This is a genomic window from Nonomuraea dietziae, assembly GCF_014195505.1.
Classification (GTDB): Bacteria; Actinomycetota; Actinomycetes; order Streptosporangiales; family Streptosporangiaceae; genus Nonomuraea; species Nonomuraea roseola.
On the sequence record NZ_JACIBV010000001.1, the window covers coordinates 3,249,019 to 3,303,372 of the forward strand.

At 71.5% G+C, this 54,354-nt stretch carries 55 protein-coding genes, 1 tRNA gene and 2 pseudogenes (1 of these 58 only partly in view); 27 read left to right on the plus strand and 31 right to left on the minus strand.

Annotated elements, in window-relative coordinates:
• A protein-coding gene (locus FHR33_RS15470) for a baeRF2 domain-containing protein (RefSeq protein WP_183647691.1) crosses the window boundary here: on the plus strand, positions 1-790 show its 3' portion. 224 nt of this gene lie to the left of the window's left edge; the window shows 790 of its 1,014 coding nt (coding positions 225-1,014); its start codon lies off the left edge, out of view; its stop codon occupies positions 788-790.
• Here the strand turns inward: FHR33_RS15470 and FHR33_RS15475 are convergent.
• From FHR33_RS15475 to FHR33_RS15485, 3 genes and pseudogenes are all read right to left on the minus strand, one after another.
• Positions 780-1,379: a LutC/YkgG family protein gene (locus tag FHR33_RS15475; protein ID WP_183647694.1), complete on the minus strand. Its 600-nt coding sequence runs from the start codon at positions 1,377-1,379 to the stop codon at positions 780-782. The genes FHR33_RS15470 and FHR33_RS15475 overlap by 11 nt on opposite strands.
• Positions 1,366-2,754, minus strand: coding sequence for a lactate utilization protein B (locus FHR33_RS15480; protein ID WP_183647697.1), 1,389 nt, complete (start codon positions 2,752-2,754; stop codon positions 1,366-1,368). The genes FHR33_RS15475 and FHR33_RS15480 overlap by 14 nt, the downstream gene beginning before the upstream one ends.
• A pseudogene (locus FHR33_RS15485) lies at positions 2,751-3,438 on the minus strand ((Fe-S)-binding protein). Before FHR33_RS15485 ends, FHR33_RS15480 begins: the two are co-directional and overlap by 4 nt.
• Before the next feature lie 46 nt (positions 3,439-3,484).
• Between FHR33_RS15485 and FHR33_RS15490 the strand changes: the two are divergent.
• Complete coding sequence (locus FHR33_RS15490; RefSeq protein ID WP_183647700.1) at positions 3,485-4,186, plus strand: FadR/GntR family transcriptional regulator; 702 nt, start codon at positions 3,485-3,487, stop codon at positions 4,184-4,186.
• Between the two features lie 37 nt (positions 4,187-4,223).
• Here FHR33_RS15490 and FHR33_RS15495 read toward each other — a convergent pair whose 3' ends face one another.
• The gene (locus FHR33_RS15495) at positions 4,224-5,060 is read right to left on the minus strand and encodes an NAD(P)H-binding protein (protein ID WP_183647704.1); all 837 of its coding nucleotides are present in this window, start codon (positions 5,058-5,060) and stop codon (positions 4,224-4,226) included.
• A gap of 72 nt (positions 5,061-5,132) precedes the next feature.
• On the opposite strand from FHR33_RS15495, the gene FHR33_RS15500 reads away from it, so the two are divergent.
• The gene (locus FHR33_RS15500) at positions 5,133-5,894 is read left to right on the plus strand and encodes a helix-turn-helix domain-containing protein (RefSeq protein WP_183647707.1); all 762 of its coding nucleotides are present in this window, start codon (positions 5,133-5,135) and stop codon (positions 5,892-5,894) included.
• Positions 5,895-5,912: 18 nt separating this feature from the next.
• Here the strand turns inward: FHR33_RS15500 and FHR33_RS15505 are convergent, their stop codons facing one another.
• A complete protein-coding gene (locus tag FHR33_RS15505) occupies positions 5,913-7,388 on the minus strand; it encodes a sulfatase family protein (protein ID WP_312895551.1) in 1,476 nt (491 codons plus the stop codon).
• Positions 7,389-7,444: 56 nt separating this feature from the next.
• Between FHR33_RS15505 and FHR33_RS15510 the strand changes: the two genes are divergently transcribed.
• Positions 7,445-8,434 (plus strand): LLM class F420-dependent oxidoreductase, encoded by a 990-nt coding sequence (locus FHR33_RS15510; RefSeq protein ID WP_183647709.1) that lies wholly within the window; start codon positions 7,445-7,447, stop codon positions 8,432-8,434.
• On the opposite strand, the gene FHR33_RS15515 is transcribed toward FHR33_RS15510, so the two are convergent.
• Together FHR33_RS15515 and FHR33_RS15520 are read right to left on the minus strand one after the other, a co-directional pair.
• Positions 8,431-10,344, minus strand: a complete 1,914-nt coding sequence (locus tag FHR33_RS15515; RefSeq protein WP_183647712.1) for an FtsX-like permease family protein — start codon at positions 10,342-10,344, stop codon at positions 8,431-8,433. The two genes, FHR33_RS15510 and FHR33_RS15515, sit on opposite strands and share 4 nt — an antisense overlap.
• Before the next feature lie 8 nt (positions 10,345-10,352).
• Entirely contained in the window at positions 10,353-11,030 is a 678-nt protein-coding gene (locus FHR33_RS15520) for an ABC transporter ATP-binding protein (RefSeq protein WP_183647715.1), read from the minus strand.
• A gap of 98 nt (positions 11,031-11,128) precedes the next feature.
• Between FHR33_RS15520 and FHR33_RS15525 the strand changes: the two genes are divergently transcribed.
• Positions 11,129-11,779 carry a response regulator gene (locus tag FHR33_RS15525; protein ID WP_183647718.1) on the plus strand — a complete coding sequence of 217 codons (651 nt, stop codon included), beginning with the start codon at positions 11,129-11,131 and terminating at the stop codon, positions 11,777-11,779.
• A gap of 141 nt (positions 11,780-11,920) precedes the next feature.
• The gene (locus FHR33_RS15530) at positions 11,921-12,487 is read left to right on the plus strand and encodes a DUF4328 domain-containing protein (protein WP_246451888.1); all 567 of its coding nucleotides are present in this window, start codon (positions 11,921-11,923) and stop codon (positions 12,485-12,487) included.
• A gap of 6 nt (positions 12,488-12,493) precedes the next feature.
• On the opposite strand, the gene FHR33_RS15535 is transcribed toward FHR33_RS15530, so the two are convergent.
• From FHR33_RS15535 to FHR33_RS15545, 3 genes are all read right to left on the minus strand, one after another.
• Positions 12,494-16,402, minus strand: a complete 3,909-nt coding sequence (locus FHR33_RS15535) for a DNA polymerase III subunit alpha (RefSeq protein ID WP_183647721.1) — start codon at positions 16,400-16,402, stop codon at positions 12,494-12,496.
• Positions 16,402-16,668, minus strand: a complete 267-nt coding sequence (locus FHR33_RS15540) for a DUF6504 family protein (protein WP_183647724.1) — start codon at positions 16,666-16,668, stop codon at positions 16,402-16,404. Before FHR33_RS15540 ends, FHR33_RS15535 begins: the two co-directional genes overlap by 1 nt.
• 83 nt (positions 16,669-16,751) lie before the next feature.
• Positions 16,752-17,483, minus strand: coding sequence for a GntR family transcriptional regulator (locus tag FHR33_RS15545; RefSeq protein ID WP_183647727.1), 732 nt, complete (start codon positions 17,481-17,483; stop codon positions 16,752-16,754).
• A gap of 210 nt (positions 17,484-17,693) precedes the next feature.
• Here FHR33_RS15545 and FHR33_RS15550 point away from each other — a divergent pair, with 210 nt between their 5' ends.
• Genes FHR33_RS15550 through FHR33_RS52610 form a run of 6 tightly spaced genes read left to right on the plus strand, consistent with a single transcriptional unit; the run spans position 17,694 to position 23,296 of the window.
• Entirely contained in the window at positions 17,694-18,734 is a 1,041-nt protein-coding gene (locus tag FHR33_RS15550; protein WP_312895552.1) for an ABC transporter substrate-binding protein, read from the plus strand.
• Positions 18,734-19,534 carry an ABC transporter permease gene (locus FHR33_RS15555; RefSeq protein ID WP_183647733.1) on the plus strand — a complete coding sequence of 267 codons (801 nt, stop codon included), beginning with the start codon at positions 18,734-18,736 and terminating at the stop codon, positions 19,532-19,534. Before FHR33_RS15550 ends, FHR33_RS15555 begins: the two co-directional genes overlap by 1 nt.
• A 10-nt stretch (positions 19,535-19,544) precedes the next feature.
• Positions 19,545-20,408, plus strand: a complete 864-nt coding sequence (locus FHR33_RS15560; RefSeq protein WP_183647736.1) for an ABC transporter permease — start codon at positions 19,545-19,547, stop codon at positions 20,406-20,408.
• On the plus strand, positions 20,389-21,528 hold the full coding sequence (locus tag FHR33_RS15565) for an ABC transporter ATP-binding protein (RefSeq protein ID WP_312895553.1): 1,140 nt from the start codon (positions 20,389-20,391) through the stop codon (positions 21,526-21,528). Before FHR33_RS15560 ends, FHR33_RS15565 begins: the two co-directional genes overlap by 20 nt.
• On the plus strand, positions 21,518-22,141 hold the full coding sequence (locus FHR33_RS15570) for an HAD family hydrolase (protein WP_312895554.1): 624 nt from the start codon (positions 21,518-21,520) through the stop codon (positions 22,139-22,141). Before FHR33_RS15565 ends, FHR33_RS15570 begins: the two co-directional genes overlap by 11 nt.
• A 30-nt stretch (positions 22,142-22,171) precedes the next feature.
• The gene (locus tag FHR33_RS52610) at positions 22,172-23,296 is read left to right on the plus strand and encodes a serine/threonine-protein kinase (RefSeq protein WP_312895555.1); all 1,125 of its coding nucleotides are present in this window, start codon (positions 22,172-22,174) and stop codon (positions 23,294-23,296) included.
• 507 nt (positions 23,297-23,803) lie between these two features.
• Here the strand turns inward: FHR33_RS52610 and FHR33_RS15580 are convergent.
• Positions 23,804-24,325, minus strand: a complete 522-nt coding sequence (locus tag FHR33_RS15580; RefSeq protein ID WP_312895556.1) for a TetR/AcrR family transcriptional regulator — start codon at positions 24,323-24,325, stop codon at positions 23,804-23,806.
• A 91-nt stretch (positions 24,326-24,416) separates the two neighbouring features.
• On the opposite strand from FHR33_RS15580, the gene abc-f reads away from it, so the two are divergent.
• From abc-f to FHR33_RS52615, 4 genes are all read left to right on the plus strand, one after another.
• Positions 24,417-25,934, plus strand: a complete 1,518-nt coding sequence (gene abc-f / locus FHR33_RS15585; protein WP_183647745.1) for a ribosomal protection-like ABC-F family protein — start codon at positions 24,417-24,419, stop codon at positions 25,932-25,934.
• A complete protein-coding gene (locus FHR33_RS15590) occupies positions 25,919-26,878 on the plus strand; it encodes a quinone oxidoreductase family protein (RefSeq protein ID WP_183647748.1) in 960 nt (319 codons plus the stop codon). Before abc-f ends, FHR33_RS15590 begins: the two co-directional genes overlap by 16 nt.
• A gap of 73 nt (positions 26,879-26,951) precedes the next feature.
• The gene (locus FHR33_RS15595; protein ID WP_183647750.1) at positions 26,952-27,854 is read left to right on the plus strand and encodes a serine hydrolase; all 903 of its coding nucleotides are present in this window, start codon (positions 26,952-26,954) and stop codon (positions 27,852-27,854) included.
• Positions 27,851-28,315, plus strand: a complete 465-nt coding sequence (locus tag FHR33_RS52615; protein WP_183647753.1) for a helix-turn-helix domain-containing protein — start codon at positions 27,851-27,853, stop codon at positions 28,313-28,315. The genes FHR33_RS15595 and FHR33_RS52615 overlap by 4 nt, the downstream gene beginning before the upstream one ends.
• Here the strand turns inward: FHR33_RS52615 and FHR33_RS15605 are convergent.
• Positions 28,303-28,506 (minus strand): SHOCT domain-containing protein, encoded by a 204-nt coding sequence (locus FHR33_RS15605; protein ID WP_183647756.1) that lies wholly within the window; start codon positions 28,504-28,506, stop codon positions 28,303-28,305. The two genes, FHR33_RS52615 and FHR33_RS15605, sit on opposite strands and share 13 nt — an antisense overlap.
• Before the next feature lie 42 nt (positions 28,507-28,548).
• On the opposite strand from FHR33_RS15605, the gene FHR33_RS15610 reads away from it, so the two are divergent.
• Genes FHR33_RS15610 through FHR33_RS15630 form a run of 5 tightly spaced genes read left to right on the plus strand, consistent with a single transcriptional unit; the run spans position 28,549 to position 34,221 of the window.
• A complete protein-coding gene (locus FHR33_RS15610) occupies positions 28,549-29,361 on the plus strand; it encodes a patatin-like phospholipase family protein (RefSeq protein WP_183647759.1) in 813 nt (270 codons plus the stop codon).
• Positions 29,362-29,376: 15 nt separating this feature from the next.
• On the plus strand, positions 29,377-30,372 hold the full coding sequence (locus FHR33_RS15615; protein ID WP_183647762.1) for a 1-acyl-sn-glycerol-3-phosphate acyltransferase: 996 nt from the start codon (positions 29,377-29,379) through the stop codon (positions 30,370-30,372).
• 45 nt (positions 30,373-30,417) lie between these two features.
• A complete protein-coding gene (locus tag FHR33_RS15620; RefSeq protein WP_183647765.1) occupies positions 30,418-31,218 on the plus strand; it encodes an ABC transporter ATP-binding protein in 801 nt (266 codons plus the stop codon).
• Positions 31,219-31,225: 7 nt separating this feature from the next.
• On the plus strand, positions 31,226-32,206 hold the full coding sequence (locus tag FHR33_RS15625; RefSeq protein ID WP_183647768.1) for an ABC transporter substrate-binding protein: 981 nt from the start codon (positions 31,226-31,228) through the stop codon (positions 32,204-32,206).
• Complete coding sequence (locus FHR33_RS15630) at positions 32,203-34,221, plus strand: iron ABC transporter permease (protein WP_183647771.1); 2,019 nt, start codon at positions 32,203-32,205, stop codon at positions 34,219-34,221. The genes FHR33_RS15625 and FHR33_RS15630 overlap by 4 nt, the downstream gene beginning before the upstream one ends.
• Here FHR33_RS15630 and FHR33_RS15635 read toward each other — a convergent pair.
• The 10 genes and pseudogenes from FHR33_RS15635 to FHR33_RS15680 form a co-directional block, all read right to left on the minus strand.
• Positions 34,213-34,734, minus strand: a complete 522-nt coding sequence (locus tag FHR33_RS15635; protein ID WP_183647773.1) for an OsmC family protein — start codon at positions 34,732-34,734, stop codon at positions 34,213-34,215. The genes FHR33_RS15630 and FHR33_RS15635 overlap by 9 nt on opposite strands.
• Complete coding sequence (locus FHR33_RS15640) at positions 34,731-35,345, minus strand: VOC family protein (protein WP_183647776.1); 615 nt, start codon at positions 35,343-35,345, stop codon at positions 34,731-34,733. The genes FHR33_RS15635 and FHR33_RS15640 overlap by 4 nt, the downstream gene beginning before the upstream one ends.
• Positions 35,342-35,884, minus strand: a complete 543-nt coding sequence (locus FHR33_RS50270) for an alkylhydroperoxidase domain protein (RefSeq protein ID WP_183647779.1) — start codon at positions 35,882-35,884, stop codon at positions 35,342-35,344. Before FHR33_RS50270 ends, FHR33_RS15640 begins: the two co-directional genes overlap by 4 nt.
• Positions 35,881-36,381 (minus strand): annotated as a pseudogene (locus FHR33_RS50275) (CMD domain protein); the annotation flags it as partial. The pseudogene FHR33_RS50275 and the gene FHR33_RS50270, both read right to left, overlap by 4 nt.
• A gap of 81 nt (positions 36,382-36,462) precedes the next feature.
• Positions 36,463-37,431 (minus strand): putative FMN-dependent luciferase-like monooxygenase, encoded by a 969-nt coding sequence (locus FHR33_RS15655; protein WP_183647782.1) that lies wholly within the window; start codon positions 37,429-37,431, stop codon positions 36,463-36,465.
• On the minus strand, positions 37,428-38,918 hold the full coding sequence (locus FHR33_RS15660; protein ID WP_183647785.1) for a dipeptide ABC transporter ATP-binding protein: 1,491 nt from the start codon (positions 38,916-38,918) through the stop codon (positions 37,428-37,430). Before FHR33_RS15660 ends, FHR33_RS15655 begins: the two co-directional genes overlap by 4 nt.
• Positions 38,896-39,672 (minus strand): ABC transporter permease, encoded by a 777-nt coding sequence (locus tag FHR33_RS15665; protein ID WP_183647788.1) that lies wholly within the window; start codon positions 39,670-39,672, stop codon positions 38,896-38,898. Before FHR33_RS15665 ends, FHR33_RS15660 begins: the two co-directional genes overlap by 23 nt.
• Entirely contained in the window at positions 39,669-40,544 is an 876-nt protein-coding gene (locus tag FHR33_RS15670) for an ABC transporter permease (protein WP_183647791.1), read from the minus strand. The genes FHR33_RS15665 and FHR33_RS15670 overlap by 4 nt, the downstream gene beginning before the upstream one ends.
• Entirely contained in the window at positions 40,541-42,148 is a 1,608-nt protein-coding gene (locus FHR33_RS15675) for a TIGR04028 family ABC transporter substrate-binding protein (RefSeq protein ID WP_183647794.1), read from the minus strand. The genes FHR33_RS15670 and FHR33_RS15675 overlap by 4 nt, the downstream gene beginning before the upstream one ends.
• Positions 42,149-42,272: 124 nt before the next feature.
• The gene (locus tag FHR33_RS15680; RefSeq protein ID WP_183647797.1) at positions 42,273-42,626 is read right to left on the minus strand and encodes a VOC family protein; all 354 of its coding nucleotides are present in this window, start codon (positions 42,624-42,626) and stop codon (positions 42,273-42,275) included.
• A gap of 226 nt (positions 42,627-42,852) precedes the next feature.
• Between FHR33_RS15680 and FHR33_RS15685 the strand changes: the two genes are divergently transcribed.
• Positions 42,853-43,002: a hypothetical protein gene (locus tag FHR33_RS15685; RefSeq protein WP_183647800.1), complete on the plus strand. Its 150-nt coding sequence runs from the start codon at positions 42,853-42,855 to the stop codon at positions 43,000-43,002.
• 149 nt (positions 43,003-43,151) lie between these two features.
• Here the strand turns inward: FHR33_RS15685 and FHR33_RS15690 are convergent, their stop codons facing one another.
• Together FHR33_RS15690 and FHR33_RS15695 are read right to left on the minus strand one after the other, a co-directional pair.
• On the minus strand, positions 43,152-44,387 hold the full coding sequence (locus FHR33_RS15690; RefSeq protein WP_221241114.1) for an amidohydrolase family protein: 1,236 nt from the start codon (positions 44,385-44,387) through the stop codon (positions 43,152-43,154).
• Positions 44,384-45,313 (minus strand): TIGR03619 family F420-dependent LLM class oxidoreductase, encoded by a 930-nt coding sequence (locus tag FHR33_RS15695; protein ID WP_183647806.1) that lies wholly within the window; start codon positions 45,311-45,313, stop codon positions 44,384-44,386. The genes FHR33_RS15690 and FHR33_RS15695 overlap by 4 nt, the downstream gene beginning before the upstream one ends.
• A gap of 160 nt (positions 45,314-45,473) precedes the next feature.
• On the opposite strand from FHR33_RS15695, the gene FHR33_RS15700 reads away from it, so the two are divergent.
• Positions 45,474-46,211 carry a MerR family transcriptional regulator gene (locus FHR33_RS15700; protein WP_183647809.1) on the plus strand — a complete coding sequence of 246 codons (738 nt, stop codon included), beginning with the start codon at positions 45,474-45,476 and terminating at the stop codon, positions 46,209-46,211.
• Positions 46,211-47,032: a hypothetical protein gene (locus FHR33_RS15705; protein ID WP_183660109.1), complete on the plus strand. Its 822-nt coding sequence runs from the start codon at positions 46,211-46,213 to the stop codon at positions 47,030-47,032. The genes FHR33_RS15700 and FHR33_RS15705 overlap by 1 nt, the downstream gene beginning before the upstream one ends.
• A 3-nt stretch (positions 47,033-47,035) precedes the next feature.
• Here FHR33_RS15705 and FHR33_RS15710 read toward each other — a convergent pair whose 3' ends face one another.
• Positions 47,036-47,206: a hypothetical protein gene (locus FHR33_RS15710; protein WP_183647812.1), complete on the minus strand. Its 171-nt coding sequence runs from the start codon at positions 47,204-47,206 to the stop codon at positions 47,036-47,038.
• Positions 47,203-47,553, minus strand: a complete 351-nt coding sequence (locus FHR33_RS15715) for a hypothetical protein (protein WP_183647815.1) — start codon at positions 47,551-47,553, stop codon at positions 47,203-47,205. The genes FHR33_RS15710 and FHR33_RS15715 overlap by 4 nt, the downstream gene beginning before the upstream one ends.
• Before the next feature lie 91 nt (positions 47,554-47,644).
• On the opposite strand from FHR33_RS15715, the gene FHR33_RS15720 reads away from it, so the two are divergent.
• Positions 47,645-48,169: a hypothetical protein gene (locus FHR33_RS15720; protein WP_183647818.1), complete on the plus strand. Its 525-nt coding sequence runs from the start codon at positions 47,645-47,647 to the stop codon at positions 48,167-48,169.
• Positions 48,170-48,195: 26 nt separating this feature from the next.
• Here the strand turns inward: FHR33_RS15720 and FHR33_RS15725 are convergent, their stop codons facing one another.
• On the minus strand, positions 48,196-49,671 hold the full coding sequence (locus FHR33_RS15725; RefSeq protein WP_183647821.1) for a cobyric acid synthase: 1,476 nt from the start codon (positions 49,669-49,671) through the stop codon (positions 48,196-48,198).
• A 107-nt stretch (positions 49,672-49,778) separates the two neighbouring features.
• Between FHR33_RS15725 and FHR33_RS15730 the strand changes: the two genes are divergently transcribed.
• On the plus strand, positions 49,779-51,134 hold the full coding sequence (locus tag FHR33_RS15730) for an MFS transporter (protein ID WP_183647824.1): 1,356 nt from the start codon (positions 49,779-49,781) through the stop codon (positions 51,132-51,134).
• Here FHR33_RS15730 and FHR33_RS15735 read toward each other — a convergent pair.
• Together FHR33_RS15735 and FHR33_RS15740 are read right to left on the minus strand one after the other, a co-directional pair.
• On the minus strand, positions 51,067-52,080 hold the full coding sequence (locus FHR33_RS15735) for a cobalamin biosynthesis protein (protein WP_183647826.1): 1,014 nt from the start codon (positions 52,078-52,080) through the stop codon (positions 51,067-51,069). The two genes, FHR33_RS15730 and FHR33_RS15735, sit on opposite strands and share 68 nt — an antisense overlap.
• Entirely contained in the window at positions 52,064-52,846 is a 783-nt protein-coding gene (locus FHR33_RS15740) for a phosphotransferase (protein ID WP_183647829.1), read from the minus strand. Before FHR33_RS15740 ends, FHR33_RS15735 begins: the two co-directional genes overlap by 17 nt.
• A gap of 344 nt (positions 52,847-53,190) precedes the next feature.
• Here FHR33_RS15740 and FHR33_RS15745 point away from each other — a divergent pair.
• Positions 53,191-53,264, plus strand: a tRNA-Arg gene (locus tag FHR33_RS15745).
• Positions 53,265-53,479: 215 nt separating this feature from the next.
• Here the strand turns inward: FHR33_RS15745 and FHR33_RS15750 are convergent.
• Together FHR33_RS15750 and FHR33_RS15755 are read right to left on the minus strand one after the other, a co-directional pair.
• Complete coding sequence (locus FHR33_RS15750) at positions 53,480-53,800, minus strand: tyrosine-type recombinase/integrase (protein ID WP_183647832.1); 321 nt, start codon at positions 53,798-53,800, stop codon at positions 53,480-53,482.
• Between the two features lie 35 nt (positions 53,801-53,835).
• Positions 53,836-54,063, minus strand: coding sequence for an integrase core domain-containing protein (locus tag FHR33_RS15755; RefSeq protein WP_183660636.1), 228 nt, complete (start codon positions 54,061-54,063; stop codon positions 53,836-53,838).
• Positions 54,064-54,354: the final 291 nt, after the last annotated feature.

The window sequence follows — 54,354 nt, forward strand, 5'->3', positions numbered from 1 at the left end:
GACGCTTTCCGAGCCGCCCCCGCAGGAGCAGGCGCGCTGGTCGCCGCTGCCGCACGTGACGCCGCTGCTGATGCTGCGCGGCGAGAACGTGCCGCACCTGCGCGTCATCGTGGACCACGGGGGCGCGGAGGTGACGGTGGTCGGCGGCGGGTCGCCGCGCAGGACGACCGCCGAGGCCGAGCGGTGGCCGCTGCAGAAGACGGCGCAGGGCGGCTGGTCGCAGAAGAGGTACGAGCGGGTGGCGGACGAGGACTGGGAGCAGAACGCCTCGGCCGTGGCCAGGGAGATCGACGAGCAGGTGCGCAGGATCGGCGCGGAGCTGGTCGTGGTGGCGGGTGAGCCGAAGTCGCGCTCGCTGGTCTGCGACCACCTGGGCACCAAGGCCTCCGACAGGGTGATGATGGTCGAGCACGGCAGCCGCGCCGACCACGGCCCCTACGAGAGCGACGCGGAGATCAGCCTCGACTCCTGGATCGAACGCCGCAGGAGCGAACTGCTCGACAGGCACCGCGACGCGGAGGGGCCTGTCGGCATCGAGCAGGTGGCGCGCGCCCTCCGGGAGGGCAGAGCCCACGCGGTGCTGCTGCCGGGCGAGCTCCCCGAGCTGGTGTGGACGGGCATGGGGGGCACGCAGCTGTCGATCGAGGCCGACGAGCTGCGCAGGTGGGGGGTGGAGGCGCCGGTCCAGGACCGCGCGGACTCCGCGATCGCCAGGGCGGCCGCGATGACCGACACCGAGCTGTGGTTCTCTCCCGAGGTGAAGGACGTCGCGGCGGTGATCAGGTACTGACGATCACTTCGAGGGTGCGGGGACCGTGGACGCCCTCGACCCTGTTGAGCTCGATGTCGCTGGTGGCCGAGGGGCCGCTGATCCAGGTCAGCGGTCGCGCGGGGTCGAGCCTGGCCACCGCCTCGGGAACACCGGAGACGATCTGGTCGGCCCGCACCACGCACAGGTGGTAGTCGGGCACCAGCGTCAGCGCCCTGCGCCCCTGGTCGGGGCCCGCGTCGAGGACGATGGTGCCCGTCTCGGCGATGGCGACGGCGCACCCTGTGACCACGCCGTCGGCGGTCAGCAGTTCGTCCTCCGGCACGGCCTGCCCGACGGCGAACGCGGCTCCCCCTGGCACGATCATGCGCTTTCCCTCGGTCACCTCGGCGACCAGCCCGGGCACCTCGGCCGCGGGGACCACGTGGACGATCGCCCGGTAGTCGTCGACGCGCTCGGCGAAGTGGGCGACCAGGTCGTCGCGGGGGATGGTCATGCGGTAGTCGCGCGGGATCTCCACCTCGGCGGCCCCCTCGACCGCCTTCCGCACCCTGTCGAGAATCTCCTGACGAGCGCTGTGTCGGCCTGGTCGCTCGCTACGCTCGCTCATTGCGGGCCCACCACTCTCTGAAGGACTCCTTGGGGATCTCGGGCAGGTCTCTGGTGTCGGTCCAGGCCGACAGCGGACCGGGCAGGCGTTTGGGCACCAGCTTGCGGAAGCGCGAGGCCAGGCGCTGGGCCTTGGCCAGCCGTACCTCCTTGGCCAGCACCCATCCCGCCGCCCGCATGCCCGCGCGTTCGGCGCGCGGGTGGGCCACCTTGGCGCGCAGGTCGACCAGCACCTCGGGGATGTCGATCGCCACGGGGCAGGCCTCGAAGCAGGCCCCGCACAGCGTGGAGGCGTAGGGCAGCGAGGCGTCGAGGTCGGAGCCGAGGCCGCGCAGCTGCGGGGTGAGGATGGCGCCGATCGGCCCCGGATAGACCGAGCCGTAGGCGTGGCCGCCCGCCCGCTCATAGACGGGGCAGACGTTGAGGCAGGCCGAGCAGCGGATGCAACGCAGCGCCTGGCGGCCGACCTCGTCGGCCAGGACGTTCGTGCGGCCGTTGTCGAGCAGCACCAGATGGAAGGTCTGGCCCTCGGTCGCGCCCGTCCAGGTGGAGGTGTAGGGGTTCATCCGCTCGCCGGTGGAGCTGCGCGGCAGCAGCTGGAGGAAGACCTCGAGGTCGCGCCAGGTGGGCAGCAGCTTCTCGATGCCCACCACGCTGATCAGGGTCTCGGGCAGCGTCAGGCACATCCGGCCGTTGCCCTCGGACTCGAGCACCACGCAGGTGCCCGTCTCTGCGATCATGAAGTTGGCGCCCGAGATGGCGACCTTGCTGCGCAGGAAGCGCTCGCGCAGGTGGAGCCTGGCCGCCTCGGCCAGCGCGGCGGGCTCGTCGGTGAGGTCGGCGGGGGCGTCGCCCATCTTCGCCAGGAAGATCTCGCGGATCTCCGAGCGGTTGCGGTGGATGGCCGGCACCAGGATGTGGCTGGGGAAGTCGTCGCCGAGCTGGACGATCAGCTCGGCCAGGTCGGTCTCGTAGGCGGTGATGCCCTGCGCGGCCAGGTGCTCGTTGAGGCCGATCTCCTGGGTGGCCATCGACTTGACCTTGACGACCTCGCTCTCGCCGGTCTGTTTGACCAGGTCGGTGACGATGCGGTTGGCCTCGTCGGCGTCGCGCGCCCAGTGGACCCGCCCGCCCGCCTTCTCGACCGCCTCCTCCATCTGGACGAGGTAGCGGTCGAGGTGGCGCAGCGTGTGGTCCTTGATCGCCTTGCCCGCGGCCCGCAGCTGCGCCCAGTCGGGCAGCTCGCCGACCACCGAGGCCCGCTTGCCGCGGATCGTGTGGGTGGCCTTGCGCAGGTTGAAGCGCAGCTGGGAGTCCTGCACCGCCTTGGCGGAGTTGGCGGGGAAGTCTCCTGGCATGCCGATGAAGACGCTCATCGCGCGTCCAGGATCTCGGCCAGATGCATGATGCGCACTCCCGTCTTCTGGCGGCGCAGCGTGCCGCCGATGTGCATGAGGCAGGAGTTGTCGGCCGCGCAGAGCACCTCCGCCCCCGTGTCCATGACGTTGCGGACCTTGTCGGAGCACATCGCGGCCGAGATCGCGGGGTTCTTCACCGCGAACGTGCCGCCGAACCCGCAGCATTCGTCGGCCCCTTCGAGCGGCACCAGTTCGAGGCCGCGCACGTGGCTGAGCAGCCTCGTGGGCCTGTCGCCGAGATGCAGCCCTCTGAGCGAGTGGCAGGTGGGGTGGTAGGTCACCCTGTGCGGGAAGTACGCGCCGACGTCCTCCACCTCGAGCACGTCCACCAGGAACTCCGACAGGTCGTGCACCGGCGGGGGCCTGCACGCCGAGCCTCGGGTACTGCTCGCGCACCATCGCCGCGCAGGAGCCCGAGGGTGCCACGACGGCGTCGTAGCCGTCGAACACCTCGGCGAAGTGCCGGGCCAGCCGTACCCCCTCCTCGCGGTAGCCGGTGTTGACGTGCATCTGCCCGCAGCAGGTCTGGGCCTTCGGGAAGTCGACGTCGCAGCCGAGGCGGCGCAGCAGCGACACCACCGCCTTCCCCGTGTCGGGGAAGAGTGTGTCGTTGACACACGTGATGAACAGGGCGACTCGCACGGCACTCCCTTCTGGGTATGGTCTGACCATAGTATGGTCTGACCATATGAGGAAGTCGCGGACGTTCGAGGATGTCATCGCCCAGATCGAGCAACGCATCGCCGACGACGGCCTCACCGTCGGCGACCGCCTGCCCGGCGAGCGGCAACTGGCCGAGCAGCTTCAGGTGGGCCGCTCGTCGGTGCGCGAGGCCCTGCGGGTGCTCGAGACACTCGGCGTGATCACCTCGCAGGCCGGCAGGGGGCCCGACGCGGGCGCCGTGCTCATCTCCAGGCCCGAGAGCGCGCTGGCCGACCTGCTGAGACTGCACCTCGGCACGGCCTCGCTCGCGCTGCCCGAGGTGATCGACACCAGGCTGATGATCGAGCAGTGGGCGGTCCAGCACGTCGACGCGCCCGAGGCCATGGAGGTCATGCGGTCGGCGCTCGACTCCATGGAGGCGGCGGCGTCCTTCGAGGAGTTCGTCGACCACGACGTCACCTTCCACATGGGGGTGGCGCTGCTGTCGGGCAACAGGCTCCTGGCGGCCACCATGCGAGCGCTGCGCCAGACGATCCACGCCTACTCCGTGTCGGCGGTGCGGACGGCGGGCCGTACCGACGTGCTGATGGCCGATCACTGGCGCATCTACGAGCTGGTGGGGGCGAGGGACGGGCAGGGCGCGGCCCGCGCGGTGGCCGACCACCTCGCGCACGCCTATCCCTCGCTGACCGGCGAAGGCCCCGCGCGATCAGGCGACCCGGCCTGATCAGGCGCCCTGGGACGATCGGGCGCCCCGGCGATGATCAGGCGAAGGCGTCCTTGTGGTCGCGCGCCCAGTCCGCGAAGCTCCGGGGCGCGCGGCCGAGGACGGCCTCGACGTCGGCGCTGAGCACGGCCGCCCCACCGCCCGCGATGAAGGCGGAGCCCGTCATGAACACCTCGACCATGAGCGGGTCCATCCCCGAGGCCAGCATCCCCTCCCTGGCCGCCTCCAGCGGCACCGGCACCGTCGCCACGTCACGGCCGAGCACCTCGCCGAGCACCTCCGCCTGGCCGGGCACGCTGATCACCTCGGGCCCCGTGAGCGTGTAGGTCCTGCCGTCGTGCTCGCCCGTGAGCGCCTCCACCGCGACCGCCGCCACGTCGCGCGGATCGACCACGCCCTGCCCGCCGTCGCCCGTCATGTTCGGGATCGGCCGGCCCGCGCCGACGGCCTGCGCCCACATCAGCGCGTTGGAGGCGAAACCGGCGGGCCGCAGGAGCGTCCATGCCATCCCGCTGTCGCGCACGGCCTGCTCGCCGGGGTGGTGCCAGGAGCGCACGTCGTTCTCCTCCGTGCTCTCGCCGGTGCCCATGGCCGAGATCTTCACCACCTTCCTGGTGCCCGCCCGCCTGGCCGCCTCGACGAGGGCGAGGTCGTGCCGGGCGAGGTCCGTGCCGAAGGCGGTCACCAGGAGCACGCTGTCGACGCCCCGCAGCGCCCGCTCCAGCGAGCCCGGGTCGGCGAAGTCGCCCCGCACCCCCTCGACGCTCAGCTTCGACAGGTCGCGCGCCATCGGGCGGACCCGCTCACCCCTGTCCGCCAGCTGACGGAGCACTTCACTGCCGATGGTGCCCGTGGCACCGGTGATCAGGATCATGTCTCCACGGTGGCGCCCGAGAGGGGTCGCCTTATAGGAATTTTCGGCACGACCCGCGCCTTGGTCCGAGTCATGAGCGTCTGGGTGGAGGAGATCAGCGAGAGCGCGGTCGACGACAGGAGCATCGTGCACGTGCGCGAGCCCGATCCCGCGACCGTGCTCGCGTTCCGGGCCTCCGAGGAAGGGCACGGCGACCTCATGGTGCTGGGTCCCCGCACCCGCGCGTCCTACCTGACCCCGAAGGTGCTCTCCCGGTGCGTCACCGTCCGGCTGCGGCCCGGCTGGGCCAGGGCGGCGCTGGGCGTGCCCGTGAGCGAGCTCGTCGACCGTGTCGTGCCGCTGCGCGAGCTGTGGGGCGCGCGGGCCGACCTGCTGGCCGAGCGCATGAAGGACAGGCCGGGCGAGGAGTCCGCGCTGATCGATGAGGCGCTGCTGGGCCGCCTGGCCTCGTGCTCGCCCGCCGACCTGTCGCAGGCGGGGTTGCTGGACGCCGCCATCGGCAGGCTCTCCGTCTCGCGCCGCCCGCCGTACGCGACGAGGGAGGGGACGGCCCCGCGCGTGCCCGACGTGGCGCGCGACCTCGGCATCAGCGAGCGCCATCTGCGCACGCTGTTCACCGGCGCGGTCGGGGTGGCGCCCAAGCGCTTCGCCCGCATCGACAGGGTGCGCGACGTGCTGGCCAGGGCCGGCACCGGCAGCTGGGCGTCGCTGGCGGCCGAGTCGGGCTACTACGACCAGTCACACCTGACCGCCGACTTCCGCTCGGTGATGGGCGTCTCGCCTGGCGCCTTCATGGTGGGCGAGCTGCCCGCCACCACCACCTGCTCCGCCTAGGGCCGGGCCGCGGCTCGGCTATCCGCCGGAGACGTCGGCCGTACGGCACGTCGCGCCCGAGCACGCCCGCATCATGTCGAGACGGGCCTGCAGGTTCGCCAGCAGGTCCGCGGGCGCGGTCCTGGCCAGGTTGTGGAGCTGGTAAGGGTCCTGGGTGAGGTCGTAGAGCTGGATCTCGCCCGTCTCGTACCTCACGTAGGTGTGGGTCTCGGTGCGCAACGCCGCGTAGGCGGGCACGGGCGTCTGCCTGGCCGACCTCTGGTCGGCCGGACGGGTGAACTCGATCAGCGCGTTGCGCCGCCACGGCGTCGGCGTGAGGCCGCGCAGCAGCGGCACCAGCGAGCGCCCCTCGGCGAAGTCGGGAGTCCTCGCCCCTCCGAGCTCGGCGAAGGTGGGCGCCAGGTCGACGGTCTGCGCCATGGCGTGGATGGTCGAGCCGGGCTTCACGCCGGGCCCTCGCACCACCAGCGGCACCTTCACCGCCTCCTCGAACGGCGTGGTCTTGCCCTGCTGCAGGCGGTGGGTGCCGAGGTGGAAGCCGTTGTCCGAGGCGAAGAACAGGTAGGTGTTCTCGAGCTTGCCCGTCCTCCTCAGCGCCTCGACCAGGGTGGCGACCATGTCGTCCACACCGAGCATGGAGCGCATCCTGCGCCCGTACCGCTCGTCGACGCGCGCCTCGGCCTCAGGGCCGAGCAGGGGCCTGCCGCGCAGCCACGCGGGCTCCTCCTCGACGTTCTGCTGGTTGAAGGAGGGCGGGCGAGGCGCCTTCACGCCGGGGAAGGCCGAGACGTGACGGCGGGCGGGGTTGGCCGGGTTGTGCGGGGCGACCGGCGCGAGGTAGAGGAAGAAGGGCTGGTCGTCCGAGGTGACGAACTCCTCGGCCTCGCGCGTCAGGACGTCGGTCAGGTAGTCGTCCTCCTCCCATCCGTACTCCTCCAGGTCGCCGTTCTCGTTGAGCGTGTAGTCGTACTCCTCGTACAGCCGCTTGACGGGGACGTACCACTCGTCCCAGCCGGGCGGGACGTACGTGGCGGCCGCCGTCTTACCCGGATAGTGGTTGAGGTACTTGCCCATCATCGCGGTGCGGTAGCCGGCGTCCTTCATCCAGGTGCCGATCGTGGAGCGTTCCAGACCCGCGGTGTGGAAGCGGTCGAAGCCCCCCTCGGGGGCGGTGTTGGTCCACACGGTGTGGCTGTGGACGTACTGCGAGCGCAGGATCGACGCCCTCGACGGACAGCACCAGGAGTTCGTGACGAACATGTGGTCGAAGGAGGCGCCCTGCTGGACGAGCTGGCCGGTGATGGTGGGGAAGTTCTGCAGCACGCCGTACTCGAGGTCGTCGACGAGGACGAAGAGGATGTTCGGCCGCACCGGTGCCGTGGCTCCCGCCGGTACCGAGTTGCCCGGCATGGCGAGCAGTGGGTACAGCAGCAGCAGACAGACCAGTCGGCGCAACCCCTTCATCAGCACAGGGCTGAACTTCCCGAAAGTCACGCATTGACACCCCTCACAGCGTTATTAGAACCTGTTCTCATTTACGGAGGTGTCGCATGAAGTTGGGGCTGAACCTGGGCTACTGGCAGCGCCACGCGGACGATGCGACCGAGGTCGTCCAGACCGCCGAGCGCCTCGGCTACGACTCGGTATGGACGGCCGAGGCCTACGGCAGCGACGCCTTCACCCCTCTCGCGTGGTACGGCGCGCGCACCAGGCGCATCAAGCTCGGCACCTCCGTCGCGCAGCTGTCGGCGCGCACGCCCGTCGCCACCGCGATGACCGCGATGACGCTCGACCACCTCACCGGCGGACGGTTACTGCTCGGCGTCGGCGCGTCGGGCCCTCAGGTGGTGGAGGGCTGGTACGGCCAGCCCTTCCCCCGGCCGCTGGCCAGGACCCGCGAGTACGTCGAGATCATGCGCAAGGTGTGGCGGCGGGAGGAGCCTGTCACCAACGAGGGCCCGCACTACCCTCTGCCGCTGCCCGGCGGACTGGGCAAGCCGCTGAAGCTCATCACCCATCCCCTGCGCCCTGACATCCCCGTCTACATCGGCGCCGAGGGCCCCAAGAACGTCGCCATGGCCGCCGAGATCGCCCAGGGCTGGCTGCCCCTGTTCACCTTCCCCTCGAAGATCTCCGAGCTGTACGGCGAGTTCCCCGAGGGCTTCGACGTCGCCGCCATGGTCATGGTCGCGATCACCGACGACGTCAGGAGCGCGCTCGACGGGGTCAAGATGATGCTCAGCCTCTACATCGGCGGCATGGGCGCCAAGTCGCGCAACTTCCACGCCGACATCGTCGGCAGGATGGGCTACGCCGAGGCCGCCTCCCGCATCCAGGCCCTCTATCTGGCAGGACGCAGGCAGGAGGCCTTCGACGCCATCCCCGACGAGCTTGCCGACGGCATCTCCCTGGTCGGCCCGCCCGGCAGGATCAAGGAGCGCCTGCAGCTGTGGCGCGACTCGCCCGTGACCAACCTGCTGGTCATGGGCCCGCGCGACGAACGCTCCCTGACCACCGTCCGCGACCTGGTGCTCGGCTAGTCAGGACGGGGAGCGGGGTCGTCGGTGACCGCGCGCAGCAGCGGACGGCTCAGCGCGCCGGCGCCGACCACGCCGGCGAACCCGACCACGACGCACACCGCCAGCATGATCGCCCCCGAGACGTTCGGCGACGTCATCATGAAGGGCGAGGCGCAGAACACCCCGACCGCGATCGAGCCGCCGCCCATCACGACGAGCGGGATCAGCGTCTCCGACCTGCGCGCCCTGTCCAGCACCTCCAGCGGGGTGCCCGCCAGTCGCAGCAGCGCGTAGGTCTGGCGGCGGTCCAGTACCGAGGAGGCGGCGGTGATGCCCGAGCTGGCGATCGCCACCAGGAACGACACCGACAGCACGACGATCGTGCCGGTGGCGATGTCGTCGAGCAGCTGCCCCGTGAAGCGCTGGTCGTCGGCCTCGCTGGTGGCCGAGCGCCCGGGGACCAGCCCGTCGAGCGCCGTGCGCGCCCTGTCGAGGTCGGCCGTGCGCACGTCGGTGACGACCAGGTTCTTCTCGGTCTTCACCGTGGCCTTCACGCCCGCCTTCGCGAGCCGCTCCCGCGCCTGGTCCGCCACGGCCGCGGTGTTCGGCGCGGTGAGCCTGAGCTGCTCGCTCGCGACGTGCCCCGCCAGAGCGTCGCCAGGGCTGAGCAGCCCGAGGAAGCCCGCGACGAACCCCGTCAGCGCCACACCGCTGACCGTCCGCCACGCCGAGCGGGGGTCGTCCATCAGCCTGCGCCCCGCCAGCAGCTTGGCCGGCCTCTTGGCGCGCTTGGCGGTGATCCTGCCGATGAGGCCGACCGCCCAGGGGCCGACCAGGTTGATACAGAGGAAGGCCAGGCCGAGCACCACCGCGACCACGCCGACGCTCGCACTCGTGCCGAGCATGGGGACCACGGCCAGCACCGCGAGCAGCGCGACCAGCCTGACGGCGCGCATGCCGGGCGGCGTCTCCCTCTTGGCCACGCCGAGGGGGCTGACCACGACCCTGCGCAGTCCCACGACCGCCGACAGCCCCACCAGCACGGGCACGGCCACCAGGACGCCGAGCACGACGAGCGGACCGGGCAGCAGGTCGCTGGCGAACCAGGGGCCTCCGCCGATCCTGATCCTGGTGAGCAGGGGGACCGCCAGGCCGTACAGCACGGTGCCGAGGACCGCCCCCGCGAACGCGACGATCATCGCCTCGGCCACGGTCATCCTGACCACCTGGCCAGGCGTGGCGCCGACCAGTCTGAGCGCGGCCAGTCGCTGGTCGCGGCGGGCCACGGTGAGCCGCGCCGCGGCCCCGCCGAAGACCAGCAGCGGCACCACCATGAGCACGCTGGCGATCAGGGCCAGGATCCGGTACCCCTCGGCGTCCTCGCTCGGGACGCCCGCCAGGGAGTCGACCTTGGTGGGCGAGATGTCGCCGCGCAGGGAGTCGCCGCGCGAGACGGTCATCGCCGGGGCGTCGCGCTCGTGACCCACGACCGCGACCAGCTCCTCGGGGTGGACGAGCGCGGCCTCGCCCAGCACGCCTGTGACATCGGAGAAGCGTCCGGCGAGCTGGTCTCCTGGCAGCTTCCTGGCCAGCTCGGCCAGGGCGGGTGAGAGCCAGGTCTCCCCCGGCGCGGGAAAGCGCGCCATTCCTGGTGGCGGCTGCGCCTTCGGGCCGAGCGAGGCCAGGTCGACGACGGTGATCTGCCTGTCCCCCACGTAGTCGATGCGCCCGGCCTCGATCGCGACCGGCTGCCCCGTGGCCTGGACCGGATTGCGCCAGGCTCCCCTGTCGGCGCGTCCTGAGAAGGCGACGTTGGCCGAGACCGCGAAGAGCAGCAGCCCCGTGGAGATCACCACCGCGCCCAGCGTGAGCCAGGTGCTCAGCATGCCCCTGCGTCCGCCGCCCCTGAGCAGGCGCCAGGTGAGGCTCATGAGCGTGCTCACTGGCTCACCGCGCTGTGCAGCAGGTTGCCGTCGCGGACCTCGACCGTGCGGTCGCACCACCCGGCCACACCGGGGTCGTGGGTGACCACGATGAGCGAGGCGCCGTTGTGCTTGGTCGCCTCCACCAGCAGGCGCATCGTCTCGTGGCCGGTGCTCTGGTCGAGCGCGCCCGTCGGCTCGTCGGCGAAGACCACGGCGGGCTTGGTCACCAGCGCCCTGGCGATCGCCACCCGCTGCGCCTGGCCGCCCGACAGCTCACCTGGCCTGCGCCCCTCCATGCCGCCCAGGCCCAGCGGGACGAACCACTGCCTGGCCTGCCGTACGGCGTCGGGCCTCGAGACGTTGCCGAGCATGAGGGGCAGCGCCACGTTCTCCTCCGCGGGCAGCTCGGGCAGCAGCTGGCCGAACTGGAAGACGAAGCCGAACCTGGTCCTGCGCAGCGCGCTGCGCTCGCGCTCCTTCATCGAGTCGATGCGCCGGCCGAGCAGGTGCACCTCCCCCGCGTCCGGCTTCATGATCCCGGCCAGGCAGTGCAGCAGCGTGGACTTGCCCGAACCGCTCGGGCCCATGATCGCCACCGCCTCCCCCGCCCTGATGGAGATGTCCACACCGTTCAGTGCCACCGTCTGGCCGAAGCTCTTGGCCAGGCCGTGTCCCGCGAGTACGTCGTTCATGGGAACGACCTTGTCGCGCGGGGCCATGGGGCCGGATCGGCCGTGCGTCCGATGGGCATCGGCCGATCGGACGATCTCCCGTGATTAGGCTTACCGCTGTGACGATTCGTGTGCTCATCGCCGACGACCAGGAACTGGTGCGGACGGGCTTCCAGATGATTCTCGACGCCCAGCCCGACATGGAGGTGGTCGCCGCCGTGGCCGACGGGGCCGACGCGGTGGAGGCGGCCAGGCGGCTGCGCCCCGACGTGTGCCTGCTCGACATCAGGATGCCCAAGCTCGACGGGCTGGAGGTGACCAGGATCCTGGCGGGTCCAGGCGTCGAGAACCCCATGCGCGTGGTGATCGTCACGACCTTCGACCTGGACGAGTACGTCTACGGCGCGCTGCGGTCCGGCGCCACCGGCTTCCTGCTCAAGGACAGCGGCCCGACCCTGCTGCTGGAGGCCATCAGGGCCGCGGCCGCCGGTGACGCGCTGGTCTCCCCCTCGGTGACCGTACGGCTGCTGCAGCACCTGGCCCAGCCCGCCGCCGGCACCGTCAGGCCGTTGAAGGACCCGCTGACCGAGCGGGAGCTCGACGTCGCGCGCCTGGTCGCCAGGGGCAGAACCAACCAGGAGGTGGCAGCTGAGCTCTTTGTCTCCCTTTCCACCGTCAAGACCCATATCGGCAGCATCATGGCCAAACTCGGGGCGAGGAATCGGGTGGAAATCGCAGCATGGGCGTGGGAGTCCGGCGTGGTGAGCTGATTAACGGAGGGCCAGGCGGGATACATGTGAATCAGAACCTCAGCGCATGCCCGGGGGGAGAGATTCGTGCGCCTTACCCCTTCCGTAGCGAAACGGTCGGCTTCGACCGTTTACCTGGCTCTCGCGGCGCAGCTCGCCGCGATGACGGCCCTGGTGGCGTTCGAGGAGATACGCGGCAGGCGCCTGGCCGCCGAGATCGTCACCATGGGCGGCGACCCGCGCGCCCCCGGCGCGGAGGCCGTGGTCGGCGCGGTCACCCTGTTCGCCGTGCTGATGCTGGCCGCCGTGACCACCACGTTCGCGGCGGGCGCCGCCTACCTGACCTGGCTGGTCAGGGCGCGCCGCGCCAACAAGGCCGCCAACCCCTCCGGGCCCGTGCTGGCGGCCTGGCTGCTGCCAGGGATCAACCTGATCGCTCCCGTCATGCTGGTGGACGAGGTGTGGAGAGGCGCCCGCCCGCCGTTCGACCGCAGGGGCCGCTGGCTCGCGCTGGTCGGCGCGTGGTGGCTGAGCTGGCTGACGGCGGTGGCGCTGGTCGCGATCCGGCTGCCGCTGCGCGACTCGACGGGCGACCTGACGGGGCTGAGCGGGCTCGAACTGGGCGCGGCCGCGGTGGCGGCCCTGCTGTGCGCCTGCACGGTCCGCGAGATCACCCGCATCCAGACCGCCCCCGCCCGCCTGCCCCGCCTCACCCCCGCCATCCCCTGACCCGGGTCAGGCGGCTTGGGTGGGGCCTGAGCTGCCCTGGCTGGCGTGCCAGAGCCTGCGGGGCGGGGTGACGACGCCAGGCGTGGGGCCGATGTCGGAGTAGGGGGAGATACGGAAGCCGTTGGCGTACTCGATGCGACGGCCGCCCACCCCCTCCGTCTGCGGCTCACGGCGCTCGAGCAGGGCGAGGACCGCTTCCAGGCCGTCCTTGCGCCAGGCGGCGTCGAGGTCCACGAGGTTCCAGCAGTCGACGGCGCGCATGGAGACCGCGCGGGTGCCGGTGCGGCGGATCACCCCTCTGGCCACCATCAGCCACGATCCGAACACCGTCGAGGCGCACCTGCCCTGCACCGACTCGAAGAAGGTCAGGTCGACGGGGCCGGTGGAGTCGTCGAGGGTGGTGAAGATGACGCGCTGCCCGGAGCGGACCGCCGGGGTCTGGGTGGCCACCTTGACGCCCGCCACCAGCACCTCCGCGCCGTTGCGCTGGGCCAGGAGATCTCTGGAACGCACCACTCCGATGGCGTCGAGCAGGTCGTCGTGGAAGCTCATGACGTGGCGGCTGACGTCGATGCCGAGGATCTCCAGCTCCGCCTCGACCATCTCGGTCTCGGTCATCTCGGGCAGCTCGCCGGGCTCGATCCGCTCGGCGAATCCCAGGGGCAGCTGCACGGCCGGCTGCTCGTCCACCGGCGCCCGCGAGCCGGGGTGGCGCTCTCCCGTGTAGCCCTTGCGGGCGCGGGATCCCGCCTTGACGCCCGAGGCCGAGGCCCGTTCGAGCACGCCGACCTGGGCGACCAGGTCGCGCCTGGTCAGCTCCCCCTCACGCCAGCGGGGTCCTCCCGGACGCAGCGAGTGGAGCGCGTCGAACCCGCCCACCTGGACCAGCCGTTCGATGATCGGACGGGACGGCCTGGCGCGATCCCAGAAGTCGGCCAGCGAGGTGTAGGGCTGTCCCGCCACCATCCGGTCCACCTCCGCCTCGCTCACCCCCTTCACCGCGGAGAACGGCACGCGCAGGCCGTACCCCCTGCCGAGATCCTCCGCCCTGAAGTCGCGCACCCGCCGCCGGTAGCCGTTCTCCTCGCCCGGAGAGTCCGGAGAGTCCGAAGAGGAAGGCGGCCCGAGGGAGGAGGGGCGCACGCTGAGGCGCAGCGGCGCGGGGCCGACGCGCTCCACGGTCCAGTGCCTGGAGGACCTGTTCACGTCCAGGGGAAGGATGGTGACCCCGCACTGCCGGGCCTCGTCGATGATCACCCGCTGCGGGTACATGCCGGGCTCATGGGTGAGCACCCCCGCGAAGAAGGCGGCCGCGTGGTGCCGTTTGAGCCAGGCCGACTGGTAGGTGGGCAGCGCGAACGCCGCCGCGTGCGCCTTGCAGAAGCCGAACGCCCCGAAGGCGTCCAGGACCTCCCACGCCCGCGTGACCGTCGCCCGGTCATAGACCGGGCGCACGTTGGCGAAGAACCACTCCCTCGCGACCTCGCGCCCTGCGGGATCGCCAAGGCTGCGCCGTACCTTCTCCGCCTCGGACAGCCCCGCCTCCGTCATGATGTCGATGATCTTCAGGACCTGCTCGTGGAAGACGACCACCCCGTTGGTCTCGGTGAGGGCGGCGCGCAGGCTCGGGTGCGGGTAGGAGACGGCCCGCCAGCCGTGCCTGGACTCCAGGTACGGCGTGACCATGTCGGAGTTGACGGGTCCGGGCCTGAACAGCGAGATGTCGACGATCAGGTCGTCCATCGTGCGGGGCTCGAGCTTGGCGACCAGCTCGCGCTGGCCCGGCGACTCGATCTGGAAGCACCCGAGCGTACGACTGGCGCAGATCATGTCGTAGGTGTCGTCGTCGTCCTGGGCCACGGCGTCGAGTTCGACGTCGACGTCGTCGACCCGCTTGATCTCGGTCAGCGTGTAGGCCATCGCCGACTGCATGCGCACGCCGAGCACGTCGAGCTTGAGCAGCCCCGCCTCCTCGACGTCGTCCTTGTCGAACTGCGACATGGGGAAGTCGAGCGCGCTGCGCTCCACGGGGGTGCGGTCGCGCAGACCCGAGTTGCCGACCAGCACCCCGCACGGGTGCAGCGCGATGTGCCTGGGCAGCCCGTCGAGCTTCTCGGCCAGCTGGAACACCCTGCCGAGCCCCGCCTCGTCGAGCCTGCTCTCGCGCAGCTCGGGCAGGTCCTTCAGCGAGGCGGTGATCTGGCGGGCGCGGATGTGCGGGAAGGCCTTGGCGATCGCGTCGACCTCGTGGGGCGGCAGGCCCATCGCGCCGCCCACGTCGCGCAGGGCGCTGCGGGCGCGGTAGGTCTCCATCATGGACACGCAGGCCACGCGCGCCTCGCCGTACATGTCGTAGATCGCCTTGTAGCAGTCGAGGCGGCGGGCTGATTCGACGTCGATGTCGATGTCGGGCAGGCCGATGCGGCCCTCGGACAGGAAGCGCTCCATGAGCAGGCCGTGGTGGAGCGGGTTCACCTCGCCGATGCCGATGAGGTAGTTGACCAGGCTGCCGGCGCCCGAGCCGCGGATGGCGCAGCGGATGCCCATGTGCCGGATCTTGTCGGTGATGCCGACGACGGCCATGAAGTATCCGGACAGCTGCTTCTTCTCGATGATGTTCAGCTCGGACTCGAGCCGCTCGCGGGCGTTCCTGTCGCCGCGCAGGCCCCTGTCGTCGAGGCCGTCCTCGCAGCGGTGGCGCAGCAGCGGCACGGGGTCGCGGCCGATCTCGGGCAGGTGCAGGCCGGGCGGGTCGTTGCGGAGGGCGAGCAGGTCCTTCGGCTCGATCACACACGCCTCGGCGAGGGCGCGCGTGGTGTGCAGCAGCCTGTTGACCCTCACCTGGTCACCGCCGCAGACCTTGTGGGCGACCCTGCGCATCTCGTCGGTGCTCTTGAGATAGGCATGGGAGGTGGTCCTGTCGAGGTGCCTGGGGTGCAGAGGGACCAGTTGCCGGGCGGCGTCGAGCACGTCGCCGGTCTGGTGGTCGGCGGGGTCGAGGTACCTGGCGGCGTTGGTGAGGACGGCGGGCACGCCGGACTCCTCGGCGAGGGCGAGCATGCGGACGGCGGTGGTGGCGTCGCGGTAGCCGTACTGGTCGACCAGTTCGATGACGACGCCGCGCACGTCGGAGCGCCAGAGGTTCAGCAGTGTCCTGGCGTGCTCGTCACGTCTGGCCGCCACCGCGCGGCCGACGTCGGACCTCGGGCCGAGCAGCACGACGAGCCCGTCGTCGGGGCCGAACCCGCTCTCGGATCCTCGCAAGCCCCGGGGGCGTGCGGGGTCGCGTGAGAGGGAGGCGCCTGGCGCGGGGGCCGGGCCCTGGTGACCGAAGGAGCTCGGGCCGGAGGAGCCCGCGGCCCATTCGGCGACCAGGTCGCGGGTGAGCGCGGGCTCTCCCCTGACGCCCGCGTAGTGGGCGGCGGTGACCAGGCGGCACAGCCGGGACCAGCCGCCGGAGCGGGCCAGCACGGTGACCCTGTCCTCGGCGTCGGGACCGGTCCGCGGGCGCGCCTCCCGCGGACCGGAAGCACCGAGGGCGCCGGAAGCCCGGGGAGCGCCCGCCAGGGAAGCGCCGGAGGCGGGAGCCGACCGGTTGGAGCCTGGGGCGGCCGAGCGCGAGCGCTGCGAGGCGGGCCTGGTGGAGCCGGAGAGCGGGCCGTGGTCCTCCTCCGAGGCGGCGGGCACGGCGCCCGCGAAGGGCGCGAGCGCGAAATCCACGCCGAACACCGGCGAGATCCTCGCGTCCGCGCACGCCTGGGCGTGCTTGAGCGCCCCGTAGAGCCCGTCGCGGTCGGTCAGCGCGAGGATGTCCATCCCGTGCTCGGCCGCCCGCCGGGCCAGGGCATGGGGGAAGGCGGTGCCGTAGCGCATCGAGTAGGCGGAGCTCACGTGCAGGTGAGGGAAGGAGGTCATCAGTCCCACGCCCTCAGCAGCAGCCAGCCCTCGCTGGCGGTGTCGAAGCGCAGCTCGTAGGAGCCGAGATCACGCCCGGGGCTGGCCTCGACGCGCCAGAACTGGCGCTCGCCGGGATCGCCCTCGCGGGTCTTCCACCATTCGCGGGCCACCACCCACTGGTCGAGGACGCGGCGGACGAGGTAGAGCCGGTCGCGCCAGACGAACTGGGTCGGCTGGCCCTCTCGGGTCCACACCTCTATGGGATCGCCGTAGAGTCTGCTCAAGACGCTTCTTCTCCCCGTGGCTCTGGGTCTGTTGCTGAGCCACCCGGGGGAAGTCGGGTGTTACTTCGAGCATATGTTCGAAGTCATGAGAGCGCAAGCCGGGTGAGCGGGTTCGCGCCGATCGAGTTGCGGATGCTGAAGGCGACACTGCCCGCCCGGTACCGGTCGTCCGACCACTCCACGGGCCGCCCCTCCTGAGTGGTGGTGACCCTGCGCTGGCGCAGGAGCGGGCTGCCTCTCCGCACCCCCAGCAGGCGGGCGTCCTCGCTGCCCGCGGCGACCGCGTCGATGAGGTGCTCGCCGTAGGCGAAGACGAGCCCCACGCTCTCGTAGAGCCCCTGGGTCACGGAGACGCAGTCAGGCGGCAGCGCCTCCACCGCGCCGGCGATCCACGAGGCGTAGACGGTCCTCTCTAGCAGCACGGGCTCGCCCTCCAGTGTGCGCAGTCGCAGCACCTCCAGGACCTCGGGGCTGCCGAGCCTGACCAGCTCGGCGGGCCCCGCCCTGCGGCGGCGCTGTCCGAGCACCTCGCCGCCCACCCTGTGCCCCTTGGACCTGGCCCACTGGGCGAAGCTGTGCAACTCGGCGAAACTCTGGCTGCGCTCGCCGCCCAGCACGATGCGCCTGGCTCCCTGCCGCGAGCCCACCAGGCCCTCCGCGGCCAGGACGGCCACCGCCTGCCGTACGGTGCCCCTGGCGGCCGAGTAGCGCGCAGCGAGCTCGGCCTCCGAGGGCAACTGCGACCCGACGGGATGGACCCCGGCGAGGATCTCGTCGCGCAGCTCAGCGGCGATGAGTTCATAGCGCGCGGCCATATGCGATCCCTCTCGTTCACGAAAAAGCAATGTTTATGCGACTAACTGGGTCTGGCCTTGTTTGTACAAGTTCCCCTAGGTTTTATCCACACCCCCGAGAGTGGAGGCGACGTGTCCGCACCTCGCATCGCAGGCTTGATCGCAGCTCTAACGGTAGTGACCGCGGCGTGCGGCGCAGCGCCGGCCACGGAGACCAAGACGGAAGGCGGGGTGAACGCCGCGACGGCGACCTCGGCCGCCGACTTCGGTGGTCTCGACAAGCTGGTCGAAGCGGCCAAGAAGGAGGGCAACCTCCACGTCATCGCACTCCCGCCGGATTGGGCCAACTACGGCGAGATAATCAAGAAGTTTCAGGAGAAGTACGGCATCGCCATCGAGAGCGAGAACCCCGACGCCTCCAGCGCCGACGAGATCAACGCGGTGAAGACCCGCAAGGGCCAGGATCGCGCGCCCGACGTGCTGGACGTCGGCCAGGCCTTCGCCTTCAGCGGCGCCAAGGAGGGCCTGTACGCCTCCTACAAGGTGCAGAGCTGGGACAAGATCCCCGAGGGCCAGAAGGACCCGAACGGCCTGTGGGTCAACGACTACGGCGGCTACGTCTCCATCGGCTGCGACGCCAAGAAGATCGGCACCTGCCCGCAGACCTTCGCCGACCTGCTGAAGCCCGAGTACAAGGGCAAGGTCGCGCTCAACGGCAACCCGAACAAGTCGGGCTCGGCCTTCGGCGGCGTCTGGGCTGCCTCGCTGGCCGAGGGCGGCTCGCTCGACGACATCGGCCCCGGCGTGCAGTTCTTCAAGAAGCTGAAGGACGTCGGCAACTACAACCCCGTCGAGTCCACGCCGGCGACGGTCGAGAAGGGCGAGACGCCCATCAGCATCGACTGGGACTACCTCAACGCCGGCTACCGCGAGCAGTTCCTGGCCAAGGGCCTCGACTTCCAGGTGGTCGTGCCGACGGACGGCGTCTACGCCCAGTACTACGCGCAGGCCATCAACAAGGACGCCCCGCATCCGGCGGCCGCGCGGCTGTGGATGGAGTTCCTCTACAGCGCCGAGGGCCAGAACCTGTGGCTCAAGGGCGGCGCCCGTCCGGTGCTGATGCCCTCGATGACCACCGAAGGCACCATCGACAAGGCGCTGGCCGACAAGCTGCCGCCGGTCGAAGGTGAGGCCAAGTTCCCGACCGAGGACCAGGTCAACAAGGCCAAGGACGCCCTGGCCAAGACCTGGGACGCGGCCGTCGCCGGCTGATGCGGCGCTCACTCGGCGCGCTGCCGCTGCTCGTCTTCGTCGGGCTCGCCTTCGGGATCCCCGCCATCGCCATGGTGGCGGGGGCCTTCACCCCCGGGCTGGACAACCTGGCGCTGACCCTGCAGGGCGGCTACCTGCTCGCCCTCCTCAACAGCGTGAAGCTCTCGGCCGTGGTGGCGGTGCTGGGCGCGGTGCTCGGCACCTTCCTCGCCCAGGCCGTCGTCACCTCCCGCTCGACGGCGCTGCGCGAGGCCGTCCTGACCGCCTCGGGCGTGCTGGCCAACTTCGGCGGCGTGCCGCTGGCCTTCTTCTGGGTGGCCACGCTCGGCAACGCGGGCGTGGTCAGCGGCCTGCTCGGCCTGCCGTCCGGCTCGCTGTTCAGCTTCTGGGGCCTGGCCCTGGTCTACCTGTACTTCGCCGTGCCGCTCATGGTGCTGGTCATCGCGCCGGCCCTGGACGGCCTGCGCCCGCAGTGGCGCGAGGCCGCCGCCAACAACGGCGCCACCACCCGGCACTACTGGCGCCACGTCGGCCTGCCCGTGCTGACCCCCGGCCTGCTCGGCGGCGTGGTGCTGCTGTTCGGCTCGGCCTTCGCCGCCTACGCCACCGCCTCGGCGATGGGGGCGGGCACCGTGCTGCCGCTGGTCACGCTGAAGATCGCGGCGGCCCTTTCCGGCGACGTGCAGACCGGTTTCGAGAACGTGGGCCTCGCGCTCAGCCTGGACATGGTCCTGGTCGCCGCGCTGGTCATGGCGGTCTACCTGCCGCTGCAGAAGAGGAGCACCCGATGGCTGCAGTGAGGTGCGCGCCATGACCACGCTCGCGCCCGTCGCGCCGGCCCCCGAGACCGTGCCCTCGGGACAGGCCCGCACCGGCGGGTCCAGGCTCTGGCGCCGCTTCGTCCTGGCGCTGGCCGGCCTCTACTTCCTGGTCCCGCTCGGCGCGTCCTTCTGGTTCACGATCTACAACGAGGCCACGGGCGTGTCGTTCGCGCCGTACGCGGAGCTGTGGACCGCCGAGGGCTTCCTGTCGAGCCTGCTGCTCTCCCTCGGGCTGGCCGTGGCCACCATTGTGCTGGTGCTGCTGCTCACCCTGCCCGCCATGATCACCGTACGGCTGGCCGCGCCGCGCCTGCGTCCCGTCATGGAGGTCGTCTGCACGCTGCCGCTGGTGGTGCCGCCGATCACCTTCGTCGCGGGCATCAGCAGGTCGCTCCAGGTGGGCGGCGAGGTGCTCGCGCCGACGCCGTTCTGGGCCACGCTGATCGCCATCCAGGACCAGGACTTCCCCCTGGTGCTGGTGTTCGTCTACGTCATCCTCGTGCTGCCGTTCGTCTACCGTTCGCTCGACGCGGGGCTGCGCACGATGGACGTGCGCACACTGGTCGAGGCGGCGCGCAACCTGGGTGCGTCGTGGCCCTACGTGATGTTCAGGGTGATCGTCCCCAACCTGCGCTCGGCGCTGGCCAGCGCCTCCTTCCTCACCCTGGCCCTGGTGCTGGGCGAGTACACCGTGGCCAGCATCCTCGGCTACCAGCCGTTCGCGGTCTGGATCGTCACGATCTCGGGCTCCAAGGGCCAGCTGTCGGTCGCCGTCTCCGTGCTCAGCCTCCTGCTCACCTGGCTGCTGCTGCTCACTATCTCTGGAGGTACCCGTGGCCGCCGCTCGGCTTGAGTTCAAGGGCCTGCGCAGGGCCTTCGGCAGGACGGTCGCCCTCGACGGCTTCGACCTGACCATCGAGCCCGGCGAGCTCGTCGCCCTGCTCGGCCCCTCGGGCTGCGGCAAGACGACCGCGCTGCGCTGCGTGGCCGGCTTCGAACGCCCCGACGAGGGCGCGGTGCTGGTGGACGGCAAGGACATCACCGGCGTGCCCGCCAACAAGCGCGACGCGGGCATGGTCTTCCAGTCCTACTCCCTGTTCCCCAACCTCGACGCCGCGGAGAACGTCGCCTTCGGCCTGCGCGTCCGCAAGGCCCCGAAGGCCCAGCGGCGGGCCAGGGCGCTGGAGCTGCTGGAGCTGGTCGGCCTGCCCTCCCAGGCCGACCGCTACCCGCACCAGCTCTCGGGCGGCCAGCAGCAGCGCGTCGCACTGGCCCGCGCGCTGGCGCTGTCGCCTCGCGTGCTGCTGCTCGACGAGCCGCTGTCGGCGCTGGACGCCAAGGTGCGCGTCTCGCTGCGCGAGGAGATCCGCCGCCTCCAGCTCGACCTGGGCATCACCACGATCTTCGTGACGCACGACCAGGAGGAGGCGCTGTCGATCGCCGACCGCGTCGCCGTCCTGCGCGACGGGCGGCTCGAGCAGTGCGGCACGCCCGCCGAGGTCTACGACCGCCCCTCCACCCCGTTCGTGGCCGAGTTCGTCGGCGCCATGAACCACCTGCCAGGACGGGTCTCCGGCGACCAGGTAACGGTGCTGGGTCAGCTCCTGCCCCTCGACGGCGCCTTCGCAGGGCCCGACGTGGACGTCCTGATCAGGCCGGAGGCGGTCTTGGTCAGCCCCTCGCCCGAGGGGCGCGCCGAGGTCGTGGCCGCCTCGTTCCGAGGCGCGTCCGTCCGCCTGAGGCTCTCCCTCGAGGGCGGCGAGGTGCTGGCCGACGTGCCCGGCCACGAGGCCGTACGGCTGGCGCCCGGCACGCGCGTGTCCGTCCGGCTGGTCGAAAGGCCCGTCCTGGTGGCGCCGCGCACCTCCGCCGCCCCCGCGCCGTCGAAGGAGTCCGGGGACGGGCCCGAGGAAGCCGCCCCGGGCACGGTGGCCCCTTCCGATGCTCCGAAGGATCCCGCGGGTGCCTCCTGACCCCACCCGTTCCGCCCCCGCGCCCTTCGACGCGGTCCTGTTCGACATGGACGGCACCCTCGTGGACACCGAGGGGCTGTGGTGGGAGGCGACCGCCGACGTGGCCGCCGGCCTCGGCCGTGAGCTCGGCCCCTCCGACCTCCCCCACGTGCTCGGCCGCACGGTCCACGACACCGCGTGCCACCTCGCCCCCGACGACGTCGCCAGGGTGTCCGACCGGCTGACGGACTCCTTCGCCGACCGCATCAGGAAGGGCGTGCGGGTCGTGCCGGGGGCGAGGGAGCTGCTGCGCGCCCTCACCGCGAGCGCCGTCCCCACCGCGCTGGTCAGTGCCTCGCCCCGGTCGATCGTCGAACTGGTGCTGCCCTCGCTCGGCCACCGCTTCGAGGTGGTGGTGGCCGCCGAGGACACCGCGCGCGGCAAGCCGTACCCCGACCCGTATCTGGAGGCCGCGCGCCTGCTGGAGACCGACCCGCGGCGGTGCGTGGCGCTGGAGGACAGCCCCACGGGCGTCGCCGCCGCCACGACCGCGGGATGCGACGTGCTGGTCGTGTCTGTCGAGGTGGGGCTGCCCGCGCTCGCCGACGTCATCCGGCGCAAGGGGAGGTCCTAAATGGCGTCGATGTCGCTAAGCTGACCCGTCGTGAACCAGATCGGACGCTACAGGCTGTTGCACGTGCTCGGCAGAGGGGGCATGGGCACCGTCCACCTGGCCGAGGATCCCGCGGGGCAGCGCGTCGCGATCAAGGTGATCAATCCCGAACTCAGCCAGCACGAGCAGTTCAGGGCGCGCTTCAGGAGAGAGGCCGACGCGGCGCTCAGGGTGCGCAGGTTCTGCACGGCCGCGGTGCTGGAGGCGGCCCTCGACGGCGACCAGCTGTACGTGGTGACCGAGTACGTGCCGGGGCCCAATCTGGAGGAGGCGGTCAGGCAGTCCGGGCCGCTCAGGGGCTCCAGCCTCGACGCGCTGGCCGTCAGCGTGGCCACCGCGCTGACCGCCATCCACGGCGCGGGTGTGGTGCACAGGGATCTGAAGCCGTCCAACGTGCTGCTGTCGCCCGTGGGCCCGAGGGTGATCGACTTCGGCATCGCCAGGGCGCTCGACGAGATCGGCGGGGTCACCGGCACCGGTGAGCTGATCGGCACGCCCCGCTACATGGCGCCCGAGGTGCTGAGGGGCGAGCCCGTCTCCGCCGCGTGCGACGTGTTCTCGTGGGGCTGCCTGCTGGCGTTCGCCGCGACGGGGAAGGCGCCCTTCCCCGGCGAGACGTTGCCCTCCATCATCTACCAGGTGCTCAACACCGAGCCCGTGCTCGAAGGGCTGGAGCCCGCGCTGCGCGAGCTGGTCGTGGCCTCGCTGGCCAAGGACCCGGCCTGGAGGCCGACCGCGCAGCAGCTCCTCGACCAGCTGATCGGCCGCCAGGGCCGCGCCCGAGCAGGTGGCGCACACCGTCCAGGTGGCCTGGCAGGAGGGCACGACGCCCTACACGGCCGCCGCACGGCGTCCGCCCGGCGGGCCAGGGGACGGCTCGCGTCGCACGTCGCGAGGCAGGCTGCTGGCGGGGCTGGCGGTGGCGGCGGCGCTGCTGGTGGGCGGGGGCGTCGCGGTGTGGGCGATGCTGCCGAGCGGGCCTCCCGACCTGCCTCCGCTCTTCTCCGACGACTTCACCTCGACCTCCAGCGGGTGGAGCGGCACCTACGATCCCGACGCCACCGACAGCTACGGCTACATCACCTCCGACTTCACCTACGGCCTCGACGCGGGTGAGTACAACGAGGAGCGCTGGGCGCAGGCGCCCGTCCCCTACGCCACCGAGAAGAACCCCACGCCCGACCCCACGGCCACACCGACGCCGATGATCCCCTCGACGCTGGTCATCGGGGTGGCGGCCAAGGTCAGGTCGGGCAGCGGCGAGTTCGGCATGTGGTGCCGAGGCGACGACGCCGGCACCTACTACGAGTTCACCCTCGACACCTCGGGCAACGCCAGGATCCGCCGCATCCTGGAGAAGGCGGGCGGGAACCTGGCCGCTCCTGTCAAGGTCGACGGCTTCAATCCCAAGGAGCGCAACCAGATCCAGGTGGCCTGCGAGGAAAACGGCGGCGCCACCCGGCTGACCATGTGGATCAACGGCAAGCGGGTCCACAAGGTCGACGACCCCAACGGGCTGCCGACGGGCGACATCGGACTGTTCGCCCGCATCCCCAAGGGCAGCGCCAACCCCCTCAAGGTGGTCTACGACGACTTCGAGATGCGCGGGGTCAAGCAGCAGCCCTAGAGGACCCCCGCCCTGGCGGCGGCCAGCGCGGTGGCGGCGGCCCTGTCGGCGTCCTTCTCCTCCACCCGCTCGTGCGCGATGAACAGGCGGTAGTACACCGGCGCCACCGTGGCCCTGACCACCTCCTCGGCGTCGGTGCCCGCCGGGAGCTCGCCGCGCTCGACGGCCCTACGCACGATCACCGCCGACTGGGCGTGACGGGCGGTGTAGAAGCCGTTCAGCGCCCTGGCCGCGGCCTCGTCCTGCATGCCTGCGGCGACGAAGGCCGTCGCGGTCGGGTCCATCCCCCTGCGCACCATCCTGGCCAGCTCCCGCAGGTCCCCCTCGATCGTGCCGGTGTCGGGCACCGGCCACGGCTCTTCGGCGGCCAGTTCGAGCGCGTCGGCGATCAGCCCCTCCACGCCCGTCCACCGCCGGTAGACGGTGGTCTTGTGCACGCCCGAACGGGCGGCCACGTTCTCCACGGTCAGGCCCTGGTACCCGTGCTCGGCCAGCTCGGCGAGCGTGGCCTGTCTCACGGCGTCGCGAACCCGGGCGCTGCGCCCTCCAGGACGTTCCAAAGTCTACTCCAGTTGCATTAGTAGCACTCTTAATGCAACTATAGTTGCGATGACTACTCAGCTCAGCCTTCATGGGATCAGCAAGTCGTACGGCGACCGCCTCGTCCTCGACCACGTCTCGCTCGCCGTCCGGCCGGGAGAACGCGCGGGCGTCGTGGGCGAGAACGGCTCGGGCAAGTCCACGCTCCTGCGGATCATGGCGGGGCTCGAACGTCCTGACGAGGGGTCGGTGATCAGCACGGGCGCCGGCTATCTGGGGCAGACGCTCGACCTGCCCGGCTCCCATACCGTCCAGCAGGCCGTCGACGCCGCGCTGTCGGAGCTGCGGGCGATGGAGCGGGCGATGCAGGCCGCCGCCGAGGCCGAGGACATGACGGCCTACGGCGACCTGCTCACCGTGTTCGAGGCGCGCGGCGGCTACGAGGCCGACGCGCGGGTCGACAAGTCCCTGCACGGGCTCGGCCTCGCGCACGTGGCCAAGGAGCGCAGGCTCGACTCGCTGTCGGGCGGTGAGCAGGCGCGGCTGGGCCTGGCCTGCCTGCTGGCGGCAGCGCCCGAGGTGATGCTGCTCGACGAGCCGACCAACCACCTGGACGACAGCTCGACGGCCTGGCTCGAGGAGCGGCTGCGCGAGCACAGGGGCACGGTCGTCGCGGTCTCGCACGACCGCGCCTTCCTCGACGGCGTGGCCACCGCGATCATCGAGGTCGCCGAGGGCGGCGTGACCCGTTTCGGCGGCGGCTACAGCGGCTTCCTCGCCGAGAAGGCCGCGGCCAGGCAGCGATGGGAGCAGGCCCACCAGGACTGGCTCGACGAGGTCGAGGAGGTCAGGCGGTTCGCCGCCACCACCGCGCACAGAGTGGCGGCGGGCAGGGCGATGAAGGACAACAACAAGATGGCCTACGACCGCAACGCCGGCAGGGTGCAGAGTTCGGTGGCGAGCAGGGTGCGCAACGCCCAGGAGCGGCTGCGGCGCCTGGAGGAGAACCCGGTGCCGAGGCCGCCCATGCCGTTGCGCTTCGCGGGCGCCTTCGCCGCGGGAGGCTCGGCCCGCACGCTGGTCGAGCTGCCCGAGCTCACGATCGGGCCTGGCGACAGGCTGCTCGTCACGGGGCCGAACGGCGCGGGCAAGTCCACACTGCTCAGGAAGGTGGCCGCGGCGGCGGAGGGAGCCGTCAGCGTCGGCCACCTGCGGCAGGACGACTCCTTCGAGCCGGGCGCCTCGCTCCTGACCCGCTACGCCGAGGGACTGCCCGGCCACCCCGACGAGTACCGCGCGAAGCTGCTGGCCACCGGGCTGTTCGCGCCCGAGTCGCTCGGCGTGAGGGTCGAGGCCCTGTCGGTCGGCCAGCGGCGGCGCCTGGCGCTGGCCAGGCTCCTGGCGGACGAGCACGATCTGCTGCTGCTCGACGAGCCCACCAACCACCTGTCGCTGACGCTGGTGGAGGAGCTGGAGCGGGCGCTGGACGCCTACAGGGGCGCGCTCGTGGTCGTCTCGCACGACAGGACCCTGCGCGAACGCTTCAGAGGGGCCAGGTGGAGACTGGAGCCATGCATGCCATTGTGATCAATGCCCAGGGCGGACCCGAGGTTCTCGAGTACGCCGAGCACCCCGACCCGGCGCCGGGCCCCGGCGAGGTGCTGATCGACGTCGCGGCCAGCGGCGTCAACTTCATCGACGTCTACCACCGCACCGGCACCTACCCCCTCAGCCTGCCCTCCCCCATCGGCTCCGAGGGGGCGGGGACCGTCGCCGCCGTGGGCGAAGGGGTGAGCGGCGTGAGCGTCGGTGACAGCGTGGCGTGGGTGAACGTCCTCGGCAGCTACGCCGAGAAGGTCGTCGTGCCGGCCGACAGGGTGGTGCCCGTGCCGGCCGGGGTCTCCTCCGAGCAGGCCGCCGCCTCGCTCCTGCAGGGCATGACCGCCCACTTCCTCACCCACTCCGTGCACGAGGTGAAGCAGGGCGAGGTCATGCTCGTGCACGCGGGGGCGGGCGGCATGGGCCAGATGCTCATCCAGCTCGGCAAGCTCAAGGGCGCCAGGGTGCTGACCACCGTCTCCTCCGATGCGAAGGAGAAGCTGGCCCGCGAGGCGGGCGCGGACGAGGTGTTCCGCTACGACGACTTCCCCGCCTCGGTCAGGAAGGTGGTTCCCGGTGGCGTGGACGTCGTCTACGACGGCGTGGGCGCCGCCACCTTCGACGGGGGCCTCGCCTCCCTGCGAGCCCGAGGGCTCATGGTCCTGTACGGCGCCGCCAGCGGACCCGTGCCGCCGCTCGACCCCCAGGTGCTCAACAGGAGCGGCTCGCTCTACCTGACCAGGCCGTCGCTCGTGCACTTCGTCGCCGAGCGCGACGAGCTCCTCTGGCGCGCGGCCGACCTGTTCGGCTGGCTGGCGTCGGGCGAGCTGAAGATCACCATCTCGGAGCGCTACCCGCTGGCCGACGCGGCACGGGCGCACGAGGACCTGCAGGGCCGCAGGACCACGGGCAAGCTCCTGCTCGTGCCGTGAGCGTCAACCGGTGAAGCCGCCGGGCGGCTTCACCGGTTATCCGAAATTCCGAATAATTGGATAAGCTGACGGCATGAGAATCCTCGCCACCGTCGTGAGCCTGTTCATCACCACAGCTCCTCCGCTGGACGACGTGGAAGCCGTGCTCGCCTACGTCAAGGCGCACCCCGGCGACGTCGCCCTGGTGACCTCCGGCATCAGCCACAACGCGGGAGCCTCCACCCCCTTCGCCTCGGCCATCAAGATCGTGCATCTCGAGGCGTATGCCAAGGCCGTGAAGACGGGCAAGCTGAAGCCCGCCGACCAGATCCCCGTCGCCACCTGGAACGCCTATCACCTGCCCGGCACCGACGGCGGCGCGCACGAGGCCGCGCTCAAGCGGCTGAAGGCGGGCGCGACGGTCACCTTCGACCAGCTCGTCTCCGCCATGATCGAGGAGAGCGACAACGCCGCGGCCGACCTGCTGCGCGAGAAGCTGAGCCTGCACAAGAAGGTGTCGACGATCAACGGCGAGATCCTGCGCGCCTTCGGCGGATGCGCCACCGACGCCGACACCTGCATCAGGACGTACGCCGCCGCGGGCAAGCAGGTCCAGCTGCCGCTGCCCGGCTACGACAAGCAGGCCGCCTGGGCCGACACGGTCACGAGGAACCGGCCTGCCGTCCTGCACGCCACGCTGAGCAGGCTGGCCGGGGACAAGGTCGCCAGGAAGCACCTGGAGTGGCCGATGCGCCAGCCCGGCGCCTCCAAGGACCTGGTCATCGGCACCAAGGGCGGCGCCCTGCCCGGCGTGATCACCGAGGCGATGTACACGGTGACCCCCGGCCAGAAGCCGAAGGTCACGGTGTTCGCGCTGCGCCGCCTGCCCGAGCAGACCTGGTTCTCCGGTCTGAAAAGCTATGCTCATCAGCAGTTCATGCTGCGACTGGCCACTGACAGGGCCTTCCACGAAAGGGTGCGTGCCGCACTGAAGTGAGCGACGAGACCGACGACAGGCTCCTGGCGCTCGAGGCCAGGGTCGCCGCCCTGGAGGCCCAGCTCGCCGCGCCCGCACCGCGCGCGGACGACTCCGGCCTGTTCACCTACGGCGGTCAGGCCAGCCTCGGCGGCTACGAGTGGTCGTGGCAGGTCTCGCGCAGCCCCGAGTGGCTGCTGGAGCAGCCGTCCGCCCAGCTGGCCGCGGTGCTCGCGGCCGCGGGGCATCCGGCTCGCTTCGAGATACTCAAGCTGCTGGTCGCAGGGCCGAAACCGATCACGGAGCTGCAGGCGGAGCTGGGGCTGGCCTCACCGGGCCAGCTCTACCACCACCTGAAGACCCTGACCGCCGCGGGGCTGGTCGACCAGCCGGAGCGCGGTGTCTACCGGGTGCCGCCGAAGGCCGTCTTCCCCGTGCTGGCGCTGGCAGCCGCCGCCGTGGACGTGGCTCACCAGTCCTGACCGAGGCCCGACATGCGGCGCAGGTACTCGTCCTCGTCGATCTTGCCCGCCGCGTAGCGGCGCTTGAGGATCTCGCGCGGGCTCTCCTGCTGAGGGGGCTGCTTCTTGGGCGGGGAGGGGCGCATCCTGATCATCATCAGCACGAGCACCACGATGACTATCACGAGAAGGATGACAAGCAGCCTGATCATTCGGTACTCCCTCTCGTCGTTCTGAGGCGATGATACGAGGTTGTGGAGACAGCGTTCGTGCTCGGTGGCGGTGGAGTGCTCGGAGCACACGAGGTGGGCATGCTGCGAGCGCTCGACGAGGCGGGGATCATGCCCGACCTGGTGCTCGGCACCTCCGTCGGCGCGCTGAACGGCGTGCTGCTGGCCGCCTCGCCCTCCGACGCGGTCAAGCGGCTGACCACGCTGTGGCGCTCCGACATCGTGCGCACCGCCTTCGCGGGCTCGTGGGTGCGGCGGCTTTCGACGCTGGCCAGGACCGGCACGCACCTGCATCCGATCGCGCCGCTGCGCCACCTGCTCGACGAGCTGGTGCCGGTGTCGCGTATCGAGGAGCTGCCCATTCCGTTCCAGTGTGTCGCGGCCTCGATCGAACGGGCAAGCGCTCACTGGTTCAGCGAGGGGCCGCTGGTGACCGCCGTGCTGGCCTCGTGCGCCGTGCCGGGGCTGCTGCCGCCCGTGCGCGTCGGCGACGAGCACTTCTTCGACGGCGGGCTGGTCCACAGCATCCCGGTCGGCAGGGCCGTCCAGCTGGGCGCTCGCAGGGTCTTCATCCTGCAGGTGGGCAGGATCGAGCGGCCGCTGGCCGCGCCGAGGCGGCCGTGGGAGGTGGGCATGGTGGCCTTCGAGATCGCGCGCAGGCACCGCTTCGCCGAGGAGATGGCCGCGCTGCCCGGCTCCGTGGAGGTGCACGTGCTGCCCGCGGGGCTCGACGTGCCGGTGTCACCGCTGCGCTACAGGGACCTGTCGCAGATCTCGCGCTACATCGACAGGGCCTACGAGGCCTCTTCCCGCTACCTGGCTGACGTGATCCGATGAGGTGTGCCCCCTCGGATGGTCCGCCGGCTGGTTCTCGTCCCCCTGGTGATCGTGCTGGCCGTGGTCGCGGTGGTCACCCTGCCCCTGTGGCTGGTCGTGGTGACCGCCGCCTCGATGCGCCTGCCGCCGCCGCAACGGCGCGGCGTCCGCTTCCTGTGGTTCGGGGTCGCCTGGCTGGCCCTGGAGTGCGGGGTGCTGGCCGCGTGCCTGGGCCTGTGGGTGGCCGGCGGCTTCGGCGGCCGCCTGCACCGTGACACGCACCAGGAGCGCCACTACCAGCTGATCAGATGGTTCCTGTCCAGGGTCTACCTCGTGGCCGTCAGGGTCTTCAGGCTGACCGTCGACATCCAGGAGCCGCGGGAGGACCCCTCGGCACGGCTGGCCCGACCGGTGATCGTCCTGTCGAGGCACGCGGGCCCCGGCGACTCGTTCCTGCTGGTGTACCACCTGTTACAGCTCTACGACCGCAGGCCGAGGATCGTCATGAAGGCGGCCCTGCAGTTCGATCCCTCGCTGGACGTGGTCATCAACCGCCTGCCCAACGCGTTCGTCCCGCGCAGGAGCGGCGAGAGCGGGATCATCGAGGAGATCAGGCGCCTGTCGGCCACCATGGACGCCGACGACGCGCTGGTGATCTTCCCCGAGGGCGGCAACTTCACCCCGCGCAGGCGCAGGCTGGCCATCAGGCGCCTGGAGGAGAAAGGTCTGGCCGAGGAGGCGAAGCGGGCGGGGGCCATGGACCACCTGCTGCCGCCGAGGCCGGGAGGGGCGATCGCCGCGATCGAGGCGTGCCCCGCGGCCGATGTCGTCTTCGTCGCCCACACCGGCCTCGACGACCTCGTCACGATCGGCGACGTGTGGCGCAAGCTGCCGGTGAGCGCCAGGATCAGGGCGAAGTGGTGGCGCATCCCCGCCGCCGAGATCCCCGCCACGCGGGAGGAGCGCATTCGCTGGCTGTACGACCAGTGGGAGCTGATCGACGACTGGATTTCCGAGAACCGTGTCCCTTAGTGCTAAATTTACCCCGATATAGGTAAGCCTTGCCTAAGGAGCGGTGTGGGCGATCTCGTCGGGCACGGGCTGGTCGCGGGGTACGAGGGCAAGCGGGTGCTTTCGGGGCTCGACGTGCGACTGGCCTCGGGTCAGGTCACCGTTCTGGTCGGCGCCAACGGCTCGGGCAAGTCGACCCTGCTGAGGGTCCTCGCCCGCCTGCACGTCCCCACCGAGGGCGCCGTGCTGCTCGGCGGGCACGACATCGCGAGGGACAGCACCCGCGCGCTGGCCAGGAAGCTGACCTTCCTCCCGCAGTCCCCGCTGGTCCCCTCCGGCCTCACGGTCCGTGAGCTGGTCGGGCACGGGCGCTACGCCCACCGCGGCGTGCTCGGCAGGACGACGGGCGACGACCTCGAGGCCGTGCGCTGGGCGCTGGCCGTCACGGGCCTCGAGCCGCTGGCCGGGCGGAGGGTCGAGGAGCTGTCCGGCGGCGAGCGCCAGCGCGCGTGGATCGCCGTCGTGCTCGCCCAGAAGACCGGCGTGCTGCTGCTCGACGAGCCCACGACCTTCCTCGACCTGCGCTACCAGATCGAGATCCTGGCGCTGGTCCGGCGCCTGGCCGACGAGCACGGGCTCACGGTCGGCGTCGTGCTGCACGACCTCAACCAGGCCGCCGCGTTCGGCGACAGGATCGTCATGCTCAGCGCCGGCCGGGTGGTCGCGTCGGGAGAGCCGCACGAGGTGATCACCGCCGAGGCCGTCAGGGACGCCTTCGGGCTCGAGGTGAGCGTCGCCACCGACCCCGAGACCGGCCGTCCCACCTGCCTGCCGTCCCTGCGCGGGCATCTCACCACCAAGGAGTAGTTCCCCCATGCTGAGAAGAGTCGTGGCCGTCCTGGCCCTGGCCATGGCCGCCGCCGCCTGCGGCTCCACCGCCGCGCCGACCGCCGGTCAGGCCACGCGGGGCGCCGCCGCCGCGAAGCCCGTCTCGATCAAGGGCGCGGACGGCGTGGCCGTCGAGCTGAAGGCGCCCGCCACCAAGGTCGTGTCGCTGGAGTGGACCTACACCGAGGACCTGCTCGCGCTCGGCGTCACCCCCGTGGGCGTCGCCGACGTCGACAACTACGAGACCTGGGTGACGGCCGGCGAGCGGGTGAATGGCAGGACCACCGACGTCGGCACCAGGCAGGAGCCGAGCCTGGAGAAGATCACCGCGCTGGCGCCCGACCTGATCGTCGCCGAGAAGTTCCGCGTCGGACAGAACCTCGACGCGCTCAAGCAGATCGCGCCGGTGGTCGTCCTCGACTACACGGGTGAGGGCACGGGGCGCACCCAGTACGCGCACATGCGCCAGACGCTCAAGGACCTGGCCGTCGTCGTCGGCAGGCAGGCCGAGGCCGACCGGGTCCTCGCCGGCCTCGACGCGAAGATCGCCGAGGTGAAGGGCAGGCTGGAGAAGGCTGGCAAGGCGGGCACGGACTACACCGTCACGCAGGGCTACACCGGAGAGAACGCCCCCGTCCTGCGCCTGCTCGCCGACAACTCCCTGGCCGCACAGGTACTGGCCGAGGCGGGGCTCAAGAACGCGTGGAAGGGCAAGGGCGACAGCTGGGGCATGACCGAGACCGACGTCGAGGCGCTCAAGCAGGTCGACAAGGCCACGCTGCTCTACGTCGCCTCCGACAAGGACAACGTCTTCACCGGCGCCCTGGCCAAGAACCCGATCTGGCAGGGCCTCGCCTTCGTGAAGGAGAAGCGGGCGCTGCCGCTCGACCCTGGCACCTGGCTGTGGGGCGGGCCGAAGACGACCGAGCAGCTGCTCGAGGAGACCGCCAAGGCTCTGGGAGCGTGAGCACGGCCACGGGCGGGGACCTCCGGGTCCCCGCCCGCTCGTTCGCCGTCATCGGGACGGGCCTGGCCGCACTGGCGTTGCTCTGCGTGGTCCACGTGGGCCAGGGCAGCTCGGGCATCGGCCTGTCCGAGCTGGCCGCCCTCCTCACGGGCACGGCCGCGCCGGGAGTGAGCGACATCTTCATGGGCAGCCGCCTGCCCCGCCTGCTGGCCGGCGTCGTGGCGGGCGGCGCGCTCGGCGTCTCAGGGCTGCTCATCCAGACCACGACGAGGAACCAGGCCGCGGCGCCCGACACGCTCGGCGTCAACGCGGGCGCCTACCTCGCCGTGGTCGCCGCCTCGTTCGCCGGACTGAACCTGGGCGCGCTGCCGCAGGGCACGCTCGCCTTCGCCGGCGGCCTGGCCGCCGCGCTGCTGGTGCTCGCGCTGGGCGGCCGCGACGCGCCTGGCCGGGTGATCCTGGCCGGTACGGCCGTGGCCATGGCGCTGATGGCGACCGCCACGATGCTGCTCATGCTCGACGAGTACGGCACGCGCGGCCTGTTCCTGTGGGGCAGCGGCTCGCTCGTCCAGTCCGACGTGGGACGCGCGGGCGGCCTGCTCGTCGTGGTGGCCGCGGCCGTGCTCGCCGCCATGGCGCTGGCCCGCCCGCTGGACCTGCTGGCCCTCGGCGACGACATCGCCCGCTCACTGGGCACCGCCGTCCCCAGGGTGCGGGCGGGCGCGCTCCTGCTGGCCATCGCGCTGGCCGCCGCCGCCGTCACCGTGGCGGGGCCGCTGGCCTTCGTCGGGCTCATCGCCCCCGTCTCCGTCAGGCTGCTCGGTCTCGGCCGCCATCGCGCGCTGATCCCCGCCGCCGCCGTGACCGGCATGGTCCTGCTGCTGGGCGCCGACACCCTGGCCCGCGCGGTGTTCGACCCGGCGGACGGACACGCCGAGCTGCCCGCGGGCATCGTGACCGCGCTGCTCGGGGCGCCCTTCTTCGTCGTGCTGGCCAGGCGCCTGGCCAGCGGCCACGTCGAGCGAGGCGCGGCGGTGGCCCTGCCAGGACGGCGGCGCGTGCCGTACCCGGTCGTGCTGGCGCTGTCGTTCGCCGCGCTGGCCACGGCGTTCGTCCTCGGGCTGAGGATCGGCGACGTGCCTGTGACGTTCGCCGACATGCTCGCGCCGGGCGACGAGCTGGTCAGGCGGGTGCTGGCGTTGCGCGTGCCGCGCCTGGTGGTGGCGGCCGTGGCGGGAGCGGCCCTGGCCGCGGCCGGGGTGGCGGTGCAGGCGGTGATCCGCAACCCGCTGGCCGAGCCCGGCCTGCTCGGCGTCACGGGCGGGGCGGGCGTCGCGGCCGTCGGGCTGCTGATCCTGGTGCCGGCCGCCCCGCGCGCCCTGTTGCCGCTGGTCGCCTTCGCCGGAGCGCTGGCCGCGCTCGGCCTGCTGGTCGCGGTCGCCTACAGGAAGGGCAGCTTCGATCCCGTGCGGGTCGTGCTGGTCGGCATCGGCATCCTGGCCGGCGCGCAGGCCCTGGTGTACTTCGCCGCGCTCAAGGCGGGCATGGCGCTGGCCGCCGCCCTGACCTGGATGAGCGGCAGCACCTACGCCAGGTCGAGCGACGACCTGGCGTGGCTGGCGCTGCCCATGCTCGCCGCCGTGCTGCTCTGGCTGGCGGCCAGGCCGCTCGACCTGCTGGCGCTGGGCGAGGACCTGCCCCGCTCCCTCGGCCTGCCGCTCAACGGGGCCAGGATGGCCATCCTGTCCGCCGGCGCGCTCCTGGCCGGCGGTGCGGCCGCCGCGGTCGGCTCGGTGGGCTTCGTCGGCCTGGTGGCTCCGCACCTGGCCAGGCGCCTGGTCGGCCCTGGCCACCGGCGGCTGCTGCCCGCCGCGATGCTGCTCGGCGCGGCGCTCGTGGTGGCGGCCGACAGCCTCGGGCGGTGGCTGCTGGCCCCCAAGGAGCTGCCGTCAGGGCTGATCGTCGCGCTGGTCGGCACGCCGTACCTGATCTGGCTGCTCAGGCGGTCACGCTGAGACCGCTCGCACCACCTGCCCCTTGATCTCCTGGGGGTTACGGATCAGGTTGAGGATGGGGCAGACCCGCTCGACCTCGGCGTGCAGCCTGGCCAGCTCCTCATCGGAGGCGGGTGAGTCGATGCGCACCTCGTACCTGAAGTTTTGCGGGTACACGGGGATGTCGGTGTTGCCGGGGGCCTGGGCGCGCGGGTCGTACTCCGCCTCCACGTCCACGGCCAGCGAGTCGAGCGGGATCTCCAGCTCGGCCGCCTTGATCAGGAAGATGTGGGTGACGCAGCTGCCGAGCACGCCGGCCTGGAGCTCGGGCGAGCCGGGGCCGAGGTCGTAGCCGGCGAAGTCGGGCCCGCTGTCGCTGAGGATCTGGAAGTCCCTGATCCTGATCCTGCGCACCCCGCTTCGGCCCTCGGCCGTGACGCTCGCGCGCAGCGGCACGGGCCCGCCGGTCTGGCTCTCACGCCTGGCCAGCAGCGCCGCCCGCTTCTGGGAGAGATACTCACGCAGGCTGCTCATGCCAGCTCCACCTTTCCGTTCGGGGTGTCGAGGACGGCCCTCAGCACGACCTCGGGCCCCTCCTCGACGTCGAGGTCGGCGCCGACCGCGTCGAGGTCGGCGCGCAGTCCCTCGGCGTCGGGCGTGACGGCGGCGAAGGCGGCCAGGGTGAGCTGCGGCAGCCCCGAGGCGGCGGGGTGCGCGGTCGCGCCCCAGTCGATGAGGAAGGGCACCGGCCTGATCGCCGCGGGGTCGTCCCTGCGGGTCAGCCGCCATTCGAGGAGCGTGCCGTCGGGCGTGCGGCGCGACAGCGGATGCACCTCTCCAGGGTCGTAGCCCCGCCGGCGCGCCCGCTCGACGGTCGCGTCCAGGTCCTCGGGGCGGATCGCCCACGCCGCCAGGCGCGCCTCGGTCAGCGTCTCGAGACCGAACGCCCTCGGTCTGGCGCCCTCCACCTCGGGATCGGGCCCGATGATCTCCAGGTAGGCGGTCGGGCCGAGGCCGACGAGGTAGTTGGCGGTCCCGCCGGGATGCGAGCCGCCCTTCACGGGGCGGACCCCCGTCCGCTCGGCGAACGCCGCCACCCCTTCCTCGAGGTCGGGAACGGCGTAGACGAGATGGTCGAGACTCATCGTGGTTCTCCCAGGGAAAGCATGAGCCTGTTGGCCCAGTTGAAGAAGGCGGCCGCGTGCAGCGCGTCGCTGATGGCCAGGTCGTCGAGCCCCTGCTCGCGCAGCGCGGCGACGTCGGCCCTCGGAGGGGTCCGTGTCAGCGCCGAGGCGGCGTCGACGATCGCGCGCCACCTGTCGTCCTGCTCGGCCGCCGTTCCGTCGTCCAGCAGCCGCTGGACGTCCTCCTCCCGCCTGGTGTGGTGGGAGGCGAAGCGGGCGTGGACCGAGGCGCAGAAGACGCAGCCGTTGTCGCGGGAGACGGCCGTGGCCGCCAGCTCCCGCTCACCGCGCGGCAGGCCGTCCTCGGCGTTGTAGAAGATGTCGTTGTCGGTCTTGGTGCGGGCGTGCAGGACGGCAGGATCGCGGGCCAGCAGCCTGAAGTACGGCGAGGCGGCCCTGGCCCTGTCGACCAGAGCGTGCCTGTGCTCGTCGGTCAGCTCGTCCTCGGCCAGCGGCTCGATCCACGGCTCCCAGCCGAGCTGGTCCTGGGTGAACTTCATGCGAGTGCCTCCAGTGCGGTGACCACACGGATCTGGAAGGAGAGGAAGGCGACCAGTTGGGAGAGCGTGACGATGCCGGTGACGGACCAGCCCGCCTCGCGCAGCCGCTCCAGGTCCTCGGGCGCGGCCTCTCTCGGACGGAACACCAGCAGGTGCGCGTGCTCCAGCGCCGCGGCCAGCCTGCCGTCGATCCCCTCGGCGCCGAAGCGCGGCCCCTCCACGCTCTCGTGGGCCAGCTCGGGGTCGCGGTAGCGGCCGTAGGGGCCCTGCGCCCTTCCCGCCGCCGCCTGAACGGCGACCTGCTTGGCCAGATCGGGGTCGAGACCTTCGGCATAGAGGGCGGTGGTCTTCTCGTGCCCGTGCAGGTCGGCGACGAAGGCGGCGACCGCGTGCCGTTCGGCCTGGGTCACCTCCTCGAGCCCCACCTCGCTGACGCCGCCCTCGTGGAGGGCGTCCCTCGGCACGAAGAGCGCCTCGTAGGCGCGCTGCGCGTGCTCTCTCGCGTCGGGGCCGCCGCCTGCGCAGCACGTCGAGAGGCGAGCCGGGACTGACTCCCGCCAGGTGGTCGATGATGTCGCTCACGCGTGCTCCGAAGGGGTCCAGCCGAGCGCCGGAGCCACCTTGGTGGCCAGCAGCTCGATCGAGCGGAGGATGAGAGGGTGCGGCGGGTCCACCGAATGCACCTGGAAGACCAGGTCGGTGACCCTGTCGAGGGTGGGGTCCGCGCGCAGGCTCGCGACCACCTCGTCGGGCGTGCCGACGTGGGTGTCGGCCTGGAGGAAGGCCGCCAGCTCGGGTGACTGGCGGGAGGCGCGGGCGATGCCCGCCTGCGCGTACCGCTGCGCCTCCTCGCGGGAGTCGGCGACGAAGGCGGTGCGGGAGGCGACGATGCGCGGCGGCGTACCCGCGGGCAGGTGTTCGTGGTAGGCGTCCACGATCGGCCGCTGCACCTCGGCCAGGGTGACGCCCTCGGCGCGCGGCTGGGTGCGGGACAGCATCAGGCCGTTGCCCGCCCGCCCCGCCCGCTCGCCGCCGCCGACCGAGAACGTCGCCTCCCACACCGCGCCGAGCAGCCTGGGCGCGGCGGGGTAGAGGTGGTTGCCGCCACCCAGGTCGCCGCCGGACCAGGCGTTCACCAGGATCGCCAGGTGTTCGGCGTAGATCGCCGACCTGGCGGCGCTGTCGTGGCCGAAGGCGGCGAAGGAGGAGGCGGTGCCGCCGCTGCCGACACCGACCTCCAGCCGCCCGCCCGACAGCAGGTCGAGAACGGCGGTGTCCTCGGCGACCCGTACGGGGTGCTCGAGGGGAAGGGTGATGATGCCGGTGCCGAGCCTGATGCGGCTCGTCCTCGCGGCGACGGCCGCCAGGAACACCAGTGGCGCCGGCAGCCCTCCCTCGCTCTCGCTGAAGTGGTGCTGGGCCACCCACGCCGAGTCGAAGCCGTGCGCCTCGGCGTGCGCGATCTGCTCGGCGGCCAGCTCGTAGCGTTCGCCTGCGGGCGCCTGGTCGAGCAGCCTGGTGAAGAAGCCCAGTCGCCTGCGCGTCATCGGACCGGCTCGGGGATGGCGGCGAGCAGCTCGCGGGTGTACTCGTGCTGGGGGTCGGTGAAGACGTCCCTGGTGGTTCCCGATTCCACGATCTTTCCCTTGTTCATGACGGACACGGTGTGGGAGATCTGCCGCACCACCTTCAGGTCGTGGGAGATGAACAGGTAGGTGATGCCCAGCTCGCGCTGGAGCCTCCCCAGCAGGTCGAGGATCTGCTCCTGGGAGCCGACGTCGAGCGCGGAGACGGCCTCGTCGAGCACGAGCAGCCTGGGTGAGACGGCCAGCGCCCTGGCGATCGCCACCCGCTGCCGCTGGCCTCCCGACAGCTCGCGGGGCCTGCGGGTGAGCAGGTCGGCGGGCAGGCCGACCCGCTCGATCAGCTCGGCGGCCGAGCCTTCCAGCCGGAAGTTGCGCAGCGGCTCCTCGACGATCCGCCGTACGCTCTGGCGGGGGTCGAGCGAGCCGTACGGGTTCTGGTAGACGAGCTGCACGTGCCTCCTGAAGTCTCGCCCGCCCGCCGCGCCGCCGACCTCGACCTCGCCCGAGGTGGGCGCGACGAATCTGGCGATCATGCGGGCGGTGGTGGTCTTGCCCGAGCCCGACTCCCCCACCACCGCGTGGGTGGTGCCCTGCCGTACTTCGAAGGAGACCCGGTCCACGGCGCGGAACGCGCCGTAGTCCTTCACCAGCTCGCGTACGGCCAGCGCGACGGGCGCCTCGGGGGCGGGAGCGCGGAAGGCCTCCTGCTCGGGCCGTCTGGCGTAGGCCACGGCGGAGGCGGGGCCCTGCTCCTCGACGCGGCCCTCCTTCATCACCACGATCCTGTCGGCTCGTCCCGCGGCCACGCCGAGATCGTGGGTCACCATCAGCAGCGCCGTGCCGAACTCCGAGCGCAGGTCGTCGATGAGGTCCAGGATGCGCCGCTGGACGGTCACGTCGAGGGCGCTGGTGGGCTCGTCGGCGATGATCAGCTGCGGGCGCAGTGCGATCGCGGCGGCGATCAGCACCCGCTGGCGCATGCCTCCCGACAGCTCGTGCGGGTAGCGGGTGGCGTGCTCCTCGGTCAGGCCGACCCGCACCAGCAGCTCGGCGACCCGGTCCCTGACGTGGCGGCGGTCGCCCTTCCTGTGGATGCGCAGCGTCTCACCGATCTGCGCGCCGACGGTCTTGACCGGGTTGAGCGAGCTGCCGGGATCCTGCGGCACGAGCCCGATCTGGGCGCCGCGCACCGACTCCATCCTGCGGGAGGACCAGCGCGCGATGTCGGTGCCGTTGAGGAGGATCTGGCCGCCGTCGGCCCTGTGCAGGCCCATGATGGCGTGGGCGGTCGTGGTCTTGCCCGAGCCGGACTCGCCGACCAGCGCGACCGCCTCGCCCTGGTCGAGGGAGAAGGAGACCCCGTGGACCACGCGGCGCGCGCCAGATCGCCGCCCTCGCTTCGGCTCCGCATACGAGACGGTCAGGTCACGCACGTCGAGCAAGCTCATCGATCCTCCTGCTGATACGGCCCGCGGCGAGCACCACGGCCACGACGACGGCTCCGGGCAGCGTGGTCAGCCACCAGGCGGTCGCCAGATAGTTGCGTCCCTCGGCGATGAGCAGCCCCCATTCGGGGGTGGGCGGCTCGGCACCGTAGCCGAGGAAACCGAGCGTGGAGACGGCCAGGATGGCCGCGCCGAACTGCAGGGCGGCCAGCGCGATGACGGGGCCGAGCGAGTTGGGCAGCACGTGCCGCCACAGCACGCCCGCGAAGCCGCCGCCGCTGCCGAGCGCGGCCTCCACGTAGTCGCTGCGCCGTACCTTCACCACCTCGGAGCGGGCCAGCCGGGTGAAGGTCGCCACCGAGCCGATGCCGACGGCGAGGGCCACGTTCACCGTGCCCGGACCCAGCAGGATGATCACGGTGAGCGCGAGCAGCAGGCCCGGCACCGACAGCAGCACGTCCACCACGCGCATGACCACCGTGTCGACGAGAGCGCCCAGCGAGCCGGCCAGCAGCCCCAGCAGGGTGCCGAGCAGCAGCCCGACCCCCACGGCGACGAACGCGCCCGACAGCGAGTGGACCGCGCCGTGGACGACGCGGGCGAACAGGTCGCGGCCGACGGCGTCAGTGCCGAACAGGTGCTCGGTGCTCGGCGGCAGCAGCTTGTCGGCGGGCACGCCCGCGATCGGGTCGTAGCCGGTGAACAGCGCGGGCACCGCCGCCCAGAGCAGCACCAGCGCGACGACGATCCACTTCATGATCTGAGCCTCGGGTCCAGGATCGGGAACAGCAGGTCCACGATGAGGTTGACCAGCACGAACACGGCGGCGGTCAGCACCACCACGGCCAGCAGCACGGGCGTGTCCTGGCTGCTGACGGCCTGCTCGGTGAGGCGGCCGACGCCGTTCCTGCCGAACACCGTCTCGGTCACGACCGATCCGGCGATCAGCTCGCCGAAGGTGAGGCCGGCCATGGTCAGGGCGGGCAGCATGGCGTTGCGCGCCACGTGCCGCCACAGGATCCACCGGCGCGAGGCCCCCTTGGCCGCCACCACCTGGACGAAAGGCTGGGTGGCCGCGTGGTCGATGCCGCGCGCCAGCACCTGGGCGATCGGCGCGCAGATGGGGATGGCGAGCGTCAGCACCGGCAGGATCAGCTGCTGCCACTCGCTGCCGCCGATCACGGGGACGAGCTTCAGCCTGAAGGAGAACAACTGGATCAGCAGGATGCCGACCCAGAAGACCGGGATCGCCACGAACAGTGACGGCAGCTCCCTCAGCCACGGGGTGAAGGCGATGCCCACCGCGAGCACGATCGCCACGGCGAACCCGAGCCCCGCCAGCTTCGCCGTCTCGGGCAGCGCCTCGGCCAGCCGCTCGACGACGGGGGTGCCGGTGTCGATGGAGTAGCCGAAGTCGCCGCGCAGGAAGCCGAGCAGGGTGTGCAGGTAGGCGGCGGGCCCGTCGGAGCCGTAGGCTTGCCTGATCCGCGCGAGCTGCTCGGGCGACAGGCCGAGCTCGGGATTCTGGAACTTGATCAGGATCGCGTCGCCGGGCAGGAGGTGCAGCAGCACGTAGCTCGCGGTGAAGGCGGCCCACAGGACCAGGAGCGCCTGCCCCGCCCTCCTCATGACTTCCAGACCGAGTAGAAGCTCGGCCTTCCCACCGCCTCGAAGCTCACCCCGTGGACGGTGGGCGCGCCGCCGTACACCTGGGGCTCCTCGAACAGCGGGATCGCGTAGCCCTGCTCGACGACGTAGCGCTGGATCTCGGCGACCTTCTCGTTGCGCCTGGCGACGTCGGCCAGCGCGGACTGCTCCTCGAGGAGCCTGTCAAGCTGCTCGTCCTCGGAGAGGATGACGTCGCGGTTCGCGCTGTGGAAGTGGCTCTTGATGACGTCCTGGTCGGCGCGGCCGACCATGCCGTGGCTGACCGCCGTCTTCTCCGCGTTCTTGATGTCGACGGCGAGGGTGCCCGCGTCGCCCGGACGGACCTCCAGCTTCACGCCGAGCCTGGCCCACTGCTGGGCGACGAGTTCGAGGGTCTGCTTGGACAGCGGCTGGGGCAGCGAGACGAACACGCCCAGCTCCAGCTTCTTGCCGTCCTTCTCGCGTACGCCGTCGGCGCCGCGCTTCCATCCGGCCTCGTCCAGCAGCGTGTTGGCCTGGTCGGGGTCGAAGACCAGCTCCTTGGACAGGTCGGTGTAGCCCTGGGCGAGGTGGCTGAGCACGGAGGTGGCCACCGGGTAGCTCGGCGTGAACAGGGTGTCCACGACCTCCTTGATGTTCGTGCCCTTCTGCAGCGCCCTGCGCACCTTGACGTCGCTCAGGATGCTGTTGGAGGGGCGCAGGTAGAGGCCGTTGTTGACGCCTCTGGTCGGCTCGGCGTAGAGGGTGAAGCCCGCGCTCTTGACCGTCTGCTCGTCGTAGGCCTGCACGTAGCGGACGAAGTCGGCCTGCCCGCTGGTGAGCGCGCCCACGCGGACGTTGTCCTCGGGCGTGACAATGATCTTGATCTCGTCGAGATAGGCGCGACCCTGATGCTTCGACGACGGCGGCGCCCAGTTGTAGTCCTTGCGCGCCTTCAGGTCGATTTGCTTGTCCACGATCTGGTTGGCGACGGTGAACGGTCCAGAGCCGACCACGTTCTTCAGCTGGCACTGCTGCTCGTACGGCAGGCTGATCGTCTTCTTCGACACCAGCCCCGCTCCGATCACCGAGGTGCCCTGCAGGAAGCCGGGCGACGGCTTGTCGAAGAAGAAGCGCACGGTCCTGGCGTCGACGACCTCGCTGCGCTCGTAGTTGTTGACGAACTCGGCAGGAGGGAGCTTGAGCTCGGTGCTGCCCTTGCCGTACACGTCGAAGTTGGCCGCCACCGCGGAGGCGTCGAGCGGGCTGCCGTCACTGAAGGTCACGCCGTCGCGCAGGTGGAAGGTGTACTCGGTGGCGTCCTTGTTGACCTCCCACCTGGTGGCGATCCACGGCTCGATCGCGAGCGTCTCGGGGTTCTGCCAGGTCAGCTTGTCGGTGAGCTGGTTGAGCAGGCCGCCGTTGGGATAGAAGCCCGCCGCGGGCAGGTAGAGGCAGGACGGCGGCTGATGCTCCAGGTAGGTGAGCGTGCCGCCGTACACCGGCTGGCCCGCCACTACGGCCTTGGCGGCCGGTTCTCCCCCGCCACAGGCGGCGAGGAGTCCCGTGACGGCGAGGAGCACGGCCGCTGTGACGCGTCTAGACATGGGGAGATCGCCCTTCGATGCCGGGGTTCGGGTAAACCCATAATAACCTACTGGAATTATAGGTATCACCGTCGTCGGGGCTGGCCGGCTGCTCAGACGGTCACGCTGAGGCCCAGCGCGGGCCTCACGCCAGCTCGACCCCGCCCTTCGGCGTGTCGAGGACGGCCCGCAGCGCCACCTCGGGCCCCTCCTCGACGTCGAGCTCGGCGCCGAGCGCGTCGAGCGCGGCGCGCAGCCCCTCGACGTCGGGCGTGACGGCGCCGAAGGCGGCCAGCGTGAGGCGCGGCAGGCCCGAGGCGGCCGGGCGCCTGGTCGCGCCCCAGTCGATGAGGAACGGCACCGGCCTGACCTGCGCGGGGTCGTCCCAGCGGGTCAGGTGCCACTCCAGCAGCGTGCCGTCGGGCGTGCGGCGCGACAGCGGACGCGCCTCCCCCGGGTCGTGGCCCCGCTCGCGCGCCCGCAGGACGGTCGCGTCCACGTCCTCGGGGCGGCCACCCCTTCCTCCAGGTCGGGAACGGCGTAGACGAGGTGGTCGAGGCTCATCGTGGTTCCCCCGCGGCGTCATGAGCTGATGGCACGGTGTCCGCCACACGACAACCACCGCCGTGGCGGGAATTTCGGCAAGGGCGGCAGTTTTCCTGCTCCTGGCCTCGACACGGTGAATGTCAGCATGAGGAACGCTTGCCAATCACACGGGAGGACATATGCGACGCATCATCGCAACGCTGGTCACGACAGGAGTGGTCGCCATCGGGTTCACCGCTGTCGCCGCCCTGCCGAGCGCGGCCGACAGCGTGCGCATCACCAGCGTCTCCGTCGACGGCGGCGACGGGACGGAAAACCGCGAGTGGTGACGCCTGACCGGCGCACGTAAGAACCCGCCCTGACCTGGCGTGGACGCGCGAGCCTCGCCGTCCACGCCCGGTCAGGGCGTCTCTGTCCCGCCGCCCGCCTACCCGCGCGGTCCCGCTCGTCGAGGGCGACGGGACGTCCCGCGGCCTGCCTACCCGCGGCCCCGCGCGTCCTGCTCGTCGAGGGCGACGCGACGTCCCGCCCGGAAGACGGCTCGGACGTCCAGCAGCGCCGCGGGGTCGGCCAGGGGGTCGCCCTGCACGCCGATGAGGTCGGCGTCGAAGCCCGCGGCCACCGTTCCCTTGCGCTCGCCGACTCCGCACGCCCGCGCCGCCACCGAGGTGGCCGAGCGGAGCGCGTCCAGCGGCGCGAGCCCCGCCATGTCCACCATGGCGGCGACACTGTGGGCCAGGCCGCCGTGCGGTTTGACGGCGAAGATGCCCGAGTCGCTGCCGCACACGAGGGTGACACCCGCCTGCCGCATCATGCGGAGGCCCGCGACGAAGGCCGGCAGCTGCCTGGCCTGCTCGGGAGTGAGCGGCGGGCCGCCGGGAAGCGCGCCGAGGGTGAGCGTGACCGCGACCCCTCTCTTCGCCAGCTCCCTGACCAGCCCCTCGTCGGCCCTGACGCCGTCCTCGGCGTAGAACGTGCAGTGCTCGATCCCGTCGAAACCCGCCGCCACGACGTCGGCGATGCCCTCGGGCGAGTGCGCGTGCGCGGTGATGGGCAGGCCCAGCCGATGCGCCTCCTCCGCGGCGGCCCTGAGCTCGGCCCGGCCGTACTGCCGCTCGTGCATGGCCGAGCCCGCGGTGATCCCTCCGCCGGTGGCCATCACCTTGACCACGTCGGCCCCGCGCTCCGCCCGCTCCCTGACCGCCGCCCTGACGCCGTCGACGCCGCTTGCCTCCCCTCCCAGGAACCAGCAGTGTCCTCCGGGCGTGGTGATCGGAGGGCCGGAGGCGAGGATGGCGGGTCCTGCCGCGGGGTCGACCGCCGTCTCCTCGCGCAGCCGTAACGAGAGATAGTCGCGGTCACCGAGGTCGCGGACGGTGGTGACACCGGCCGCCAGCGTGCGCGCGGCGGCCGCCCTCATGGACGCGAGCAGCGCGGCCTCGTCGGCGTGCGTGACATGGTCCACGGCCTCGTCCGTCGCGTTCAGCGCCAGGTGAACGTGGCTGTCGACCAGCCCGGGCAGCAGGGTGAGCCCGCGCAGGTCCACGACCTCGACCCCCTGCGGCGGCTCGAGGCCGGACCCTGCCTCGACGATCCGGCCCGCTTCGACGAGGACCAGCGGGTCGAGCAGGTAGCCGGGCCCGTGGCCGTCGAACAGTCTGGCGGCACGTATCGCGATCCGCTCCGGACGGCGCTCCAGGGATCCGCTTCTCACGCGGCAGGCCCCCATTCGGCCGAGGGAACGGCCTCCCGCAGCTCGGACAGGCGGCGCAGCAGTTCGTCGGCCGTGGTGGAGGCGGTGTCGGCGAACAGGACGTGGTCGAGGCCGAGGGGTGCCACCAGATCGAGGTCGGCGGCGATCTGACGGGCCGAGCCGCCGAGGAACGGCCGCTCTCCGTCGAGGTCGTCCGCGGTGAGAGGCGTGTTGACCCGCACGATGACGGACAGAGCCGCGGCGTCCCTACCCGCCTCCGCCGCTGTGGCGCGAAAGCGCGTGACGGTCTGTTCCAGGAACTCGCGCGAGAGCGCGATCGGGTTCAGCCCGTCGGCCAGCCGCGCGGCCCTGTCGACGGCGGGCGGGGACATCCCCGCCAGGACGATCGGGACGCCCTGCCGCTGGACCGGCTTGGGATTGATCGCCGACGGCGGGATGGTGTAGTGCTTGCCGTGGAAGCTGACGGGATCGGGGCCCCAGGCGGCGCGCACCGCGGCGACCGCCTCCTCCAGCGCCTCGCCCCTGGTGCGTTGCGAGACGCCGATCGCCTCGAACTCCTGGTCCATCCAGCCCAGCCCCAGCCCCGCGACGGCGCGCCCACCACTGAACCGATCCAGAGTGGCGAAGCGGCGGGCCAGCACGACAGGGTTGTGGAAGAGCGCGTTGACGACGCTGGTTCCCAGCCTGACGCGGTCGGTGCACGCCGCCACGTGGCTCAGCGTCTCGATCGGCTCGAACGTCGAGGCGTAGTAGTCGGGCAGCGGCTGGGGCCTGCCGCCCGAGGTGGCTCCGCCGGTGGGATACAGCAGTCGCTCGTAGGTCCAGACCGCTCCATAGCCCAGGCGCTCGGCGCCCTGCGCCACCCGCACGATCGCCTCCGCCGACGCGTAAGCGCCGGACGTGGGCAGCGCCACTCCAAGATCCATCCCTCGCTCCTTCCACACGGCCTCGACAACCCGGGTCATCCTCGCGGACTCCGGACGTCGACCCCAGCAGGACGACTGTCATTCTTCGTCGCTTTGCTGCCAACGCGCGGCGGGATGGAGGGTTTGACCTTGACGTAACGTCAAGGTGTGTAATCAGCCCATGAGGATCGGAGAGCTCGCCGCGCTGGTCGGGGTGTCCACCCGGACCGTGCGTCACTACCACCACCTGGGGCTGCTCCCCGAGCCCGAACGGCTGCCCAACGGCTATCGGGAGTACCGGCTGCGCGACGCGGTGCTGCTGTCGCGCGTCAGACAGCTGGCCGCGCTCGGCCTGTCGCTGGACGAGCTGCGCGACGTGCTGGCCGACGACGCGGGCAAGGAGCTGCGCGAGGTCCTGGAGGAGCTCGACGCCGACCTGGCCAGGCAGCAGGCGGTGATCACGCTCAGGCGCGAGAAGCTGGCCGAGCTCCTCCGCCTGGTGGACCTCAACCCCGACTCGCTGATCTCTCCCGACCTCACCACGGCGCTGCGCGACCTGTCATCGGGCGGCTCCAGGTTCGCCGCGCTCGACAGGGAGCTGCTGACCCTGGTCGGCTCCATGGCGGGCGAGGAGGAGGTGCGCACCCTGCTGGCCCCGCTCACCTCGCCCGACGCCCTCGCCAAGGCGCACGAGCTCTACGCCCGGCTCGACGCGCTCGACGACGCCGAGCCGGGCGACCCCAGGATCGCGGCTCTCGCCGCCGATCTCGCCGACTACCTGCCCGCCGAGATGACCTCGGCGATGGCGGCCCACTCGGGGCCGGGGTCGGCGTGGCTGGAGGCGCTGACCGACGAGCTCAACCCGGCCCAGGCCGAGGTTTTCAGGCTGCTGCTGCTCACCCTGAAGGAAGGACTGTGATGCTCAGGTTCGCGCGCGCCGCGCTGTACACCGCCATCCCCGCCGAGGTGCTCCTCGTGACCCTGCTCATCGCGGGCGTGCCGCTGCCGACGCCCGTCCTGGTGGCCGGGGAGACCCTCGTGATGCTCGTGCTCGCGCTGGAGGCGGTGACCGCCTACCGCCTGTTCAGCGCCTCGCGCGGAGCGGGGCTCGGACGGCGGGCCGCGCTCTCGGCGACCTACGAGCAGCTGGTGCCCGCGAAGGTGCGCAGGCTGCTGGAGTTCGAGCTGAACGGCATGGTCAGCCTGGGCCTGTGGGTGACCAGGCGGCGCCACGGGGTGCCGCCCGGCGCGACCGCGCTCTCCTACTCCAAGGAGCAGAGCACGACCATCCTGCTCGTGCTGTTCATGATGATCGTCGAGCTGGTGGCGGTGGACCTGCTGATGGTCGCCTTCGACGTGCCGGCCCCCATACGCGTCGCAGTCCTGGTGCTCGACCTGTACGGCGTGCTGTTCGGCCTGGCCTTCGGCGCGGCCTGCGTCACCAGGCCGCACGTCCTGACCGATGACGAGCTGCGCATCCGCTGCGGCGCCTACTTCGACCTGCGCATCCCCCGCGAGCTCATCACCTCGATGCGCGTCTCGCGCGCCTACAACGAGAACGGCATGGTCAGGGTCGCCGACGGACGGCTCAGCGTGGCGGTCTCCTCGCAGACCAACGTGATCGTCGAGCTGGCCGAGCCGATCACCGTGACCCGTCCGCTCGGCGCCGAGGAGTCGGTCACCAGCGTCCGCTTCTTCGCCGACACGCCCGGCGCCGTCCTGCAGCGAGCGGCGGCCTGAGCGTCACGGCGGCGGGCGGGTGGATCGGGCGGCGCGCTGCGCGTCCAGGCGCGCGGCGCGCTGCTCGCCCTCGTCGAGGTTGGAGTTGACGACGATGACCGGCTCGCCGTCGACCCACGTGATCAGCCACGCCTGAGGTCGCGGCAGCGGCCGGTAGACAGTGGGCGCGATCACGGGAGCCGCCCGCTCCGCACCCGCCTGACGAGGTCGACCGTCCTGCGCCAGTCGTCTGCCTCGTGTCCCCACGAGGAGCGGGCCTGGCTCAGCCCTATCAGGCAGGCGGAGCCGTCGATCACCACCGTCACCTGCTGGAACGGCCTGCGCGTGGGAGAGCGGACGGCGGTGAGGTACTCGGGAGGCGGCGGCTCGGCTGCCGACAGCTCCTCGATGAGACGCGTGGCGCGCCGCAGCTTCTGCCGGGTGAGCTCGAGGTCGCGCACGAGCCTGTTGTGCCATTCGATGCGCTTGCTCGCCCTGACCGCACGCCGTGCCAGCTGGGCGATGGTGTCGCTGTCGTTCATGGGGGCCTGCCTGTCCTGGACAACGAGTGTCAGCGGGCGCCCCACATGCCCGTCAGGTGATTGAAGCACACGGTTTCCGTAGACTCCAGGGATGCGGCGGGTGAGCAGCACGGTGGTCGTGGTGACGGGAGAGCGGGCGGCCGAGGTGGTCACGGGGCTCGAGGGGCTGCACAACGTGCGGACCCTGACGACGGGCGAACTCCTGCCCGAGCAGGTGACGGAGGCGGTGACCAGAGCCAGGGCCACCTACGTGGTCCACGACGCCGATCCGCTGGCCGAGGTCGGGCGCGCGTGGGCGGGTTTCTTCGACGGCACCGAGCCCGTCGGAGGGCTGGAGGTAGCCATCGAGGAGACGCTCGCGGCGCTGCGCGAGGAGCGGAGGGTGCTGCCCGACTACTACGTCGTGCTGGAGCCGGAGGAGCTGCCCGCCACGGAGCGGCACTGGTGGCTCGGTGTGCTGGCGGGAGCGGCCCCCGTGCGGGTGGTGCCCTCCCCCTCCTCGGCGGCCAGCGTGGCGGGCGCGCTCGGCAGGCTGGCGGCGGGGCGGTGGTGGCCGCGCGACCTCGACGCCTGGCTGCGGGCGCTGCCCCGCACGATCCCCGACCGCATCCACTGACCGCTTCTCGGTGGCGGTGGCCGCGCCTACGCGCCCGGCGGCAGGAACGGCACCGGCCCTGTGCCGTTCTCGATCAGCCTGAGCAGCGCCTCGGTGTCGAGATGACGCTCGACCAGGTCGCCGAGGGCGTCGAGCCGCGCCTCCCTGAGCGCGGCGAAGCTCGTGGCCGGCGCGGGCACGAAGTCGCGCCCGGCGCGCGCGGCCACGTCCGTCAGGAACGCGCGGCGGAAGCCGTCGTTCTCCAGCGCGCCGTGCCACGTCGTCCCGTACACCGCGCCGACCCTGCACCCGTCGAGGAACGGCTCGCCGCCCTCCACCGTGGCGACGCCGTGGTGGATCTCGTAGGCGGAGACCGGCTGCCCGTACTCCTCACCGGTGGGCCTGGCCAGGCGCTTGTCCCTGGCGAACGTGACGTGCACCGGCAGCATTCCCAGCCCCTTCACCAGGCCCGCGCCCGACTCCACCTCGTCGACGATCTCGCGCGCCAGCATCTGGTAGCCGCCACAGATGCCCAGGACCGGCAGCTCGCGCGCGACCAGCGCGTCGGCCAGGCCCGTCGAGCGCAGCCACGCCAGGTCGGCGACCGTGGCCCTTGAGCCCGGCAGGACCACCAGATCGGCGTCGTCGAGCTCGGCCGGGGTGGTGACGAAGCGCACCACCACGCCGGGCTCCCCGGCCAGCGCGTCGAGGTCGGTGAAGTTCGAGACGCGCGGCAGCCTGACGACGGCGACGCGGAGCGTCTGCCTGCCGTACGGCGTGCCGGTGACGGCGGGACGGTTGTCGAGGGCCAGGGAGTCCTCGACGTCCAGCCACAGCCCTTCGAGCCAGGGCAGCACGCCGTACACCTCGCGGCCGGTCAGCCCGCGCAGCGTGTCGAGGCCGGGCTCGAGCAACTCGACCGCTCCCCTGAACTTGTTCACGACGAACCCGGCGATGTGCGCCTGGTCCTCCCTGTCGAGGAGGGCGACGGTCCCGTAGAAGGCGGCGAAGACGCCGCCCCTGTCGATGTCGCCGACCACGACGACCGGCAGGCCGGCGGCGCGGGCCAGCCCCATGTTGGCGATGTCGCCGCGCCTGAGGTTGATCTCGGCGGGACTGCCGGCCCCCTCGCAGATCACCACGTCGTAGGCGGACCTCAGCCGCTCGAAGGACTCCAGGGCCTTCTCGCGCAGGAAGTCCTTGAGCGCGCCGTACTCCATGGCGTCGACGTCGGTCAGCGGCCTGCCCATGAGCACCACCTGGCTGCGGCGGTCGCTGCCCGGCTTGAGCAGGATCGGGTTCATGTCGGCGAGCGGCTCCAGCCCCGCCGCCTGCGCCTGCATCGCCTGCGCGCGGCCGATCTCGGCGCCGTCGGCGGTGACGAAGGAGTTGAGCGACATGTTCTGCGCCTTGTACGGCGCGACCCGCACCCCCTGCCTGGCCAGCCAGCGGCAGATGCCCGCCGTCACCACGCTCTTCCCCGCATCCGACGTGGTCCCGGCCACCAGCAGCGCACCCTTCACGCGGCCACGGTAGCGGTCCGTCTCCCGCTACCTCTTGGCGCAGGCTGTGACTTCTGCCACTCTGTCTAGAACAAACTCCTAGAATAGAATTCTGGAAAGGATGGGGCATGGTCGCGACCCGCCTGTTCGGCAGCCCTCCTCCGGCAGGGATCGACGCCGCCTCCCGCGCGCCCTACGGCTGGGCTCCGCTGATCGTGTTGTTCGTCGTCGGCCTCGTCGACCGCGTGGAGCACAACCTGTTGTCCGGCGTGCTGCCGCACGTGCAGGCCGAATGGGGCTTCAGCGACACCGCCGCGGGCTCGATCCCCACGGCCTCCGCGCTGGCCGCCGCCCTCGTCGCCATCCCCGCCGGCTACCTCGCCGACCGCGTCAACAGGACCCGCATCCTCGCGGTCGTCGTGCTGCTGTGGGCGGTGGCCACACTCGGCTCCGGCCTGGCCGCCGGTTTCGCGATGTTCTACGCGATGCGCGTCTTCCTGGCCGCCGCCGAGTGCATCGACAACCCCGCCTCCGGCTCCCTGACCGCCGACTACTACCCGCCGGTCTCCAGGGCCAAGGCGTACGGCCTGACCAGGGTCACCACCTATCTCGGCGGCATCGGCACGCTGATCGGCGGCGTCCTGGCCCAGGCGTACGGCTGGCGGACCGCCTTCCTCGTCATGGTCGTGCCCGGCCTGATCGCGGCGTGGCTGTGCTGGCGCCTCCGCGAACCGGCCAGGGGACACCTGGACTCGCTCGTCGCGGGCGGCTCCACCCAGCCGGGCGAGCAGGGCGAGAGCGCCGGCGTCGCGGAGGCCGCCGTGCCCGCAGGACTCAGGGACAGGCGCGCGGGACGCTTCCTCGAGGTCCTGCGCATCCCCACGCTGGCCATCGTCTGCGCCGGGCTGGCCCTGCTGACGCTCGGCCTGGCCGGCATCTTCTACTGGATGCCCTCGCTCATGGTCCGCACGTTCGGCGTCGGCACCGGCGCGGCGGGCTCGGTCAGCGGCCTCATCACGATCGCGGGACCCGTGCTCGGCACGCTGATCGGCTCCAGGCTCGGCTCCAAGTGGCACGGCACCGTCAGGGGCGGCCGCCTGCTCGCGGGCGGCGGCGGCATCACCGCGGGCTCCGCGGTGCTGGCGGGGGCCCTGGCCATGGACTCCATGCTCTGGCTCAGCGTCCTGACCCTGGTGGCCAGCACGCTGATGTCGATCGCGATCCCGAACATGACCGCCTGCCTGGCCGACGTGGTCGGCGCGCACGCCCGCGGGCTCGGCTTCGCCGTCCTGCAGCTGCTGACGACGTTCGGCGGCGCCTTCGGCTCGCTGGTCGTCGGACGGATCTCCGACACCAGCGGCTCGCTCACCACCGGCATGTACGCGCTGATCCCCTTCATGGTGGTCGGCGGCGTGATCACGCTCCTGGCGCGGGGCTTCTACGAGCGCGACGCGGCCAGAGTGCTGGAGCAAGCACGGCGATAGCGGCGGCCGCGAGACTCACCGTCCTGGTGAGCCGCACCGCCCTGCGGATGTCGCGCACCTCCGGCCTGGGCCCCTCCCCCATCTCCGGACGGTGCTCGACCCTGCTGCCGTAGACGTTGACGCCGCCCAGCGTGACGTCGAGCGCGCCCGCGAACGCGGCCTCGCACCTGCCCGCGTTGGGGCTGGGGTGACGGTGACCGTCCCTCCTGAGCACCCGCAGGGCGCGCCCGCTGTCAGGAGCGGCCATGACGGCCAACAGCCCGGTGATCCTCGCGGGGACGTAGTTGGCGACGTCGTCGAGCCTGGCGGCGGCCCAGCCGAAGCGTTCGTAGCGCGGGGAGCGGTGGCCGACCATCGCGTCGAGGGTGTTGACGGCGCGGTAGGCGAGCAGCCCCGGCACCCCCGCGATCACGCCCCAGAACAGCGGGGCGACGACGGCGTCGGAGGTGTTCTCTGCCAGCGACTCGACCGTGGCCCTGGCCAGCTCGGGCGCCTCCAGCGTGCGGGGATCCCTGCCGCACAGGTGCGGCAGGCGCTTCCTGGCGGCCTCGATGTCCTTGGCCTCGAGGGCCTCGGCCATGTGGACGCCTTCACGCGCCAGCGTGGTGCCGCCCAGGACCGCCCAGGTGGCGGCGGCGGTCAACCCGACCTCGGCCACAGCCCTGACCACGCCCGGGCCCGCCGTCGAGCTACCGAGCCGCGTCGGGGAGCCGCCCGGTACACGTTCGGTCGCCAGGCTCGCCAGGGCGCCCAGGCCGGCCGCGGCGCCCACGCAGATCGCGACGTGCGCGACGCCGTTGGGGCGGGCGTCGCCGTACAGGCGCCGCTCCAGCGCCGCCGCCGCCCGCCCGAACAGCGCGACGGGATGCCCGCGCCTGGGGTCGCCGACGACGGCGTCCACGAGAACTCCGAGTGCGATTCCCGCGGACCTAGACCAGATGTGCATGAAGCTCATCTTCGTGGGTGTCGAGCCATGCCGCGGCCCGCCGGATGCGCTCGCCCGCGCCGTCCTCCCACAACCTCGCCCAGCCGCCGCCCTCGGCCGCCCTGGCCCTCATCACCTCGTAGGAACGGCCGAAGCGCAGCCTGGCCAGCGGAAGCAGGCGGCGGCGCGTGCGCGGCGGCAGGTCGTACGCCTCGCAGAACAGCCGCAGCCGCGCGCCCACGTCGACGTGGCGCAGCAGCGGATGCCTGTCGACGGGATCGGCGATCGGCGCCCAGTGACGCAGCGTGGTGACCACGTCGAACGCCCTCGTCGTGGGCCGCGCCAGATCGAAGTCGATGAGCGCGACGGGCTCGGCGCCCTGGAAGATCACATTCTCGGGGGTCAGGTCGCAGTGCCCGATCACCTCGGGGACGTCGTCGTCGTTCGACCCGCCCTCCCACCGATGCCCGGCCAGCGGAAAGCCCTCGGTCGCGTCGTGGAAGCGCCGCAGCAGGACGGCCAGGGACCCGAGCGCCTCGTCCGTGACGCTGTGGACGGTCAGGCCCGCGGTGCCAGGAACGAAGGTGATGATCTCGCGACCGGTGGCGTCCATGCCTACGAGCCGCGGCGCCCCGTCGAAGCCGACCGCCTCGAGGTGGCGGAGCAGAGCGTGCACGGCGGGGCTGGAACGGCAGATGGGCCTACGCACCGTGTCGGCGATCCGCACCACTCCGTCCGTCACGTCCCCGCCCTGCAGAGGAATCTCGTGCAGGACCGTCGCGACCATGCCACGACACCTTAGCCCTATATGTGCGCCCCCGCCTGGGGTTTTCGGACATTCCCACCCGCGACACCACCACGTCGTGGATCGTTCCCGGCACCGCGTGGCCGCTTCCGTCGACGTTCGTCCGAGCCGGGAGCACCCGCGCCCACCCGGCCGGCAACCGGTGCCGCCATGGGCGAGGCTTCGGCTTCGAGGCGGCCGAGATCACAGCCCTCACGAAAGCCCAGTTCGGGGTGGGGTCGGTGTTCGGGGAGCAGCAGGGCGAGCGGTCGCTGAGCTGAGGGAGCGTGGTGACACGCACAATCGAGTACGTACGAGCTCCCAGGATCATGCACAATTAGGCGGGAGCGCCCTTAGCTCAGCTGGATAGAGCACCGGACTTCTAATCCGACGGTCGCAGGTTCGAATCCTGCAGGGCGCGCTTTGATCATGCCGCTGACCTGCGGAAATGCGCGCTGTCCGGCCGTGCGGAACATAGTTCTAGTCAATCGGTGCTCGCGCGGTGCTCGCCCGTACCAACCCCGTACACACCATGATCATGATGCCATCCAACGCGTCGCTCAGCGGCGCAGCGCCAAGACGAACAGCCCCGTTCCGCCGCGAATCCGGCGAGACGAGGCCGCTCGTCTACTCCGGTTATGCGCGGAGATGCCTCAACGCGCCCCGCTCCTCCTGATCGTCGTCTCCCAGCAACAGCGCTGCGGCCTTCTCCGCCGCCGCCATCGCCACCTGCGGAAAGACCGAGGTGTAGGTGTCGGCAGTGAAAGCACTGGAAGTATGCCCGAGCGTCTCCTGGACCACTTTGATCTCCACGCCCGCAGCCAGCATCAACGAGGCCGCGCCATGCCGTAGATCATGAAGCCGGAGCGGTGGCAGTCCCGCCAAATAGGCCAGCCACAAGAACTGGTCGGACACATATCGCGGATGCAGCCGACCCTGTACCGCTTCAAAATTCATCACGTAGGGCTTGAGCTGGGAGTTCTCCGGAGCGGCTACGCGGCTCGGTGGTACTCGTTGATCAGTCCGCCGAGCACTTTCCGGCGTTCGATCCGTCCTTCCAGAGGTGCGACGGTCTGCTCATCGTGATCGGGTGGTCGCTGCGCGCGGGACTGGTGCGGCCGATGGCCGTTGTAGTGATCGGCATATTCACCAAGCAGCGAGCGCAGGTGCCTGTAGTGCTTCAAAACTTGCATGTACGGCTTGAGCTGGGGTTTCTCCACCTGGGCAGGCCAGAAGCCCATTGGCCTGGGCGCGTAGGAATGCCTGCCAGGAGGTATCGAGATGTCGAGGCGCCGGGCTGAAGCGGCGTGAGCGCAGCACGCGCCGCACGGTCGTCTCGCTGATCTGGTAGCCGAGCCGCACCAGTTCCCCATGCACGCGACGGTAGCCCCACGCGGGGTTCTCCCGCGACACGCAGATGATCAAGTCCCGGATCTTCCGGCTCGTCCTTGGACGCCCGGGCCGATGCGGGTAGGTCCAGGTCCGGCGGATTAGACCGTGTCTTGATTGGT

Coding starts and splice junctions, on each gene's coding strand:
- FHR33_RS15475 (WP_183647694.1), bottom strand. CDS start 1,379: ATGAGCGAGCGTAGCGAGCGACCAGGCCGACACAGCGCTCGTCAGGAG.
- FHR33_RS15480 (WP_183647697.1), bottom strand. CDS start 2,754: ATGAGCGTCTTCATCGGCATGCCAGGAGACTTCCCCGCCAACTCCGCC.
- FHR33_RS15490 (WP_183647700.1), top strand. CDS start 3,485: ATGAGGAAGTCGCGGACGTTCGAGGATGTCATCGCCCAGATCGAGCAA.
- FHR33_RS15495 (WP_183647704.1), bottom strand. CDS start 5,060: ATGATCCTGATCACCGGTGCCACGGGCACCATCGGCAGTGAAGTGCTC.
- FHR33_RS15500 (WP_183647707.1), top strand. CDS start 5,133: ATGAGCGTCTGGGTGGAGGAGATCAGCGAGAGCGCGGTCGACGACAGG.
- FHR33_RS15510 (WP_183647709.1), top strand. CDS start 7,445: ATGAAGTTGGGGCTGAACCTGGGCTACTGGCAGCGCCACGCGGACGAT.
- FHR33_RS15515 (WP_183647712.1), bottom strand. CDS start 10,344: ATGAGCCTCACCTGGCGCCTGCTCAGGGGCGGCGGACGCAGGGGCATG.
- FHR33_RS15520 (WP_183647715.1), bottom strand. CDS start 11,030: ATGAACGACGTACTCGCGGGACACGGCCTGGCCAAGAGCTTCGGCCAG.
- FHR33_RS15530 (WP_246451888.1), top strand. CDS start 11,921: ATGACGGCCCTGGTGGCGTTCGAGGAGATACGCGGCAGGCGCCTGGCC.
- FHR33_RS15535 (WP_183647721.1), bottom strand. CDS start 16,402: ATGACCTCCTTCCCTCACCTGCACGTGAGCTCCGCCTACTCGATGCGC.
- FHR33_RS15545 (WP_183647727.1), bottom strand. CDS start 17,483: ATGGCCGCGCGCTATGAACTCATCGCCGCTGAGCTGCGCGACGAGATC.
- FHR33_RS15555 (WP_183647733.1), top strand. CDS start 18,734: ATGCGGCGCTCACTCGGCGCGCTGCCGCTGCTCGTCTTCGTCGGGCTC.
- FHR33_RS15560 (WP_183647736.1), top strand. CDS start 19,545: ATGACCACGCTCGCGCCCGTCGCGCCGGCCCCCGAGACCGTGCCCTCG.
- abc-f (WP_183647745.1), top strand. CDS start 24,417: ATGACTACTCAGCTCAGCCTTCATGGGATCAGCAAGTCGTACGGCGAC.
- FHR33_RS15590 (WP_183647748.1), top strand. CDS start 25,919: ATGCATGCCATTGTGATCAATGCCCAGGGCGGACCCGAGGTTCTCGAG.
- FHR33_RS15595 (WP_183647750.1), top strand. CDS start 26,952: ATGAGAATCCTCGCCACCGTCGTGAGCCTGTTCATCACCACAGCTCCT.
- FHR33_RS15605 (WP_183647756.1), bottom strand. CDS start 28,506: ATGATCAGGCTGCTTGTCATCCTTCTCGTGATAGTCATCGTGGTGCTC.
- FHR33_RS15615 (WP_183647762.1), top strand. CDS start 29,377: ATGGTCCGCCGGCTGGTTCTCGTCCCCCTGGTGATCGTGCTGGCCGTG.
- FHR33_RS15625 (WP_183647768.1), top strand. CDS start 31,226: ATGCTGAGAAGAGTCGTGGCCGTCCTGGCCCTGGCCATGGCCGCCGCC.
- FHR33_RS15635 (WP_183647773.1), bottom strand. CDS start 34,734: ATGAGCAGCCTGCGTGAGTATCTCTCCCAGAAGCGGGCGGCGCTGCTG.
- FHR33_RS15640 (WP_183647776.1), bottom strand. CDS start 35,345: ATGAGTCTCGACCATCTCGTCTACGCCGTTCCCGACCTCGAGGAAGGG.
- FHR33_RS50270 (WP_183647779.1), bottom strand. CDS start 35,884: ATGAAGTTCACCCAGGACCAGCTCGGCTGGGAGCCGTGGATCGAGCCG.
- FHR33_RS15655 (WP_183647782.1), bottom strand. CDS start 37,431: ATGACGCGCAGGCGACTGGGCTTCTTCACCAGGCTGCTCGACCAGGCG.
- FHR33_RS15660 (WP_183647785.1), bottom strand. CDS start 38,918: ATGAGCTTGCTCGACGTGCGTGACCTGACCGTCTCGTATGCGGAGCCG.
- FHR33_RS15665 (WP_183647788.1), bottom strand. CDS start 39,672: ATGAAGTGGATCGTCGTCGCGCTGGTGCTGCTCTGGGCGGCGGTGCCC.
- FHR33_RS15670 (WP_183647791.1), bottom strand. CDS start 40,544: ATGAGGAGGGCGGGGCAGGCGCTCCTGGTCCTGTGGGCCGCCTTCACC.
- FHR33_RS15675 (WP_183647794.1), bottom strand. CDS start 42,148: ATGTCTAGACGCGTCACAGCGGCCGTGCTCCTCGCCGTCACGGGACTC.
- FHR33_RS15685 (WP_183647800.1), top strand. CDS start 42,853: ATGCGACGCATCATCGCAACGCTGGTCACGACAGGAGTGGTCGCCATC.
- FHR33_RS15695 (WP_183647806.1), bottom strand. CDS start 45,313: ATGGATCTTGGAGTGGCGCTGCCCACGTCCGGCGCTTACGCGTCGGCG.
- FHR33_RS15700 (WP_183647809.1), top strand. CDS start 45,474: ATGAGGATCGGAGAGCTCGCCGCGCTGGTCGGGGTGTCCACCCGGACC.
- FHR33_RS15705 (WP_183660109.1), top strand. CDS start 46,211: ATGCTCAGGTTCGCGCGCGCCGCGCTGTACACCGCCATCCCCGCCGAG.
- FHR33_RS15715 (WP_183647815.1), bottom strand. CDS start 47,553: ATGAACGACAGCGACACCATCGCCCAGCTGGCACGGCGTGCGGTCAGG.
- FHR33_RS15720 (WP_183647818.1), top strand. CDS start 47,645: ATGCGGCGGGTGAGCAGCACGGTGGTCGTGGTGACGGGAGAGCGGGCG.
- FHR33_RS15730 (WP_183647824.1), top strand. CDS start 49,779: ATGGTCGCGACCCGCCTGTTCGGCAGCCCTCCTCCGGCAGGGATCGAC.
- FHR33_RS15735 (WP_183647826.1), bottom strand. CDS start 52,080: ATGCACATCTGGTCTAGGTCCGCGGGAATCGCACTCGGAGTTCTCGTG.
- FHR33_RS15740 (WP_183647829.1), bottom strand. CDS start 52,846: ATGGTCGCGACGGTCCTGCACGAGATTCCTCTGCAGGGCGGGGACGTG.
- FHR33_RS15750 (WP_183647832.1), bottom strand. CDS start 53,800: ATGAATTTTGAAGCGGTACAGGGTCGGCTGCATCCGCGATATGTGTCC.